Below are 54,629 nucleotides of genomic sequence, written 5' to 3'. Positions count from 1 at the left end.
CGGCATCAGAACCTCCCGTAGAGATCGTTGTCGTCATAGGCGCGTGCAGCCTTTTCGGCGTCCGCGATACGCTGCGCCTCGATGGCGTCGGCGATGTCAGCCTTGCGTGCGGTATCGAGCTTTGCGCCGGTCTCCTCGTCATACTGAGGATCGTCAGCCTCGCGCATTCCGGACGTGTCGAAGGCGGGATCGAGGTGCTTGACTGCGGAAGCGCCCATCTTGTTGAAGGTCATGGCGTCGACGACCTTCGGCAGCTCGGAGACATCGGCCGCGGTGCGATCGCGCGTTCCGCCCTTCTGGGCGTAACCCTTGCCGACCTTCTCGCGCTCCTTCTTATCCCAGGCCTTTTGCGCCTTAATCGGACTGTCGAAGGTTTCGACCTTGATTTCGCCGAACGCGCCGGTCTTGCCCCAGCGGTTGATTACAACGCAGTGACCGTTTGCGGCCTCGATCAGGACCAAATGATAAGACTTCGTGCCGCCCCGGTGATCGAGCGTGACCGCGCGGGACTTGATCGGATAGATCGACATAGCTTTCCTCGTTCGCGAGGCGCGTGTTTCGGCTTCAAGTCGTCGCCGGAACACGTCACGTAATCGCTGTTCTTCTTTCATTGTCAGTTATAGCGAGATCGTTCTTGGAGTGCGGTAGGAAGTAAGTAATGGAATACTTATCCCGTCAGGCAGCAGTCTTCGCTTTCGCCTCGGCCGCATAGGGGTTGCGAAGGCGCCACTTAATGTCCACGGCCGGCGTCCATACGGTCGCAGCGTAGAATGCCTTGCGCACGACATCGCCCGTGACTTCGTTCGGATCCTTTTCGAACGGCAGCAGTGCGACCCGGACGGTGAAGCCGAGACCGGTCAGCTTCTTGGCCGCATCGAGCGCGGCGAGCAGCGCTGCGACTTCGCCGTCCCACATGATCGTAACCGTCTTGACGCCCCTGCCCTTCAGCTGCAGGAAGCGGCCGAGCTGGTCGTCGCCATCAGGCGCACCATAGGACAGATGCTTGCCGAAGGAGCCGACGGCCACGATGTTGCGCAGCGCCGAGTCCTCGTCAAAGGCGAGCTTGATCGCGGCAACGTCGAAAGCGCCCTCGCCCATCACCACATGATCAGTCGCTACGGCATTGTGCCCGTTGAGCAGATAGCGTCCAGTCCCCGGAAGCTCCATCGGAAACAGATACTTCTTCGGCGAGGTGCCCGTGAGGTCGCGACCCTGGAACGTCTTGAGCGTGCCATCGAGATCGAAGACCGGGATCAGCACGCGATCGGCGAAGTTCTGCGTCTGGGCCTTGCCGTCGGCGTCCTTGAACTTCCACCAGCCGAACTGACACCAGCGCAGCTCAAAATACCTGCAGATATCAGCCCCGAAACCGCGCTGTTCGAGATAGGCAAGGTTCGAGCCGTCCGGCAGCGGCAGCGGATCACTGACCGGCAGCACGACATCACCATGAACAACCTGCACCATCGCCTGACGCTTCGGGCGATAACCCTGATCACGCAGGATCTCCTCGCAGGTGGCAAAGGTCGTGCGCCAGGTGTCGCCGTGGTCGAAGTGGAAGTTCACATACTGCAGCTTGTTGAAGGAGACGCCGCAGACAAAGCAGTTACCCTTGCCATTCTCGATACCGAAGTAGGTGCGCCAACGCTCGTCGCGGCAGGCCGGGTTCGGGCAGGTCTTGATGTTCAGCTGAATACCGGACGTGCCGCGCGTCTCGCGAAACGAAATGCTTTCCCGTTCCAGGAAGAACTCCATGTCGAGCTCCTCCTGGATCTGGTCGAACGATACGCGCGCCATGATCAGACCTTTCCAAGAACCTTGGTGATGAACTGCATCTTCGAGCGGTCCTGCTTGAGCGAGAGCGAGAAGCCGGACTCGCCGTTACGCGCGAGCAGCCAGGTCAAGCGAGCTTCGTTTGCGGCCTTTTCGGCGTCGGTCGCGTTAATACCGAGCATCAGGTCGACGGTTCGCGCCTTGTTCCAGTCGTCACCAACGTCAGTCGCCTTGGCCGTCGAAGCCTTGGCGCCGTCGCGGTTCGTCTGCGTGGCCGTCAGAAGCGCGCAGTTGGCTTCATATGCGATTGCGCGGAGATCGACGTAGATCGTGCGCAGGTTCTCCTGCAGACTGTCGGAGCGGTATTCAGCGGCCATAATGTCCGCGTAGTCCACGATCACCAGGTCAAAGATGATGCCATCGGCGCGATACTGTTCCAGCAGGCGATTTAGCTGCGACGGCTTCAAGGTGCCGGATGCGTGGTCGCGCATCTTGAACTTGCCGGACTTGGCAGCGATGGCCTTGATCGCGGCCTCGACCTTATCCGGATCCTTGTGCAGGTCGCGCATCATCGTATCGGAGAGTGCCGCGTCGACACGGGCCGCGATGATCTCCTTGGCAACTTCGAGGCTGTCGTAGAAGACGTTGTAGCCGGCCATCGAGGCGTTCTTGCCGAAGTCACCGAGCGACATCGACTTACCAGCCTTCGCAGCGCCCATGACGCAGCTCAGCTCCTTGCGGCCCCATCCCATGTGATAGAGGTATGCGTCGATCGCGGCGTAACCGGTCGTGATGCCTGACCTGATAACCTTGCCCGACTTGAGGTCGTGGCGTTCCTGGGTGCGGTTACGGATCTCATCGAAATAGTCGTAGTCGCCACCGTCGGTGACAGAGCCGATCGACACCGCGTCCTTCATGAGCTGGCCGATCTTGGCCCAATCCTTGCCCTTTTCGAGCAGCGGCAGGATCGACATGATCGCGCCTTCGACGGCCTGGTGCTTGGCGAAGTCCGTCACCTTGTCCTGAACGAAGGCGGGGTTGGACAGGTCAGTCGTGAGGATCGTTCTCACCATCTTCTTGATGGGATCCACCATGTCTGACCGGATACGCTTAGCCGCGATCTCATCCTTCAGGATCGTCGGCAGGATCTTCATGTCGGGAACGGCGCGATAGACCTTCACATGCTCATGCACGATCCGCACGAGCGCGCCGGCTGCGTCTTCGGTGAAATATTCGGGCTTGATCAGATCCTTCGTGTTCATGGCGAAGTTCGTGTCGCGCATCACCAGCGCGGCTACCTTCGTCTGAAACGACTGGTCGAACTCAAACTGTGCCGTTTCGGTCACGTTGAACTCCATTTTCCTAAGTAAGTGCTTACTTACATCAATAAGCGCAAAAGCTCATGTTTTCGTTATAGCGAGAAGCGCTATGGGATTACTGCAGGTAGCGCTCGATCATTTCCCATTCCGGAATGTCAGTGCGCGTCTGAACCTTCTCGACCGGGAGAGCGTGCTCCTCGATGAAGGTCGCAATCCACTCTGCCGGGTTCGACCGGAGCTTGGCCTGCTTGAACAGCCAATCGTGGTAGTCGTTCTGCTGCGGCAAGTCCTGATAGTTCTGGACGAGATAGGCGGCGTGTTCGGCGCGGTAGAGCCTGGACGCCTGCAGCTCCTCCCAGCGCTCGACAATCTTGATTACGTCATACTCGTGGTAGAGGTGGAACGGCTGCGGCATGGTGTTCTGCTTCCAGCGGCGCATCCGGTAGGTGAAGGCGAGATCGATGTAGACATCGTAGGGGCAGCCGAGCATGTCGGCGATCTGACGGCCGCGCCAGCAGCCGACGAGCTGCTTCTTGGCCTTCGTGACCTTCTTGGCGTCTGCCTGGCCTTCCGGACGCAGTGCCGCGAGGATCAGCTCGAAGTTCAAGGGCTTGATATGCTCTGCGCGCTCACGGTCGAATTCGCGGGCATAGATGCGACGGTAGATGTCGCCATAGACTTCCATGTAGCGGTGAGTTGCCTGCAGCAGCGTCATATGACGGTAGTCGAACCACTTGTTTGACCAGCCCATTCGATCGAACTCCTGGAACTCCTGCGAAATGAAGTTGGAGACGATGTAGTCGTTCTCAAGCGTCGTGGTTCTCACGGCGTCGAGGTCGGTTGAAAAGGCGGCGATCAGATGCGGCATGACATGGCTTTCGTTGCTATGTGAAGACTTATAGCGAGCGTCATACGGAAGCGCAGACAAAGAGAGCGCGGGATTATCCGCGCTCTCGACGGGCTTTTAGAAGCGGCCGAAGCCGTCTTCGTAGGCCTCGACCATATCCTGACAGAGGCCGGAACGAACGACCTCGGAGCGGGTGAACTGGACGACCGTGACCTGGCTGTGATTGCCGACGCGATGAACGGCATCACTCAGGCCGGACTTCGAACCGATCTTCTCGTCGGTCTGCGTCACGTCACCATTGATGACGAACTTGGCGTTCTCGCCGATACGGGTCAGGAATGCCTTGAACTCGGCCTTGGTCGCGTTCTGCATTTCGTCGGCGATGACCCAGGCGTCCTTCAGCGTGCGGCCACGGATGAAGGCCAACGGAACGGGCTCGATGACACCTGCCTTGAGGCAGTATTCGTAATAACCGGAGCCCAGAGCCTCAACAAAGGCCTCCTTTACAGGGATCAGATACGGCGCAAACTTCTCTTCCAGCTCGCCCGGCAGGAAGCCCATGCCCTCGCCTACCTCGATCGCCGGCCGGGTCACGTAGATCTTCTTGATGTCGCCAGCCTTCAGGGCCTCAGCGGCGCGCTGGATCGCAAACCAGGTCTTGCCCGTGCCGGCCGGACCGAGACCGAAGACGATATCAGAGGACTTGAAACCGGCGTCATAGCGCTTCTGGCCGTGCGTGAGCGCCTTGACCGGTTCCTTGCGGGCCGGAGTGGGTTGCGCAGGGATCGACCGATCGGCAGAGGCGATCAACTTGGAGTCATTGCGCATACGTGCGCGGTCGTCGCGGCGGGTCTGGCGTGCGACGGACTTGCGAGGCTTGGACATTTCTGGAGACTCCATTGGGAGGTATGAACTACCTCCGCAATGTAGCTGAAATCTCCTATGTAAGTAAGTGATTACTTACATCGTTTTGCAAAAAGCTAGAGCTTGCTCGCCCAGGTCCAAAGAACGTCCAGCTCATTCGGCGGGATATTAAAGAGGCCAGTCAGTTCGGCGAGGAACTGACTGGTGCGCTCAAACGTCTTTGCCTCATCCAGCTCGGTGCTCCAACGCGCTTCTTCCAGAGGCGCCAGGCCGAGGGTCTTGATCTTGTTCTGAACGATCGTCTTGGTGATGCCGATCTCAAGTGCTGCCAGCCAGAACTGGCGCGAGCTAAGCGTCGGCATCTGTGCGCGCAGCTCCTCCTCGGTCGGCGCAGAGGGAGGGACGTAGGGCTGGCTCGGAAAATCCGGATTGTCAGCGAGCCACTGTCGGATCGCCGGGTTCAAACCGTTCGTGTCGTTGGCATACGACATATAATCGCAGTCGTAGGTCTCGCCCTCAAAGTCAGTAATATTTGCCTTGACGAGATACGAACCAGCTACACGCCCCGCGGTGACGCTATATACCCTGTTAACCTGTGCCATTACGAAACCCTCTGCATCGCCACGATGCGGTTGCCAGTGCTGTATTGAAACCATCCCCTGTTGCGCCAGGTGCCAGCCAACTGCGTGCTTGCGGCAACGTCCAAGGTCCAACCGATGTTACCCGTCTGGTAATACACGGCGGCGGCCGCATTTCGCTCAGGCGCACCCTGCGTATAGGCCAGCACAACATGCCCAAGCGGATAGTTGGTTTCGTTGATGTTGGTGCCCTTGTAGAGCTGCGCGAGATCCGTCGCGTGATAGCCGTCGAGCGTATCGGCATTGCCGGCACTGTTGGCGTAGTTCACGCTGAAGTTCGACGGGTTGTAGACATACATGTTGGAGCCGTCAGAACCGCCCCAAAGCCACGGAGGCTGGCCGCCCTGACCGGACCAGTTCATGTTCAGATCGACGCCACCGATGCGCAGCGGATAGGCGCGGCCACCGACCGAGACCTTGTTGGCGAACTGATTGGCGAGGTAGTTCGACAGCCAGTCGTTACCCCAAAGCGAGCCGTAGAGATTGCCATCACCGGCCACGCGACCAGAGGCGCCCGCATAGAGCATGTTCGATGCAGAAACGTCACCCGTCACGGCCAAGCCGTGAGCCATCGATACCGCGCCGCTCGCCGCGTTCACCATGAACGGTCGAAGCGAGTTGTAACCTCCGGCCTGGTCGCCCGAGGCGGTGAACATTAGATACAGGGTGCTGCCGTCGAAGCGCCAGAACTGGCCGTAGTTGCCATACTTGATGCGGTAGTTGTTGGCCGAGACAGCCATAAACTCGCCACCGCCCGTGATCTGCGCGACACCGTTCGCTCCATTCTTGAAGACGAAACCGCGCCCGGCGCCATTACCCATCTTGAAATACATGTTGTAGTCGGACGCGCCGTCGAGACGGCCACCATAGGTCGCGTCGCCATACGAGGACATGTAGACCGAATAGTTCGAGTCGCCGCCCCAGAAGCGGACGCCATTGCCGTTGCTCGAAGCAAGCGAAAGCGCGACGTTTCCCGTCGAGGTGTCAGAGCGCAGGAACTGCGAGGCCGTCAAGCCACCCAGCTTCGCGGAGTCTACAGCCTGAGCCGTTGCGCCGAGCTTGGCATCGATGGCAGCCTGAAGACCGGAGATATCGCTGATCGCATGAGTGTGGCCGTCGAAGGCCAGGAGGCGCCACGCGCTCCACACGCTCGAATAGATCGCGCGGACATAAATACGAGCGGCTTCGGTCGCGTTCGCGTTATAGACGGTATAGCGCTGCATGACGCCGGCGCCACCTACGATGACCTCAAGCGTGCCCGCCTTTGCAGTCGGATAGTTGGTTCCGGTAGAGGCGTTCGCGTTTGCGTTCTGCTTCCAAATGCCGTTCGTGACGTAGTTGTTCAGATCCTCGGATCCGCCAAGATCGCCGCGATAACGAACGATGCTACTGTCGATAGACGCATCCATCTTTCCAGCAACACTATCGGCGACAGCGGTTCCGACGAACGCAGTCGTTGCGAGCTGGGTCGAGCTGTTGCCGGCAGTAGCGGTCGGAGCGGTCGGAGTGCCGGTAAATGCCGGCGAAGCCAGTGCCGCCTTCAGCGCCAGAGCGGACGTATCGGCCTTTGCATCGAGCGCCGACTGAAGGCCGGTGATATCAGAGATCGCGTGCGCGTGCGCCAGAGCAGCGAAGCGTGCATCAAGCTCTTCCTGAGAGCCGAGAACACGGAACCAAGGCTTCCAGGAGCCGCTGAGCTTGTGCCTACGATAGTGCTTGGTATCGGCGCTACTACCCTGGATATTAAACAAATTCTGAACCAGCTGCGTGTTACCCGCACGGTTCGTAACGAACCCGATCCAGTAGCCAGCTTCCGGCTCATTCAGAGCGCTGGCTGACGAGTAGTGACCGTTACTAGTCGCGGTATTCCAGTCCGTAATATCCGTAGCATTGGCACCCAGCCGCGTCGGGAGGGCGAGGTTGTTCAGCGCAGTCTGCAGACCGGTGATGTCGGCGATGGCGTGCGTGTGCGAAAGCTCAGCCTTGCCGGCGAGCTGCTGCGTCATCGTCGAGGCGAAGTTCGGATCATCACCGAGAGCCGTCGCGATCTCCTGAAGAGTATCCAGCGTGCCAGGCGCAGCGCCGATCATCTCATCGAGTGCCGTGCGAACATATTCGGTATTGGCGATCTTGGTCGTGCGATCGCCAGCCGGAGCGGTCGGAGCCGTCGGCGTGCCAGTGAAGACCGGCGAGGCAAGCGGCGCCTTCGTCGTCAGGGCGGTGTCAAGGGCCTCCTGAAGGCCGGTGATATCAGAGACGGCGTGCGTGTGGCTCTTGGTCGGCGCCAGAGCTTCGACGGCCTGTCGGACGCGCTGCGCGGTCCAGTTACGCTCGGTCGTTGCCGCGCCCGTCTCAGCTTCGGTCTGATCGACCGTCTGAAGTGCTACCTGGGCACCAATGTTGGCACGCACCGCAGCCGGATCGGTGAAATCCGCACCGTTGTCGGACTTGATGACGTAGTTGGTAGGATCGAACTGATTAGCCTCATCGGCAGATGCGGCAGCAGCGGCAGCCCAGCTCTGCGCCAGGTCACGCGCGGCTTCAGAGCCGGTCTTTGCCGTCTCAGCACCCGTCTTTGCCGCCTCAGCGCCGATCTCAGCCAGAACAGCCGCGTCACGCGCAGCTTCAGAGCCCGTCTGTGCCAATACCGCAGCAGCCTGCGCCGTTTCGGCACCTGCCTTTGCGGTCTCGGCGCCCGTCTTTGCAGTCACAGCCGCGGCCTGGGCGGTTTCAGCACCGGTCTTGGCCGTCTGGGCAGCGATCTTCTCGGCCTCAGCAGCCGTCTTGGCAGCGTCAGCAGCGTTTGCGTGCGTCAGGGCAGTGTCGCGATAGCCCTGAGCAGCCGTGGCCGATGCAGCAGCAGCGTTCTTCGAGGCGAGCGCATCAGCAGCACTGCCGGAAGCAGCCGTCGCAGAGCCAGCAGCGGCCGTCGCCGAAGTCGCAGCTTCGCCGGCCTTCGTGGTCGCAGTCGTTGCGTGCGTCGAGGCGGTGTTGCGGTATGCAAGCGCGTTCGCCTCGGAGGTAGCCGCATTGGTAGCAGCGGTTTCAGCATTCGTTTCCGCGGTCTCGGCATTGATCTCCGAGGTCAGCGCGGCAGCAGCAGAGGCAGCGGCAGCATTCTTGGACGTGTTCGCGTTGGTTTCAGAGGTCGCAGCGGCGACCTTCGAGGCGTTGGCATTGGTCGCAGACGTTGCAGCTTCGCCGGCCTTGGTCGTAGCAGTGCCGGCAGACGCGAGCGCAATACCCTTCGACACGAGCGCATCAGCAGCCGCAGCCTGGGCATCGAGCTTGGCCTGGTTCAGCTCCGGCGTTACCGTGCCGGTATCACCCTTCTCACCAGCCGGACCCTGCGGCCCCTGCTCCGTCAGCTGGACGGCGACTTCCTGACCGGAGCGCGCCTTGACGACGATATCATTGGAATAGTTGAGGACAGCTTCGCCGTCCGACCGAAGCTGCCGAACGGTAATGTCGTCTGCAAGGTTGATTACGACTTCCATTAGAGCCTCGTAACGGAGCGCTTGACCGGGATCTCCAGGTCAAAGCCGAGGTGAATCTTGTCGGTGAGATCCGTGCGAACAACGTCCATGACGACCTTGCCACTCGACCATTCGGCCGAGATGGAGCCAGGAAGAACGATCTCGATCGAGGTATCGTCCACGCGAATGATGTTGCCGGCCTGGGTCGTCAGCGTTGCCAGAACGGGGCTATCAGCATCGACGCGAACCTGGGCGGTGAACTTGGCCGTGCTCGGGAAAGCAGCAAGCGCGGTCGAAACGACCTTGATCTTCAGGCGCCACTCACAACCGGTCTGAATGGCCTTTCCCTTGAGATACTGTGAATAGGACATGCGGTGGCGATCCTCTTAATGGCATTTGAGGCAAGATAACATAAGTAAGTGATTACTTACAATCTTGATTAAATAGAGGCCCGCCACTTTCCGTTCTGAAGCGTAACCAAGGTGCGCTTGCCGTTCTTATATTGGAAGGTGTGAGTAACCGCCCAGCCGCTCGGACCCTTATTGTATCCCTGACGCAGGTTCATCACGCCGGAGACGTAAACACCGTCCATGATCTCGGGCGAATGCTTGTCGCCAATGTTCATCTTGCGACCGAGAGCGGCAAAGCCAGAGACCGTGCCACGCGCACCATTCGCGCCGCGGAAGCCGTGATTACCGCACTCCACGCCGTTCAACACGTAGCTGTAGCCATCATGCACCCATTCAAGCTGATCGGGGCTGAAATGCAGGCACTCGCGGCGCGCGATCAGATAGAAGGCATGTTCCAGGAGCGAGAAGCTCTCTACCGGATCGCCGGCCGCAACTGCATTCGCCACGCGCTCGCGCCAGGCCAGATAGGCGTCTTCAAGCTGCAGGCCGAGCCGAATGTTGATGCCGTCGTTACGATAGCGCCCCTCCCTCACATAGCGCTCAAGCGCGATATCGTGGTTTGCCTCGACGATAACCAGGTTGGTCGTCTTCAGGATCTGGATCACAACGTCGATGACGCCGCGGATCTCGTCTGCGACACTCTCGCGGCCGCGATAGGCGACCTCGTAGGAATGGGCGTTATCGTGGACGTTGTGATGATTGCGGCGGTAGTTGTCGAAAATGTCGTGAGCGAAGGCCTTGCGGAACTTCAGCGTCCGGGTGATCGAGTCCGGCGCCCGGAAGGTAGCGTCGAAGTTCTTGCGGTCTTCCTTGTCGGTGTGAAGGTCAGCCATAACCAGGCCGTCGAGCTCCTCGTCGATCGTCACCTCGCCATCCTTGACGAAGAACTCCAAATCCTGGAACGAGCCATCCTGGTCAGCGACCAGATGCCGGCAGAACAGATCGCCATCATGGTCGAACTCGACCAGCACCGCGGCAAGTTGATGCGTGGCGATCGACTTGATGCCGGCCTTACGCGGAATGATCTTCGGCTTGGTGACAAGGCCGGTCGTCATGACCTGGTGCGCCTGCTGCGCGGGATCGAGCGACGGCACGGACTTCAGCTGGATCTTGGAATGCGGGAAGACACCCCAGCGGCCCTGCGTATAGGTGGTGAGATCCGAGATCGGACGGTTTGCCGTCGGCAGCATGTTCATCTCGCCGCAGAACACGAAGTTCTCGCCGATCTTCATCTGGCCGAAGCAGAGGTATTGCTCGATCTCAGGCGCGTAGGCGCGGACGGCCGAGTTGTTCTCGCTCCACCACTGCGTTTCATAGGTTCCGGGCCCGACGATGATATCCGCATCCCGGAATGACGCATACGCCTGCAGGTTCTCCCAGAAGGGCAGATCAACCTCGGCGTCGTTCTGGGCTCCCGTGAAGATGAATACGCGTCCGCGAGGATCCTCGACGGGCTCAGCGGTCAACGTGTCGGTGAGCCAGGTGCGCGGCGTGCCCTCGACGTTCTGCTTCTTGCCGGTGAGCCGGTCATACTTCGTCGTGATGTAAGGATCGATCACCACGGCTTCAGGGTTGGTCACAGGATAGCGCGAGCTGGCCAGCAGGTGATCGATGTCAGCCCGAAGCAGATCAGCGCGTGCGTTCGCGTGAGCGACCGGAGCTTCTGGATCCTTCTCGGCTGCCTGGATCACACGATTGATCAGGACCGGAACATTTTCGCCTGCCCGGAGACGTGCTCGAAGAACGGATGAGCGATTGCGAACCGTCTGGTAGGAAAGACCGAGAGCAACTGCTACATCGGTGAGGTTCGGATATGCTTCCTTGTCGTTATAAGCTTCAACGAACCGGTCCTCAGCAACATTTACCGTCATGTATTCCCGTCCATTCACTGTCATATACTATATATGACTTAAGTTAGTAGATAATATAAATGACAGTAAACGGATCAATCTTCCGGGGGATTGAGATTGATCCGCAAACCTTCATAGAACTTGATGGTGGCCTGGTGATTGGTCCGGCAGTTCTTCAGGGTCTTCCGGTCCTTAAGCCAGAACGTCTCCGTCTGAAGCTGGCTCAGCTTTTCTCCGGGCCTGGGCTCCGGAATCGGCACGCCATAACCACATGCGACGATCTCGGCCGGCAGGGGCGGCAGGACGATCGGCGCCTTAGCGGACGGAGTTAAGACGCTGCACGCTGCCAAGGCCGATACCGCCGTCAGCAGCACCAGGATCCTGAGCGGCTTCGCGGTTGAGGCGAGCGACTTCATCTTCAAGCTTCTCCTTTTCGAGGATGATCAGGGCAACGTCTTCGCGCAGGCCCTTCTCGGCCGCGGTAATCACCGCGTTGTTTGCAGCTGCCTGGTCGGCGAGCGCCTTCTCGTGAACGACGCGCATGGCCTCGTAGCCACGCTCATAGACGGCGTTGTAGGCGTAGATGCTGAGCCCGACGGCCGTCACGACAGCCGCGGTGACGATCCAGCTCAGATAGGGTGCGAGCAAAGCCTTCAGCATCAGAGACCACTCACGCAGACTTCGGCCTCGCCGGCGCGCTGGGCATCACCCATCTCGCGGCGCTTGACCAGGCCATCGACAATGATGCCGCCTGCCTTGTTGAACGCGGTCTGCGCCTCGCAGCCCTTGCGGTATTCGCCCTGCATGTGGAAGCGCGTAGCCGTGGAGCCAGCCATTCCCTTGCCGGATGCGGTAGAGCCCACGCCGAAATTGTAGGCGCCGGAGAGCATGGCCGCCTGGACGCCAACCGGGAAGGTCGTGTAGCCAGGCACGCGCTTGGCGAGCGGAAGGTAATAGTCGCTGTAGATCTGCTCCCGGGTCATCTGCTCGCACTCGGCGCGGGTAAAGCGCATGTTCGGACCGACCGGCTTGCCGTTGATGCGGGTGAGGCCGGCGCAAATGTCGTAGATCTTGGCGAAGCGATCCCAATGTGAGGAGAGCACCATGCCCTCCCAGGGCAGGATCAGGGTGTTGGTCGCCAGGATGACGGCCGGAGGAAGAGCCTTCGGCGAGGTGTCCTCGATACCCTGCCAACCGCCCGCAGCTGCGGCGATCATGGCAGCGGCGATTGCGGACTTGCCGCGCTTCGTGGCGATGATCTTGTTAACCGGCATTACCGGACCTCAAGAGCGCGCGAGGGTCCGATATAGTCGGCCTTCTGGGTGACGCCCTTCTGCTCGATGACGGTCGTGAGCTTCACGACGGCCTCCTTGAGCTTCTGGGTCTCGGTCGTCTGCTCCTTCAGAGCCTCGGTGTTCTTGAGTCGATCCTCGTCGGTGCGGTCGAGACGCTGGTCCTGGCGCGTGTCCTTAATGAGAAGTTCCTGGACAATCGGCGAATTCTCGGCGCGTCCGGCAAGCAGCCAGTTGTAGACGCCAAAAACGGAGCCGGCGAGCGAGAAGCAACCGATCGCAAGGCCGACCGTCTCCTTGTTTAGCGTGATGGATGGAAGCTTCGCCATTGGGCTCTCCAGCGATGGAATGTAAGTAAGTGATTACTTACTACATGTGGAGAGCCCTGGCAAGAAAAACCGCTAATTACGGGGCCGGAAGGTCGCTCCAGTCGACATCAGCGGCTTGCTCGATTTGAGCCGGGCTCTGAGCAGCCATTACAGCCGTCTTTGCCACAAGTCGCCGCTCCTCGATGATCAGGGAGACGGTCAGCCACGACTGGCGCATGGTCAGATAGATCACCGCCTGATCGAACAAAGAGATACCGTTCATCGCCGACTCTGCCGTCAGATGCGGGATCTCGGACGGAGGGGTCGTCAGGTCAACATTGTAGTCGACCATGAACTTCTCGGCCTCGGCCCGCTTCTGGTCGTAAACCATCGCCTGGCCTGAGCCGAGCGTGATATAGCGCCCGCGAATCTTCTCGGCGTTCGCGTCGATATTGCTCAAAGCCTGCTGCTTCAGCGGCTCGAGATCCTTGGTGACAGACAGCTTCACGATGCAACAACCTCCGCGTCGAAGGGCATGTAGGGCCAATGGTCAATGTGAAGGGAATAGCTGGCCGGCATATGCGAGGAGATAGAGAGCGTGCCGCCCGCAACCTCAAACGGATGACCGTCGATTACGACCCAGGCAGGATCCGGCAGGCCAGTGATCACGGCTTCGTCGACATTATCAGCGGCGATCGCCGTCTTCGAGATGGTGAAAACCGGCCGGTCAACAATCGCGCCGTCCAGGACATACTGGGTCACATCGTTGCCGGTCTCGCCGAAGATCGCGGCTTCGCCAGGGCGCACCTGAAGCTCAAGGTCTCCGCGCCGGCAGTAACCGTAGCGGTTGATCGCTCCGGTTGCCGGGTCGTAGATGGTGAAGGTAGCCGGAGCTTCGAGGTCGATTACTTCTTCGGTCATGATTACCTCTTTCTCACAAGGGTTGCCAGGAAGCGCTGGCTGACATCGGAACGAGTTACGATACCATTGCCCGAACCGGCAGACCGCTGGGCGACGATTTCGTAGGTGATGGTTCCCGCGCCAGGGGCAGCGTCGTAGTAGTTGAAGGAGACGGCGCCACCATCGGTGTCACCGGTGTCATAGGCGCTGCAGGCAAACTGAGTAGACCTCAGCTGCGTAACGCCGTTCCTGCGCAGCCAAACGTCCAGGTTCACCGAATAGCTCTTATCCGCGCTGGCATTGATGCCCAGAAAACCGTAGCAGTCGGCAAAGACGATGATCGGCGCACCGAGCGGATTGGCGATCGAAACAGTCGCCACAACGACCGCGGCCGTGCCGACCCCTACCCCGCCGTTCGCGTAGGAGCCTGCCGAATCCGTCGCAGCGTTTGCAGCGATCAGATCCGTGATCGTCGTGCCGTCCTGGACGAGCACGCGCGCATCGATCCTGTCAGCGGTGATGTGAACGCCGTTGATCGACCTTGCCTGGACGTGATTGCTGTTGATCGCGTTCGCCTGGACGTGGTTACTGTTGATCGAGTTCGCCTTCAGATGGCCGCTCTCGATGGTGTCGGCCTTCATCTGGATACCGGTAACGGTATCAGCCTTGATGTTGCCACCGTCGATAACCGTGCGGCCATAGGTGGCGTTCATCGCGTCAGCACCGCGATAGGTGGCAAGCACGATGCAGTTGGACGCGAAGGCCGTTACGACGCTGGTCGTGACCGAGAGCGCGGTCGCATCCTTGACCCAGTAGATATACTGGGTGCCGGCCGTCCAGGTGCTCGTTGAACCAGCCGTGATAGACTTCGTGGTCGCAACGCCCACGTCATTGATGTAGCTGATGGAGCCAGCCGTCCAGCTTGCACGGTTTGCGGTCGGCGCATTGTGCTCGAACTGCAGACCATCGAGCGAGATGTTACGCATACCGATGACCGCGACATTCGCAGCAAGGGTGTTTGCCGCGATTGCGCCACCGTTGATTTCGGTCGAGTCACCGCCCATCGCCCAATTGGCGACCGTGCCATTGTTGGAGATCCGGACGCGACCGGGATCGATCAGCGTGGAAGCGGCGTTGATGCGAGCAGCCGGGTTCTCAGCGCGGGAGCGGATCGTGCCGAGCGTGTCGCCACCAACAATGACCGAGCTGGAGATCGTGGTGTCGGCCTGGATCTTTTCAGCGGCAAGCGACTGGATCTTTGCCGACGTGACGACGGCATCGCCGAGCTGGACAGAGCCGGTGATGATCGCATTGTTGGCGACGAGCTGCTGGGCGCCGATGGTGCCTGCCAGAATGTTGTTGCCATCCTGCATGACCTTGCCGTCGGCCAGCTGCACGTCGGTTCCACCGCGGTAAATGCCGACCGGGAAGCCAGCTGCGGTAAAGATCGCCGAGATCGAGGTCGTGGTGCGCAGCGTCGTCTCGCCCTCGACGTAGTAGAGGTAGAGCGAGCCGGAGGTCCAGGTCGCATTGCCGGCCACGACAGTCTTGGTCGTCGTGCCAGAGAGCTGGGAGCCAACAGAAACGTCGAAGCTCGTCCAGGCGACCTTGTTCGCGGACGGCGAGTTCGGCGTCAGCGTCAGACCGACAATGGTCATGCGCTTCGGGTCGGGCAGCGTTGCGGTCTCGGCAGACGCGACAGCGGTCAGCGCAGACTTGTTGCCCGAGGTGTCGACAGCGCGCAGCCAGTAGTAGCGCGTCGTGTTGTGCGCAAGGCCGGTGCGCGGGAAGCTCGTGCCGATCGAGCTTGCGATCACGACAGCGCTGCTCGAAACGTTCGTCGTGCCCTCAAGGATCTCGATGAAGGCCAGGTCAGCGTCGGTCGGGTTGACCCACGACAGCCACAGCGAGGTCAGGCCGGGAGTGACCGTGAAGCCGGTCGGCGCGGCAGGCGGCGTCGTGTCCTTCGCAGCGACGTGCGTGATCTCCGCGGAGTAGTTCGACGTATTGGTGTTGCGGTCGCGGGCGCGGATCTTGATCTTGTAGGTGACAGCCGGGATACCGTCGAACTCGAACGGGCCGTTTGCGACCGGGAAGCTGACGTAGTTGCCCGAGCCCTGCTTGATCTGCAGGTCGTATGCGGCCATGTCTTCTTCGGTGTTGTTCGTCCAGGTAACGGTTACGCGCGCGACACCGTTTGCAACGACCGAGGTCGCAGCAAGTCCGGTCGGGACCGCAGGCGGGGTCATGTCGAATGCAAGCTCGGTCGCGACCTGCAAGGCCGGAGAAATGTTCAGACCGGTCTTGCCGAAGGCGTCGTAGGCCGCAACGCGGATATAGTAGGTCGTAAGCTCCTCGCCGGCGAACACGAAGGAGCCGCCCTTGCCGTCATAGCGCGGCGTGGTCGTGTAGGGGTCGAAGGTGTTGTTCTTCTCGATCCAGACCAGAACGCCCGCGAAGTCGTCATCGACCTGCGCCGGCCAGGACAGGTGAATGTCCTTCACCGCGACAAAGGCGGTCGGATTGAAGGCAGCAGGAACGGGATTGGAGAACGTGATCGTCGTCGGATTGCTGACGCGCTGAAGCGTGTCCGTGACCGTTACGGTGACGCGAATGGTGCGCGTCGGCCCGGCATAGCCAAGCTTGGCGCAGTCGGCGCGGTTCGAGGCGATGTCATAGACATAGCCCTCCCCTACGACGCGCTCGGTGCGCAGCAGCTCGCCGGTCCCAGGGTGATAGATCGAGACGGTGTTGAAGGCGTAGTGCGGCGAGGTCGAGAACTCGACCGGGCCACCCTTGACCAGGGCGAAGTTGTTCTTCCAGCGCACGCGCAGGTCGGGGCCAGTAAACTGAGTGGTGTCCGGCCGGTCGATCAGCTGCAGGTCGGTTACGGTCGGGAGACCGAAGCCGGAAGCGCCTGCGGCCTCAAACTCGATCGTGGCCGGTTCCGAGACCGATCCGGTATAGCCTACGGTCTGGACATAGAACGTGTGGATGCCCGTGCTGATGTTGGGCATTTCGTAGTAGGACGCATCCGTCGAGCCGAGCGTGTAGAAGCCATCATTCGGCGTATCGACCGAGACGATGAAGCCGCGCACGAGCTGGTTCTGCGGAGCGGTCCAGGAGAGCGTCAGGGACAGGTATTCCTTGCCCTCGTCCGAGATATAGCCGGTCTCCTTGACCAGGAGGCCAGACGGCGGGGAGACGGTCTTGGTCGGGCGCTCGTAGGGCAGCGGTTCAAAGGCGATGCCATCCTCGACGCGCGCATACTTGTTCGGATCGTGGAACAGCGCCGTAACCCGGAAGACGTTGGGCTCGGACTCCTCGATGTTGAGGACGCGGTAAAGCCGCGGCGTGATGTCGGAACCCTTGATGGTCCACATGGCGTCGGGCAGGATCCCGGTAGAGAACGCCGACGAGATGCGAACCGTGCGCTCGTCGAGGAACGCCAGGATGGGCCGGGTCTCGACCTGACCCGAGGGCAGCGTGGCCATGAGCTGATAGGTCTCGCCCTCGTTCCATTCGAACGGAGCATCCAACTCAAGGGTCAGATCGCTCTGAGAGGCGATGCGACCGGCCGCGCGGATCTGTGCCTTGCGCGGGTCCGAAACGGCGATGATCTCACCCGGACGCAGCTCGGCATGATCCCACGACGCCGAATAGGTCAGCGTGTCGGTCTCGTGCTGCTCAGTGTCGATGATCCACTTGCCGTAGCGGTGCGCGAGACCGCGCGAGGTGCAGCCCTGCAGCTGAACCGACTTGTCGCGCCAGCCGTGCTTGTGCAGCAGATCGGAGTTGATGACGACTTCGGTATCGGGACGGTAGAAGTCGTCCGGATTGTTCCACTTGACCATGACGACCGAGTGCCGGGCCTTAAGCGCCGTGCCGGCATACTCGAAGTCACCACCGATGACGTTGGCCGGCGAAACCAGGCGCACCGGATCGCTCGGCATGTCGGCAGCCGCAAAGACCTGGCCCATCGCCCAATAGGCCATGCCGCGCCACGCCTTCGTGATCGACTGAAGCACGAAGAAGGCTTCGTCCTTGGTGTTGATGACGCCGTTGTAGGTGAAGCGCGGCTCGTAGATATCCTCGCCCGTTTCACCATTGCGGAAGCCGCTCTTGATCGACTGGTCGCAATACTGCGCGATGGTGTAGAGCGACCACTTGTCAACGATCTCGGGGCTGATGAACTCGCCCAGGCCATAGCGGTCGTTGACGATCAGGTCGTAGAAGATCCAGGCCGGGTTATTGGTCCAGGCGACCTTGAAGGTGCCATCCCAGATGCCCGTGTAGACGCGCGTCAGCGGGTTGTAGTTCGACGGCACGTTCACCAGCAGGCCGCGAACGTGGTAGCTGCGCGGAGGAATGTTGGAGCCCATCTCCTCGGCGTTGCCTTCCATCGCAACGGCCGCGGTGAAGGGATAGATGAACTTGCCTTCGACCAGGACGACGTAGCCTTCCCAGAACAGATCGTTCTGGAGCTTGTCGTCGGTGGAGTCGGGCGTCAGACGGCGAACGCGCACGTCCCAGGGCGAGCCGCCTTCCGGAAGATCGATGCGATGATCCATCTGGAAGGGCGACAGTGCCTTTTCGCTTGCGAGCGTGTTGACCAGGGCTTCGGTCCAGCTGCCGTTGTAGGAGCGAACATCGATCGCGTAGGAGAGGCTGGTGCGCTTCAGGCCACCCTTGCCGTCCTGACGGACGAGCGACGGGCAGCGCATGATCACGCGAACGGCGTCGGCGTTCTCGTCAACGATGGTGCGCTGAACCGGGCCAAGGGTCTGCTTGACCTGGACTTCCACCTGCTCAGGCGTTTCGACGGCCGAGTGACCGTTAAACCAGCCCTCGTCAGCCGTGCCCTTGTGATCGGACAGGGTAACGCCCTTGAAGTTGTAGCTACCGTCGGCGTTCTTGAGCGGGGTCTGGTCGAAATAGATCGACTGCTCGCCGTTCACCAGGCCGTAGATCGGCCCTTCCGAGATCGCCTCGATAAGGCGAAAACGGGCGTTCGAGCGCATGGTGTTGGCGTCGTTGCTGGCGCCCTTGCCACCCTTGCCACCACCGCCTGCGCCGCGAATGCGCCGGGGCTGGTTGCGGACGAGTTCATTCGTGGCGAGCGCGGTGTCGCCGTGGGACTGGAACTTAATCACTTCTTGCCACCTGAGCCTACAGATCCGCCGCCCGAGCCGGTGACAGCGATGCGTTCAATGTCGATGCCGCCCGAAATCAGGACGCCACCCGTGATGACCTCGCCGTAGACAAGCGGCACCGGAGCGCCCTGGTCGTAGGTGTTTCCAGGTCCAGTCATCGTGAAGGATTGAGAGCCGTCGCCCTGCTCGGCCTTCTCTTCGGGCGTCAGCAGCGAGGAGACGCCGGCCAGCGCCACAGCAGCGCCGAAGAGGGCGACCTGCGTGCCAGTGACGCCGCCCAGGAGCGTTCCGGATGCGCCAATCGTGGTCGCGAGCGCACCGCCCGTGAACGCAAAGGCAGCACCAATCAGGACGACGCCGAGAATGGCCTTGAGGAGCCCGCCGCGCTTGGAGCCGGCGACATAGGGGACGATGTGAAGATCCGCCCGGCCGAGCTTGAAGTCGGCGATGTCGCCTTCGCCGAGGCTCATGCCCGTGTCGACTTCCCGACCGCGCACCAGGTGCCAGACACCTTCGCGAATGTCCTTCATGAAGCCGGGGAAATTGGCCGAGAGCGCGCGAACCGCCTCGCCGGCAGTCTTGACGTCGAGATTAAATTCGCGGCCGTAGCGGGCGCCGAGCGCGCCGTGGAGAATGACCTTACGCATCGGCTGCAGCTCCCTTGTAACGAAGCCACTTCGTCGCCTGACGACCCCACAGACCCGCAGGTTCGCGCCGGGACAGACGCGAAGGCAGGTGATGAACGATGAGGCTGTCGCCGATCAGCAGGCCGGCGTGATTGCTCTTGGAGGAACGGATCTTCATCAGGAAGACATCGCCAGGCTGCGGCGCGTCCTTGGTCTCGACGAAACCGGCCTTGCCGAAGTTCTCCTCGTAAAGGTCGTCGTCGCCTTCCCACCAGGCGTCCTGGCGCGGGAACTCCGGAATGGTAATCGGATCATGCGGCCAGCCGACAATGCCCTGCTCGGCGAGCTTGTCCTTGCCCAGCGCGTAGCAGTCCTTGATGATCGCGTAGCAGTCGGTAACGCCGTGCATGAACTCGCGGCCAAGCACGGGCGAAATGTCGCCACCCCAGATGACCGGCTTGGAAGCGGCGCGCTCCTCGTCAAGCACCAGGATCGCCCACGGCTTTTCGGTCAGGAGCTGGCCTTCCATGTCGGCCTTGGAAGGAAAGAAAGGACCATTCGGGTGCGAGTGCACCACGACATCGATGTTGGCTTCGTGCTTGGCGTAGACCTTGCCGGAGATCTCGAAGGAGCAGAGCTGGCAGCCGCAATCGCGGTCGTCTTCCCGATGCGTGCTCGGGTCGCTGGCGATGTTCTCGCAGGCGATATACTTGCCCTTGACGATGAGGCCGCACGACTCCTTGGGGAATTCGCGACGTGCGTGAGCCTTGGCGTCCTCGAACGCCTCAATGAACGGATAACTCATGAGGATACCCTCTGGACGCCAGGGAAGCCGCCGAAGGGCAGCGGGTTTTTCTCGCCAAAGCGGGTGCGGCAGCACGACAGACGGCGCGAAGGCACGTCGAGAGCAGGGTCAGCGACCGGCTGATCGTTGATGTCGTAGCTCTGGGAGCCCGTGTAAGGGCACTGCGCCTTGGAGTAGTCGAAGTTGGCCGTCGAACGGTTGAAGTAGCGGTAGCGCCACAGGCAGGTGTTGCGGATGACCGTGCGGCCGGGAAGCTGCTTGCCTTCCTGGTCGATCGAGGCCGACAGTTCCCATTCGATGAAGACGCCGTTTTCCGAGGTCTTGCGCTCGAAGCGGAAGATGTCCGGGCCGTAGAAGGACTCCGGATCTGCCTCGGGCTGGCCGTCGAGGAAGCGCGTGTAGGTGCGCACGCGATAGAGCGTGCAGCCGAGCAGCTCGCCATAGGTCGACACGAGCGCCTGGGCGAGACCATCGACGTTGGAGATGCGGATCTTGGGCGTCGGCAATGCGCCGGCACCGGACGTTTCGAGACCCTCGAACTGAACGTCGATCGGCTGGTATTCGACCTGGTTGAAAACAACCGGCCCGTCATTGTCGGTGCCCATGACGAAGTGCATGATCGGGCCACCCACGGACGAGCTATCGATCGTGAACAGCGAGATCACGCCTGAAGGAGCAAGAGACTGTGCTTCGGACTGAAGGGACATTCGGACCTCGTGATTGAGGCCCAATTGTAAGTAAGTGCTTACTTACTAGCAACCGAAAAGATAAGGAACCGCTTACTTTTCGTTGCTGAAGCTTTGCACAAGGGTCGCATCGACCTGCCAGATGCCGCCTTCCGTGACGGACGACCACTCCTTGCAGGTCCACTTGACCGCGAACTGCTCACCGAACGGCCGGTAGTAGAACACCTTGTTGCCCTGCTGACGCTCGAAAAATCCCTTGATCTCCTGCATCTGATCGTAGGTCAGGGTCTTCCAGGAGAGCGTCGTGGACTTCCTGATGTGATTGATGCCCTTGGGCGTCGGCTGCGAGTAGCCATCGCCAAACTCCGCCTCCCAGAGGGAGACGGTAGGCTTGTGCGAGGTGCCCGGCGAGGGACCGACGGGCGGATTGAAAGTCGGAAGCGGCATACTCGTCCTCTCGTCGTAAGTAAGAAATTACTTATATCACGAGGAAAACGCTTTGTGCGAAGAAAGTCGCGGCTTTTACCGCGACCTCTGGTTCATGTAGTTGCCAACCTTGCTCTGCTTGCGGATCTCGTCAGCGACGGTGGAGCGGATCGAGACCTCGTATTCGCGCGCCATCTTCTTTGCGAGGTCGGTGTTCTGCTCAGGCGTGCCGGCCGAACCGTTGACGGTGATCGGAGACGAGATCTGGATCGTCTGCGAGCCCGCAAAGCTGCCCATGCTCTCCATCTGCTCAGGCGTGAAGACACCCTCGCCCTTCTTAGCGATGATCGGCACTTCCGAGGGAAGCAGACTGTCAACGATGCCGCCCGTATGGAACTTCTTGGCACTGTTGAAGACGTTCGAGTGAACGGCCTTCGGGATCAGCGCGGACGAACCAATGATGCCGCCCGTGTGAGCCGTCGGAACACCGAGGACCGCGCCGAGCGTCGTAGCTGCGCCCTTGCTCTTGGCCCCTCCCGGAGCTGCCGGGAAGGCCCCCTTATTCTTGCCGCCCGACTGCTGACCGCCCTTGGAGAACATGCCGGACATCATCGACTTGACGCCCATGTTCACGATGTCCTTCAGAATGCCCTGAAGAACAGAGCGGAAGTCGCCCGTGCCGGTGATGAGGTCAGCGATGCCGCCTGCAAGCGAGTCCATCCACCGAGCCGAAGCCTGGGCGAGATTGCCCTGCAGGTCGCCCCACTCCGCAAACTGCTTCTGCATCGGGTTCGTTTCCTGGGCATACTTTGCCCGGATCAGAGCCTTCTGCTCCTCAGCCATGCGGGTGATTTCCACCTCGTCGGCGCCGTTCTTGCGCTGCTGTTCGACCCAGGTGTCAACGGCAGCCAGAGCCTCATTGAGGTTCTTGGAGCGCAGCTGGCCCTGCGTGAGCAGCGAATTCTTGAGGCTCTCGGTCTCCTTGTTAAAAGCGACCTGGGCATCAAGGCTTTCGAGCTGGCGCTGGCCGTTCAGAAGGTTGCGACGGGTCTCAAGCGCCTGCTTGTAGGTGGCGTTGTTCACGTCGCCGCCCGCGCGGTTCAGAACGTCGGCAACATAGCCGTCGAGGTCCGTCTGGAGCTTCTGCAGCTCCTGACTATCGGGAACCCACTTGGGATCCTTGACCTTGTTCTGCATCTCGGCGATGCGACGGTTCAGCTCCGCGCGGCGCTCATCGAACTTGATGGCTTCCTGCGAGTTCTTCTTGTCCAGCTTGTCGTTTTCGGAAGCCTTCTTCTTGGCTTCGTCATACTTCTTGGCAGCAGCAAGTGCTGCCTCGAAGCGCTTGGCTTCGGGCTTGCGATCTTCCGGATTGCCAGACTTGTCGAAGTCGCCATTGCGGATGGCCTTCTTGAGCTGCTGGTAGCGCTTGCCGGCTTCTTCGGCGCCCTCGCCCAGATCCTTCGTTTCAGCTTCGGTCTTCGTGATCCAGTCCGACAGGTCGAGGTCGGAGTTGGCCTTGCCGATTTCGAGGTATTCCTTGTGCGCGTCCTTGTAGGCGTCACGCAGCTCCTCGGTCTTGCGGATCTGATTGTCGAATACGGTTGCCTGGAACTGCGGCACGTCGGCTTCGGGCTGGCGCAGGGGCTGCGTGCTTGCGCCCGTCTGACCACCCTTCCATTCGAAGTGCATCGCGTCCTTGACGGACTTCCAGTCGCCGCCCCAGGTCAGGCCATACTTCGCAGCAAGCTCGCGAATGTTCGACGGCATGTCAGTGACGAGCGTCTTGCCGTTCGGGTTCTGATCCGGATTGATGTCGATAGCATTGCCGAAGGCGTGCTCGGAGAGCTTGCCGGGAGCATTGACGTTGTTGCGAACGTTGTAGCCACCGAGCGACTTGACCTTGTAGCCCTGCCCCATCAGCTCATCGAGAAAGCCCTTGAACGCATCGGCAGCGGCCTTGTGGACCTGCACCGTCATGCCGTTCGAGGCCATGATCGAGGTGATGTTGTTATCCTTCCAGCCGGCCGAACGCGGATCTCCGAAGATGCCCATGTTCTTCGACATCAGGTTCGCACCCGAGGTCGGCATACCGGTGAAGCCGGCCATGCCCTGCAGGTTGCCCTGCATACCGTTCAGCTCAGGAATGCCCGTGCCGAGCTGACCGAAGTTCAGTGCGTTCAGACCCGTGCCGACGCCGAGGATCGCTTCACGCAGCTCCCTGACGCGATTGGTGACGTTCATGACATGCTGCTCGGTCTGCTGACCGAAAGCGTTCTGACGCATGACGACGCCGACCTGATTGGCCGTCTCGCCCTGAGCGTTCATCGCACCGACGACATCGCCGATCGCCTTGCGGATATTTTCGTAGGGACCGAGGCCGTAGTAGCCACCGTTGTCCAGCTTCAGAAGGTTCTTCTGGGCGTCATCGAGCTTGGTGCCGCCCTTCTGGCGCTCGATGAGAGCCAGACGCTGCTCGCGGATATCCTGGCGCACGCGCTCAAGATCCTGATCAGCCTTCTGGTTGCCCTTCATCACCTTGTCGAGGGCTTCCTTGGCCTCTGCGGCCGCAAGAAGCTCGTCGTGCAGATCCTGGACGGCTTGACCACCTTCCTTGACGGAGCCGAAGTCCTGGGCGGCGATACGCTCAGCCATTTCAGCGGCAGCACCAGACGCGCCGTTCATGTTGGCCTGGATCTTGGCGATGTCCTGATGCAGAGATTCGAGGGCCGTCTTGCCCTTCTCGATCGCCTTGGTCTCATTGCCGGAGGCCTTGGCGTATTCCATGTCGAACTGCTCAGGCGTGAGCGAATTCAGCTTGGCGACTTCCTCGACGCGAGCCTTCGTCAGGTAGTCCATGCGCGCCTGGTAGCGAGCCTTGTCGTTTTCGTCAGCCCTATTGTAGAGCTTCTCGATTTCAGCGATCTGGGTATCGTAATAGTCGGTGGTCTTGGTGATCAGCGTCTTCTGCTGCTGAAGCTGGTCGGCGACATACTTGTCACGGATCTGCTTCTTGGACTGCTCGCGAACGCCTTCCTTGTTGACCTCTTCCGCATAGGCCTTGTCCCGATCGATCGCGGCCTTGTTGTAGTCGCGCTGGAAGCCTTCCAGAACGTCGCCGACCTGACTCCTGTAGCGCTCGATGTCGCGGAAGATTTCCTTCTTGCCGGCATCCTCGACCAGCTGCGGCAGCAGCGCCTGGATCTTCTTGCGCTCTTCGATCAGGAGATAGAGCGGGCCAAGGGTCTCGTCCGGAACAAGCTCGCCAGCGGCGTTCTGGGTCAGGCCCTCGCCCTTGTCCATCATGCGCTTCTTTTGCGCCGCGATCTGCTCATCGATCTGAGCGAGACGAGCGTTGCCGATATCTTCGGCCTGACGGCGCGACTCCGCGCCGAACTTCACGAGTTCGTCGTAGGCGTCCTTGATCTTGTTGGAGAAGACACCGAAGTATTCGCCGGCCGCGTAGGCAGCGATACCCACACCGACGATCATCGGGGCAAAGGTAGCAAAGCCGGTAAAGAGCCCGCCAAGAACCGCAGCCGTGCCGGAGATGACACCGCGGATGCCAGTTGCAGCAGTCGAGAGGCGACCGAGATTGGACACGCCGCCCGCGACACCAGACATAGCGTTGTTCATGTTCGTGGAGAACACAGTCCAGTTCAGGCTGGCCGTCTGAAGCGCCGAGGTCAGCGAGCCGAGGCCGCGCGTGACCGCAAGCAGTCCGAGACCGCCCGCAGCAACCGTCGCTACCCGGGTCAGCTCATCGCGGAACTGCCAGATGGTCGAGATGCCTTCGCGCAGAGACTGGACGACAGTGCTGAGCCCCTGGCCGAACGAAACGGCCATGCGCTGCGCCATGTCGGACGACAGGAACTGATTGATGTCGCGCAGCTGGTTCTTGATCTGGTCGAAGAAGCCCCTGCCACCTTCAGAGGTCGCGAGGTTCTGGACGTTGGTGTAGAGCTGCGTCATCTGACCCGAGAAGGTCTGCATCATGCGCTGCGACGTGCCACCATAGGCGCGGTTCAGCTCAGCCGTCAGCTTCTGCAGGGCCGGAACAGATGCGACCGTGCCGGTCGAGATTTCCTTGGCAAGCTCACCGACCGTAAGGCCCATCGAGCGCGCCAGCAGGTTCATGGCAATCGGCATCGACTCGCCGATTTGCTGCCTGAGCTCCTCCATTTGCAGAACGCCCTTGCCCGCCGCCTGGGTCATACCGAGGATGGTGCGGTTGAAAGCGTCGTCAGAGCCACCGAATGCCGCGATACCATCCGAGATGGCCCTCAGCGATCCATTCGTCGGGTCGATACCGACGGCCTTCAGCTTGGTGAAGCCGGACGTGAGCGTCTTGAGCGAGAACGGCATCTGCGTGGCCTGCTCGCGCAGCCACTTGACGTTATCAGCAGCGTCCTTGATCGGGTCGGCCGCAGTCGACATCGCCCGCATCTGGTAATTGAGCTTCTCCATCTCCGCATTGATGCGGACGATATCGCCGAGCCAGCCGTTTGCAGCCGACGACATCTTGGACATGCCGAGCGAAACGAGACCGGTGACAATGGAGATGTCGCGAAGGGTGCCGAGCGCACCCTTCGCAGAGGTATCGATCCGCTGCATGTTGCGGATCACAGAGCCCGATGCGTCAGCAAGACCATCGAGGCGAGGGTTGGTGCGGATCAGTTCGGAGTTGAACTGAGCAAGCGACTGCCCTGCCCGGAGCATACCCGAGGTAAAGCTACCGTCTGCCAGCTGAAGTTCAACGCGAATAGAAGTCATCTAACCCTCTTGCTAAGTAAGCACTTACTTAGATCAGCGGCCAGAGGAAATTCTCATCTTCAGCGCCCGCAGACCTTCCCTGTCGAATTCGGGATCCAAACCGGTCTTCGGATCGACCTTGAACTCCACAGGAGCCTCGGGCGCGTCCAGGACGTAGATTTGACCCATCTGCTCCTGAAGGAATTCCCGGGCCGACTTGTAGGCTTCCGGGCTTCCTACCGAAGCCATTAACTGAATTTGCCGGAGATCCTTCTCGGCCCGGAGCCGCTCGATCATGTTGGCGATAAACCAGAACCGTCTGATCGAGAGGTTCATCAGGTCGTCGAAGGAGAGGGAGTATTCGGCGAGCACCTTGCAAAAGAGCACGCCGAAATCGATCTCCTTTACGCCCCCGGCTGCGACTTTCCCGTCTTCTTAGCCTCCTCGATCACTGCCTCATCCTGCGAGACCACTTCGCCGTTGGCCGAGATGACCGTGACGTAGAGATTGCGGACGATATCGAGCGGCCAGGAGTTGAGCGTTTCGATGTCGATCGTCGGGAACGAGCGGGCGATGACCTTGACGATCAGCTCGGCTTCCTGGACCGGCGATGCATTCAGACCGAGCGCTTCGACTTCCTTGAGGTTTTCGAGGAAGACCGCGACAGAGGCGGGAACCATCTCGTGCTTCTTCCCGTCTTCCGTCTCGATGACGACAGCAGCAGGCTTACGAAGGGAAGCAATGTTGATGACCTTGGTCATTTCAATCTCTCTTGTTGCTTGGAGGTAAAAGACCGGCGTCCCTGGTAAGAGGCGCCGGCCGAGTATTCTAAGTAAGGACTTACTTACTTATTAGGCCGTAGCAGTCACATCGCCGAGCGAGAACAGCTGACCGCTGTCGAGGGCGTAGCCCTTGAAAGCAGCCGAGAAGACGCGCTCGTTGTCGAACTGGTAGGCGAAGTTCAGAGCACCAGGGCACATGGCCTTATGGATGGTGAAGTCGTCTTCGCCGCTCGTGCCCTTCGGACGCAGGACCAGGGTCTTTGCGAGCTTGAGCAGGTTGATGTTGACGCCGTTCGAAACCTTGACCTGGGCCTTAGTCGCGTTGACGCCGCCCGTCAGGTTCGTAGTCGTGATGTTGGCAGCCGTTACGGCCGTCTTCGAGACAGTGACGTTGCCGTCGACGCCGCGGTTCTTGGCCTTGATGGTTACGACCGCGTTGACAACAGTTGCCGTGAAGTTGATGGCGTTGGCATTGATCTTCGCAGCGAGCGCGGTGGCTGCGGCGCCGATGGTTGCCGGAATAGCCATGTCGTTCTGGCCGACCGGGGTGGTCTTAAAGGTAAAGTCGACGCCAGCGAGCGTGATCTTGTCGCCATCGACCGGAGCGGCCGTGGAGAAGGTCACAGTGCCCGTTGCGTATGCGCCGTCCGAAATCAGTTCGGAGCCAGGCATGATGGCGACCAGGTTGTCGAGCGTGGTTTCGGCGAGCGGAACGTTCGCAGAGACCGTGCGGCCCATGATGACTTCGCCGATCGGGGTTTCACCCATCTGGTCGACGGTAATTTCCTTGGTGGACGTAGCAACTTCCACTTCGACGCCGCCCTTGGTGAAACCAAGGTCAACTCCGTCGAAGAGAACGTTGCACACGCCGAGCTTTACGTTCTCGGTGGACGAGGCCATTGCGCATTCTCCTTGTAGCGACAGCTTCGCCCACAGCGGACGAAGTAAGTAAGCACTTACTTACAATACCGCAGACGGTTATGACTTGACAACCTAAAAGTAAGCTAGGGCTTATTTTTAGCTATTGATCTATTTAGCTGCGCCAGTCGGGCTTGAAACCAAAGGCCGCGGTAAAGTGCTGCGAGAACTCCAGGCCGTTTCCTTCAAGGCGCGGATACTGGATCGGCAGCGCTGAGGGATAGAAGACGTTGATATGCGCCGGCCCGCGCTCGTCGGAGGCCTCATGCTTTTCGGGAGCCTCGACAATGAGGAGCCTGGAGACATGAGCAGCCATTCGAGCGCCTTCGACCGGATCCACATGCCGGGTGATGACCTGCATACTGGTCTTGTGCCAGCCTTCGATGAACGGATTGATCTCGATACCCGTCAGCGGCGTGCGGATCATGACGCCGATCTTGCATTCGGGCGGCATGTAGTTGCGAAACAGGGACTGGCCGGCCACGACAAGACCGGAGTCGGTGAGCTTCTTTTCCAGAATGTCGTAAATCATCCGCCTACCTCATTGATGACCTGGGTGATGGCGTTGACCATCTTGTCATCCAGCTTCTTCTCTTCTTCCTCGGCCGCGGTGCGAAGGAAGAACGAGCCAACCTTTTCACCATGCCTTGCCATCTTCGCGATCGTCGCCCTTGAAGGGCCGTTCACGTAGGCGACTTCACTCTCGTAGTTCTCATGGACCAGCGTCGCATAGCGGTCGAAGCTGGCTGCCGTCAGCGGCGTGCCCGACTTCGAGAAGGCATCAGCCGGCATCTCGATCCCGATATCGATCTGCAGTCGGCCGTTCGCCCCGTAGTCCTTGATGATCTTTATGCCGCGGACCAGGTTGCCTTCGTCTTCGGGCGCATACTCGCGCGCCATATCCCGGATGATCTCAGCTGACCGGTGCATGGTCTTGCGCGCAGCATCAGGCACGCGATCGCCATACGAGCGAAGCTCGGTGCGAACGGCTGCCAGACCCGTCACCTTCAGCTTGGACTTCATGCCGGCCAGATCTCCATGTCGCACTCGATGTGGTCGATAGAGCCCATGACCGAGATGCGGTAGTGAGTGGACGCGATCTTGAACTTCAGGCCCTGGAATTCGAACTTGTCGCCGATCTTCACCTCGACGTAAGGCACGATCAGGATCTTGGCATACTTGGTCGAAACCTCATCCGCGGATCCGCGGGAGGCAGACGAGTCCGCACGCACCACGGTCTTTTCGGCGCCAACGTTCAGGTTGACGATACCGAAGGGGCACTCCATCGGCTCCGAGAAGGTGGCGCGACCATGCACATCGCGGCTGACGATGCGCGACAGCACGCCCTTAAGGTTAGGCTGAAACATCGTCGATCTCCACATCGAGATAGGAATTGGCGTTCGGGTGAAACAGGTGATCTCGCACCGCGGCGTAATCGTTGATGTTGATCCGGTCGGTAATCTTCTCCACACCGTCCTCGAGCTTTTTCACAGCCGCATGTTCGAGGCCGTGGTCGGCGATAACGTGGAGCGTCGTCTCGTTGTGGATCGACAAGAGCGCCTGCCGGTAGATCGAGCGGATGAAAGTCCTGGTCGGCGTGCGGCGCCCGCGGCGATCGACGAAATGGAGCTCCAGCTCGTGCGGGTTTGCCACGACATAGGCCATCTGAGCGGCACGGCTATTTACATTGCGCGTGCGGGCGATCATTCCGACATCGAGAACGACCCTTTGCAGCTGAAAGCGCATGTGCGCAATGTCGCGATGCACCTGAGCTGCGATCTCGTTTGACAGATACGTCTGGGTCTCACTCACATGCGCAAGGGCTGCGTCCGAGAGACTTTCTGCATCGACAGAGCGCAGATTTACAATCGCGCGCTGGTGAGCGGCCTCAGCGATTTCGACAGCAACATCGGCCATCGCCTCCTTGTCACGCTCGAAATACATTTCCGCAGCGTCGTAGGCCTCAGCAAACAGCTTCTGCGACTGGCCGGCATATCCGAACTCAGCCGACATCAGCGCCGTCTTGTAGAGGGCGCTGAAGGTCTGGGCCAGATGATCGTAGCGACGGGCGGCCTGGTCGGCCGCCTCCGAGAGACGATGAGGGATCACGCGCGGCGGATCCTATTGTTGAAGTAGACGTAGCCGACGAGCGCCTTCATGGTCTCGGACGCGATACCGAAATCGATCGCGCCAGTCCTAAGCGTCACGGAGCTTTCACCAATGGTCTCGGTGACGATGCCCTGGCGATGCTTCTTGGAAACGGCGTCTCCCTGCAGCAGCTCGTTGGCCTCGGTGAACTGAGCCCGGCGAAGCGCCTTCTTGAAGGCGGTCGGGAAGTCGGCAAACTGCTCGACGGTGATTTCGTCCCACACGTCGCGCTCGATGACCACTTCTTCGAGCAGCTCGCGCGGAGCAATCGAGTTCCAGTCCGAACGCCAGCCAGAGGTGGAGCCACCGGTAAGCGGCCGGTGAACCTGGTAGCGCATCGGGATCATGGTCAGCCGGCGATAGCTCTCGGTCAGCGCCGCAAGCTTCTGCGCCTCGGATGCCACATTCCAGCCGGTCACGTTCGGCGTATCCAATGCCTGGAACTCGGCCGCCTCAAGCGTCAGGAAGGTGTTCTCCATAAGCACGAGACGCTGCTCGGACTCGATGGCGTAGGAGAACGAACGCGGGATGGTGCCCGCGTCCGTTACGATGCCAACCCGCAAGATCCGGGCTGCACGAATTTCGTCACCCATCAGGCGGTTGAATTCCTTCGGGATGGCGACAGTGTGCGTATCTGCGACCGGATCAAAGGGAAGAGACCCGAGGTCGACAATCACGGCGTCGTCACCGTCATACAGAACAGCAGTGATGGCCGTCGGAACGACCTTCGCGCCGTTGAGATCGGTAAGGGGAACGACCACCTCTACGATGTAGTCCTCGGGGTAGAACTTCATGGCTTACTCCGCAGTTTCTGCGGTGATTGCAGCCGCAAGGTCGCCCGACGCCGCGGCAGCCTTCAGAGCCTCAGCGGCCGCGAATTCTTCCGCTTCGGCCTTGGCTTCGGCTTCAAGGCGCAGGGCTTCAGCAGCAACAGCCGGATCGATCGTCGAGTCTTCGGCCTGTTCGACCTTTTCTTCGACGACTACCGGCGCGTCTGCGACCGGAGCGTCCTTCTTGGCGCGCTTGGCAACAGCCTTTTCCTGGGCGTCGAGGATCATCTCGATCAGCGTCGGGATTGACCGATGCTTGACCGACCACTTGTTGCCGATCTCGCGCAGACCCTTGATGCCGGACTTCTCGGCGATCGCTTCGAGCGAGGCGCGGGTTTCGATGGTCGGAACCTTGGCGTGAACGACCTGGTTGGCAGCGATCTCGGCAGCCTTTTCCGCCTCGGTCTGACGCTTCAGATCCGAAACCTGCGGCGCGCGTTCCTTGTATTCGCGAATGAGGCGGTTCTGGGCGCCGGCCGGTTCTTCGTTGCCGTCCTGGTCGATCTCGAGGAATTCCATCGAGGCGGCCATACGGTCGCGAATGTGACGCGGCAGGTATTCATCCGACACGCCGTCGGTGAAGCGGACGGGGCCGAGAACACCAGTGTAGCCGGCCATGCGCGTCGTCACGACCTTGAGCTTCTTCATTTCCATTCAGGGTTCTCCAAAACAAAATGGGTGGGAGTAGTCCCACCCATTATAAGTAAGTGATTACTTACTTGCAATCCTACGAATTAAACAGGCGGATGCCAGTTCAAAGCCTTCTTCGGATTTTCGACCTGGCGCAGCTCGACGGCGCCGACCTTGACCACAGGAGAGCCTGCTACGCTCGCTGCCAGCACGATCTCGACCCGCCACTTGAGCGCCGTTGAACCAGCCTTGAGCTGGAAGGGCGGCGTCAAGAGGAGACCGGAGCGAGCCTGAGCCGCCCAGCGTTCATTCGCCGACCCGCTGTTGTAGGGCTCCATTGCATAGGAGTAGTGCCCACCGGTCGCCAGATCGAGGCAGAGCAACGACACGCCGACGAAGCCGGCATAGTTGTTGGTCTCGATCTCGCACGAGGCCTGGACCCAATCGCCAGCTGCGAGCTGGTGCGGCGTGTCCGTGGTGCTCGGGCGGAAGTAGAACTTATCCTCTGCCGCGCCGGACAGCGTGAACGTCATCACCTGGTAGTTGCCGCGGCCCGGGCGAGCTTCCAGAGAGTTGACGACCGTCGAGGCGCCGCTGATGCGCTCGACACGCATTCCGGTGGCAACCGAACCGGTCGCACCCGTGCCATTGGCGCCGGCAGTGCCGGTCAGGAAGGCATTGGTCAGAATGTTGCCGCGCGGGTTCTCGCCAGCCATGAAGAGATCGTCCGGCGCCGTGACGCGCTTCGGACCAGCCGGAAGGATCGTCTTCAGGAAGTCAGCGAATGCCTTGCCGACCGCCTCGCCGCCCTTGGGCAGGAAGTGGGTGCCGTCAGCCGAGAAGCCAGTGTTCGGCGTGCCGTTGGCAGAGGCTGCATCAACCCAGGCTTCATTCCAGTCGAAGAAATAGCAGCTGCGGCGCGAACGAACGAAATCGCGGGTCTTCTGGTTCATCCAGTGCATACGAGCACGGGTCGCACCACCGGCCGGCAGGACGTTCGTGTTGCGGGCAAGGATCGGCAACAGAATGACGATCTTGCCAAAGGAGAGGTAATAGTCGGCCAGGCGCTCGCGCAGCTCCTGGGTGCGTTCCTTGGTGAAGGTCGCCGCGTCGAGGTAATCGTTGGTGCCGGCGTCGATAACCACGATGTCGCAGTCGACATTCTTGGTCAGATATTCGCGGCGCTTCCAGATCTGATCGCCCGTGTCGCCAGAGACACCTGCATTCAAGCCCTGGAAATAGCGGGTCGTATTCGGGGTGCCGAAGGGCTCCCAGCCTCGATAGACCGTCGCGTCATACCAGACAGGGCTCACGAACAGGCCCTGGGCGTAGAAGCGCGCCCAGCTCATCCAGCCGCGGCTCGAATGGGAGATCTTGCTGAACGAGGTCGTGCCAAAGTCGTTGTGGTTAACCAGCGACGTTCCAATGACGCCGATCCGGTAGCCTCGCGCGGTCTTGATGTCGTCGGACGGAAGCGAGGTTGCGCGCGGAACGGTCTTCGTCGGGATAGTCGAGGTCTTGCGATAATGCGAGCCGGCCGGTCCAAGGACAGCGCCCTGCCCGTCTACCAGGTCTCCACCGATCTGTGCGGCGATCTTGTCGACCACCTCAAGCGGAATGTCGCCGGAGATACCATCGGTGAAATTCACACCGCGGAAGTTCTTGCCAGGCAGCTGCCCGGTGAGGTTTGCGAAGCTGGGCTTCGTGAGCTTGATGCGAGGCATGTTGTCTCCAAAAGAAAATGGGCGGGAAAGATCCCGCCCATAATAAGTAAGTAATTACTTACTTACAAGATTAAATCTGGACACCCTTGAGGCGGGCGACAGCGTGAGTGGCACGGAGGGCAGCGCCCGTATACCACTTGACGCGCCAGCGCTTGGAGTCCTTGTTGAAGTTCGTGCCGATCTCTTCGAGACGGACACCGGCAGCATCGCCAGCCCAGAGGCCGTGGAAGCCGTCGACTTCGTTTGCGCGAACCGCGTAGATCGAGGTCGTGTTCAGGTTCGTGCCCTGATCTTCGGTCTTCTCGATGTAGTCGTTGATGATGACCGGGGTGCCATCATAGAAACGCATCGGGGCGCCGAAGTTTTCGACCATCATCATCTCAGCGGTGTTACCACCGTGCAGACGATTGAGTTCGCGGATCACACGCCAGGTTTCCGAGCGCATCATCAGGAAGTCAGCGCCGAGCGGCACGGCATCCTTCAGCTCGTCGAGCATGGAGTAGGACAGAGCAGCGCCGTTGACGCCGGCTGCCAGAGTGCGTTCAGCAGCTACCAGCTTGCGCAGACCGTCGAAGGTCTTCGGATTGGCAGTCGCGTCACCGTTGATCAGGACGTTCTTGAAGTCGCGGCCGACGGCCTTGATCTTGAACTTCGCCTGGACGGCGATCTGGTCATACATGTCCGACTTAACTTCGGAGATGAAGTTAGCGATGTCGAACTGACCAGCCATGATCTTGATCTTGGTGGAGATGTTCTCGACCTTACCAGTCGACTCTTCGATGTCATCGTAAGGGTCGATCCAGCCAGCGCCAGGCAGTTCCAGCTCGCGGGTGTAGCTGAAGGTGTCGTCCTTGGCCTTAACGAAAGGCACGAGGGCGAAGAATTCGTCCTTGTCGAGGAGTTCCTCGATAATGCCGCGCTGGCGGTCGTCTTCGGCCAGCTTAGCGGCTTCGTCCATCAGAAGCGGCATACGTGTAGTCTCCTTGTCTACAAATGCACGTAGCCCGTCGTGGACCACGTAAGTAAGCACTTACCTACAATAGTCCAACAACGAGCGTGAGTGCAAGGGAAAAAGTAAGCAGTTACTTACTTTTTCCGCTATAACAAAGGAATTGGTCTTAGCCGCCGAAAGAAGCCCGGATGCGATCGAGGCCGGAACGGGCCGGGATCACCTTCTTTTCCTGGGTCTTCACCTGGGTCGAGTTCGAATTCGAGCCCGGCGTTACCTTGGCCTTCAGCAGCGTCTCCTTGTCCGGATCAGCCTCGATGATGCGCTTGAAGGCTTCATCGAACACCAGCGGATTGCCGGAAGCGTCGACCAGCGGGTTACGGTTGGCTGCAGACTTCGGCTTGTCGTAAGCCACCGTCTTGCCGTCCTTCACCTCGAAGTGTTCGCCGTAGAGCTGGCGCGCCTTCGACGGCGTGAGCGTCAGCGTATCCTTGATGTAGGCCGACTGACCGAAGTCATTGCCGATCGTCAGGGTGTCGATCGTCTTGTCCTTCTCGGAGAGCTTGCCTTCCAGGTCGGCGATGCGCTCTTCGAGCGTCTTGGTGGCCTTGGTGTGCTCCTCGGCCATCATCGTCTTCACGCGATCGAAATCGCCCTTGGCTTCAGCAGCTGCCAGCTCGGCGTCAGCTTCCTTCTTGAGGAGCTCCTTAACCTTGGCCGGATCGACGCCACCATAGGCTTCGAGCGCCGCGGCAGCATCAGCCGCCTTCTTCTCGGCGTCCTTAAGCTTGTTCTTCTTGTCCATCACCTCGCGAAGCAGCTTGGCCTTCTCGGTCGCAAGAGCGGCCGCGTCCTTGCCAGCGTCAGCTGCGGCAGCAGCGGCGTCTTCAGCGTCGGCGAGTTCCTTGGCAGCGGCTGCTTCGGCAGCAGCAGCTTCAGCAGCGGCAGTTTCCTGCGCGTGCTTTTCGACGGCAGCGGCAGCAGCGGCTGCGGCGATAGCGTCGGCGTCACCTGCACCAGTGCCGGTTTCGGGAGCAAACATGATCTGGGGCATACCGGGGATCTTCATCGAAGATGCGTAGTGACCGGCAGGCGCAATGGTCGTGGTCTTCATAGTCTCAGTCTCCTTGCCCATTTTCTCGGGCGTTGCGGGTAGGCGTAGTCGAGTTGGTCCAGTGTCTCGGACCAGAAGCAGGGTCAGGCTCGCCGGTTACTTGGCGGATGCCTTGGTGGTTGCAGGCTTAGCGGGCGTCTTCTTGGTGACTTCGCCCTGACGGTTGGGAGCTGCGGCCGGCTTGGCGCCGAACGAGCCGGAGGTCGGCAGGAGGAGCTGATCAGTGCCCTCAAGCCACTTGTCTACGTCGGCCATGATCTTCGTGCGCAGTTCCTTCTTGAGCTGCGGGAAAATCTTGTCGACGGTGTTCTTCATCTGCTCGCGACGAACCTCGATCGGGCCGTTGAGCTTCGCCAGTGCCTCGGCGGTAACAAGCTCGTCGTTCAGACCCATGATGTCGAAGGTGGTCGGATAGGATACCAGCGGATCCTTCACCGGCTTCTCGCCGGCCCAGGCCAGGACGGTCTTGACCATCCAGTTCTCGGCGTTCTGGCAGGAACCTGCCTTGGCAAGGAGCAGCGAGTTGACCCGCTCGAAGTCGTAAGCCTTGGCGACGCCCGAGGAGTTGTCGATGCCGACGGCATTGTCTTCCTTGGTGCGCTCGCCAGCCAGGCCGACGGTGTTGTAGATCTCGTTGATGATCTTGTTGATCACCGACAGGATGACGCCCGCCTGCTTCGGGTCGGGCGAGAGATACTCGGGACGCGCCGACGAGCCGGCACCTGCGTCGTAGACGAAGATCCGCTTGGTGCCCATTTCGAGCACCTTGTTGAACATGTCGTCGCCCTGGGCGATTGCCTGGCTCGGGATCGCGAGCTGCGAGAACGTCTGGTCCTGGATGATGGCATCGAGGTTCGACAGGTAGTTCGCAACGGCGCGGTCGAGGTAGGCGATGTCGTCAATGAGACCCGTGACCCGGTAAGGATCTTCGTTGATCGTGTGATCGGCGAAATAGACGGGCACGAAGCCGAGGTCATGATAGCCGAAGTCGATCAGGTCTACGCGCTTCACCGGCTGACGAATGCCGTTGAAGATAGTGGTCTCGCCGGTTTCAACCTCCTGGAAAAGCTCCCAGCCTTCGCGAGTCCAAAGACGCACGCGCTCGATGAGGTCGCCGGTCGAGTAGAAAGGATCCTTGTCATCGCGAACGATCTCGCGAAGCTTGACCCAAAGGAGTTCGCCATCACCGTCTTCGTCAAAGGCGAAGTCGAGAATGTCCCTCACGGGAACGGTGTAGGCGTAAATGCGGAAGTTCTGCTCCTTGGCTTCGGCCATCGAGACCGGGCGCGAGCCTGCTTCAGTCTCCACGACGCCCTGGAAGTTGTTGTCCACGACGATAGCCAGGCGCCCGCCCGTCGAGTTACCGACGGAGACCAGGCGCATCAGCTGGTCGATGCTTGCGCCACCGCGGGTCGCCTTATCCCAGAACTGGGTGACGACATCGGGCGCATCGGACGTGTTGCGGGTGATCTCGCCCTTGAAGAGATACTTCTGGACGAGTTCGACAACTTCCTTGGTGTGGTTGAAGCGATAGGCGCGCTGCAGGCGCTTCTCAAATTCGGTCTCACCTTCCTTGTAGTAGCGGAAGATGTTGTCGCGGAACCAGTCACGGCCGCCTCGATAAGCCGCGTCCAGAAAACGCCAATGCGAAATGGATTCCTCGAAGCCGGGGTGCCGGCGATCGAAGAATTCCCTCATTGCATCGTTCTGTGCAGTCGTAGAAGGCATGGCAATTCCTGCGTCAATGAAGGCGCATTGTAAGTAAGGACTTACTTACTTGCAAGCCTAAATCGAAACGCCCAGGATCTTGCTCTTGCGCATCGGGTGACGGAAGTCCGCATAATAGCCGAAAGCGTCGGTCGCGTGCTCGGCGCCCTGCTTCTTGTCGACCTCGCTGGTGCCTTCCTTGTAGATGGTCTGTTCAAGCGAATCGATGAACTTGCGGCACTTGCCATCGACGCGCAGCCGGCTTTCGCCCTCCGCGGTGTAGAGCAGACGGTTGACCGAGTTCACGCGGTCCTGGACGGCCGGATGCTTCCGCTTGAAATAGATCTTCTTGAAGCCTGCCTCGCGCAGAATATCGAGAGAGCTTTCACCGCGGTCGTGGTTACGGTTGTTGCCGGCCGGGTCAGGGTAGATGTGGATCTGGTTGAAATAGCGGAAATACCGCTTCGCCAGCTCGTCGGCCGTTTCCTGGACGTTGGAGCCATACATGACAGCCTCGTCCACGACCCAGATCTCGCCGTTCGGCTGCTCCTGGATGATGATCGAGGACATCGGGTCGATGTTGAAGTCCATGCCGATGTAGATCGGCAGCTTCGGATTGAACGGGTAGTCGCCGATGTGGATCGTGCGATCGAACGGATAGTAGACGCGGCCGGACATGGTTTCGAAGCTCGCTTCGAATTCCTGACGGAACGAGCGAGGATCCATGTCGCGACGGCGCGCTTCGATTTCCTTGCGCGGAATGAACGGCGAGGTGATGGTCGGAAACTGCCAGCTCATCCATTCGTTCTGGACCAGGCGGCCGCGGTGATCCTTGACCATCGGGCCGCGCTGACCGAGCATGAACCGGTGATAGAGCCAGTTGTAGGACTTCGGCGTGCCGATAAAGAGCGCCCGACCGTTGGTCGTGGCGAGCGTCGGCATCAGAACCTCTTCCCAGGTCTCTTCCTTGATGTCCTGGGCCTCGTCGATAACCACGAAATGCAGACCGACACCGCGCAGCGAGTCCGGCTTGTCGGCGCCCTTCAGGGAGATTTCCGATCCATTGATCAGGATCATCTCCATGCGGCTTTCGTTGATCTTCTTGATCCAGCCCTTCGGCATGGCAGCCTTGAGCGGCTTCCACATCAGGTCGCGCGCCATCGCGTAGGTCGGCGCGACATACCAGATCAGGAGCTTCTGCTTCAGCGCCGCATACTTGATGAGCGAGATCTTGGAGACCTGCGTCTTGCCCCAACGACGGCCGGCCACGACCACCCGGAAGCGGTGCTGGTCGTTCATGACCACCTTCTGCAGGCGATGGAGCTTGAGGGTCGCGATATCGGCCATCAGTCACCCAGCTCCGGAGCTTCTTCAGCCAGCATATCCTCGACGGTCGTATCCTCGGGCAGCGCGCCCGTGCCGATGTGGTGCTTCAGAATGTCTTCGTTGGTCAGGTCTTCGATGCTGAGCGTCGGCAGATCGTTCTCATCGACGTGCTTGTCGGCCTCAAGCAGGTTGAGGGCGGACTCAAGGTTGTCGACCAGGATCTTGTTGAAGCGCTGGACGGCCTTCAGGTCATCATCGACGGTCGAGATGGCGTGACCACCCGCAAGCGCGTCCTGGATGATCTTCTGGGCGAGCTGGCGCGCGAGCTTGAGCGAGCGAACGCCGGTAATCCGCGTCTCTTCGATCCACTCGCCGCGCTTGTCCGCGAACCTCTCTGCGGTTGCAGCAGCAGACGCCCCAGCAGCGCCGGTGACAGCCTTCTTAGCCGCAGATGCAACCTCGTGCGCCCGCGAGCTCTTGACCGCTCCTGCGCTCTTAAATCGGGAGGACAGTGCCTGGCGCGAAACACCGAACTGATCGGCCAACTCTCCGAGCCCGGCCTTGCCAAGCTCATACAGTTCCCTTGCTTCAGCGAAGTCAGCATCGGACATGCGCTTGCCGCCCGCAGTGGCAGCAGCCTCTTCCTTTACCTCGACTTCGACTTCCTCAGACATCTTCTCTTCCAGATAAGCTTTTACTTACAATTGCGGACGCGCCTTTACGCCCGGACGATCATCTTTCCCGTCCATTCACTGTCATACTATATGTAATTACTTACTTACTATCTAGTATGTAATATATGACAGTGAATGGACGGGAATTTAAACTACCGGGCGGAACCAGTCGTATCCTCTCAAAGTAGGAACCAGACGCACGAAATTACCTTCCGGGCGTTTCTCGACCATGCCTTGCGAAACCAGGAACTTGATAGAGACCCGGACGGCTCCGTATGTCGCCGGATAGGAGATCTTGGCGTGCAGCTCGGAAGGCGTCAGAAACGCGCCGTCATTGGCTGCCTTCAGGATCAGACCCATCAGCTCCTTCTGCTTTTCAGTGCGCCGCGGCTTTGCCATCAGAGGATGAACCTTTCACCAGGCTTCTGCCGATCGAACGCAGTCAGGGGCAGACGTTCCGGCATGTCGGTGCGACCGGCGTCCGGGTTCTGGTAGATGCCATACATCGGCGAGGCCAGGCTCATCTGCTGGATGCCCTTGATCACGTCCCGCGGTGACATAGCTGCCACGCGAGCATCAGCGCCATCCCGGGCCGAGCCCGTGTTCTCCTGGGCCGAGTTCTTCTGGTAGAATTCCTTGCACGCGGCCAGGAGCTGCTCGAACCGCGGCGAAGCTTCCAGCTCGTTGACGATGGCCTCGAAATCCTGCGGCGTGCTTTCAAAGTTACCGCGGAAGAACTTCATGCCGGCGTCGAACTTGTTGGCGTTCATCGGCTTGACGAACTTGAAGCCTGCCTTTTGACCGAAGGCGTTGAACTTCGACATGGACGACTGGATCTCGATGTTCTTGTGACCGTCCAGGCGCGCGACCAGGTTCATCATCCGGTATCCGGCGCCGATCCCGCGGAACATCGTATCCACGACGAAGCGCGAGACGACCCGGAAGTTGGCGTTCAGATACTTGTAGCGGTTGGTGTTGGTCAGCTTGGTGTCACCGGAGCCGGGCGCCAGGTTGCGAAACACCAGATGGCGCTCCTTCAGCATTCCCTTCGGCATACCCATGACCAGAACGCCGATCGTCTGTCCGTGCAGCGTCAGCTTCCAGAACTGCGGCCCGATCGGAAGACCTTCGGCCTTGTAGTGGAGATCGTGCAGCAGCTCCCAATCGGCCTTGGTTCCGCGCTCCACGAACATTTCATCCGTGAGCGCGAAAGAAGCTCGAGGGCTCGCGTTTCGCTCGATCAGTGTCTCGATATCAGGAAGCATCATCCTCGTCGCCCTTGCGCGTCTGTGCGTCGTTTTCGTGCTGTTGAATGCGCAGCTTCACTTCAAGGTGCGCGAAGAACAGAGCAGCGACGAAAACGAACACCCAATCCACTAGCCGACCCTCTTTCCCGTGTTGTATTCGACCCGAACGGCGCGATCGTCCCAAAGCTCGATCAGGCCGAAGTCCTTGATGTTGGTGATCTCGAGGATCTGACCGAACTCAGCCAGGCAGAAGCCTTCGATCGCAGGCTTGCAATCTTCCGGTCCGGCACAGCGCGCGGTGAAGATCCGAACCTCCTTGCCCTCATCGAGCCAGGCCCGGACGCGATCGCACATCGGCTTGATCGGATTGCCGACGTGATCGATACCGCGCCAATAGTCATAGGTTGCGAGCGTGCCGTCGAAGTCCACGCCATACCAGCCGCGACTAGCCATCGGACTTCACCAGGCCGAGCTGGACGGCTTCCTTGAGGTCGAAGCGCAGCTGACCGGTCGTGTCCTTGTCGAACCCGATGATGATCTCGCCGTGCGGGGTGAAATATTCGCTCTTGTGTGGACCCGGGCCGACTTCAGTGCCGGCCGGGATCACGATGTCGCGGGTGGTGACGAGCTTAGCCATTGTCTACGATCTCCCAATCCTCGGCGAGCTGGTCGAGCTGCGAGGGATTAAAGCCAGTCAGCGTCTCGCCGGCCGGCGTCTTCATGTTGATGTTCGGCAGGCGCGTGACCGTGCCCTTGTCGCCAGTCTGGAACAGCTCGGCGTTGAGAACGGCTGCCAGGCGCTTGTGGCCCTTCAGACCGTCGCGCGAGCCCTGTTCGAGGTAGATGATCTGCTTCGGCTTCCAGTCGGAACGCCGAGCGACCCCTCCCCGCTTGATGAATTCCAGTGCTTCGCCGTAGTTCATGCGCCTGCCTCGATCTTGACCTTCTCGCGGAACATCTTCGTGATGGTCAGATCCGGAGCGAGTTCCGTGACCATATCTTCGTGGGTGGTTGCGACCATGAAGGTCTTGCCGGCCCGGCGAGAGACCTTCTGCATCGAGAAGGCGACCACGCGGGCGGTTACGCGGTCCAGAACGGCGCCGAACTCGTCAGCGATCCAGACATCGGCGTCGGATGCCATCAGCATTGCGAGCTTCAGGCGGTAGCGCTGGCCGTCGGACAACTCCGAAGGCTTGCGAATATAGATCCAGGCGTCAGAGATGCCGGCCTTTGCCAGGAGATCGAGCGCCTCGTTGGTGTCCTTGCCGACCAGCTCCACGACCGGGTGCTCGTCCAGCTCGATCTTGTTCAGATCAGCCACCTTCAGGCCGCCTGCGATCATCTGCGCGGACAGATCCTTCAGGAGCAGCGACTTGCCCGAGCCGGACTGACCCTTGATGTAGACGACATCGGCCGGGCGGATATCGATCTTCAGGCCGTCATAGACCACGAACTCCTTGTCGGAGAGGCCCAGACCAAAGGACTCGGCGATCTCAAGCACGCGCGGCGTGCGCTCGACCGAGGTGTTGAACTTGCGGGTGATGGTGTATTCAGTCATCGATGTCGCCTTCCAGGTAGACGACTTCGGATTCATCGACATAGGGATCGAGCGTCGTGCCGTCCGACATCAGGGCCGGCGCCATCGTTGCGCACTGCTGAAGCTCGGTCGCGAGCGTCTGGAGCACGCCCGAATAGGCGTAGTAGTCGTTGAGCGGCACGGTCGTCACGTCGAGGACGAAATCGTTGTAGAAATTCTTGGTCTTGGGGTCGCGGCCGACGATGAGCAGGCCCTCGAACTTGTCAGCCTCGACCAGCGCCCGGATCTCATCCAGCATCTGAAGCTGGTTGTGCTTGTGATCCTTCTTGGCCTCACTCAATTCCTTGCGCTTCTTCTGGCTTGCTGAGCGGCGCGCCTTACGCTTTTCGGCCTGCTCCTCATGCCAGGGCTTGCGGGTCGTAATCGAGATCACCTGGGCGGTGGGTTCGGTCATGCTAAGTAATTCCTTACTTATGTTTTCAGGCGGCAGAAAGCACGTAGATCAGGGCTTCGACGCCCTTCTTTCCGGTCTTCTGCTCGATGTTTGCCATGAGGCCCTTGAGCTTGCGGCTCTCCTCGATCGTCACACGCTTGAAGCCGAGCGCATCGCCGACGGGAGCGGCCGTGTCGTCGGTCGCGGCGACCTTGATCTTGTTCTCTTCCTTCTGGGCCTCGACCGCGCCGGAGATGTCGTCGATGAACAGGTCAGTGACGATTTCGTCCAGGTTAGCCAGCGAGAAGTCCAGCTCCTTGTCGGTAAAGCCGAGATCGCTCATCTCGAAGGAGCCGTCGAGTTCTTCAGCCAGGCGCTGCAGCTCAATCTGGATCGCGGCCTGGTCGTATTCGACACCGTGGTTGCGGTTGTCGGAGAGACGCAGCGCATCAGCCTGGGCCTTGGTGAGGTCGCGCCGGACAATGACCGGAACCTTCTTCAGCCCGAGCTTGATCGCAGCCTTGCGCCGGCCGTGACCAGCGATGATCGTGCCGTCCTTCCAGACGACGATCGGCGCGGTCCAGCCGAACTTCTGGATCGACTTCGACAGGCCCTCGATCTCGTGATCGGGGTGCTTCTTGGCGTTCGCCTCGTATTCCTTCAGCCAGGATACTTCGACAATTTCGATTGCGTGGTTCAGTTCAGACATTAGAGCGCTTCCGGGTTTGCCAGTGCTTCATCAAGCTCGGCGTCGAGTTCGTCGTCCTTATAGCCAGAGGCTCCGGCCAGGTGCTTGAGGTGATCGCCGAGCAGGTGAACGAGCGCATCGCCGGCATTCGTCAGGTCGTCCTCGGTCGTGTAGCCGTGGTCCTTCTGGGTCTTGGCGATGAGTGCGGTCAGGCGCTCGGCATCGGCGATCGTGACCTTGACGCGGATCTGGGAGTGGGTCTTGGCGACCTTCGGCAGAGGCGTTTCGTCCTCGACCGGCTCCGGCGTCTTTTCGAAGTTTTCGTCAATTCCCAGGTCGTCCAACGCTATAACTGACGCTGAGAAAATCGCGTCAATATCAGCCTGCCCATAAGGAAGAAAGCTTTGCAATTCAGGAACATCACCGATCTCCTTCAGAAGATCAGACAAACCCAGCGTGTCGTCGGAACCATACCGAGCGTTGTCGATGAGACCGATTTCCTTGGCCTGCTTGTCAGGGATGACGCCGAGGTTCGCAACCGGCACCTCAGACTCGCCAAGTTCGATCGCCTGTTCCCAGCGGTGCTCGCCGCCCAGGATCTCATAGCCAGGCACGCCTGCGACTTCGCGAACGACAATCGGCTTGAACATGCCGTTCCGATTGAGGCTTTCGCGGATCTTGAGTTCGTTCTCGGGGCTGACCTTGTTCGTGTTCCAAGGGTTCTTGCGCAGCTCGGAGACGGCGACGTTCAGGTATTCAATCTTGCGCATGAAGCGGTTCCCGGATAAGTAATTGCTTACTTACTATAACCTCCGCAGAACGCAATAGGCAAGTTTGAAGGAATTTAAAATGGCCGTCGTTACGATCGCCCGCAACGCAGTCGTTGCCCAGCTCCGGGAGCCGACCAAGGAAGTGAAGGCTTTCGTCACCTCCCTGCTCTCCTACCAGGTGAAAGATGGCCTGGTCGCCGGAACCGCCTCTTTCTTCTCGATCACCAAGAACACCTTCCCTGCTGGCTTCGCCTATCTGGTGAAGTCGGAGCTGGAGCGCATCGGTCATACGGTCTACGAGGTCTGCCGGCCGCACGCCACGCCGCTCGGTCCCGAGAACCCTATCGTTGACGAATTCGGTAACGACAATCCGAACTACGACTATCAGATGAAGGCGTTGCGCCAGGTCGAGAAGCACGGCGCCGGCATCATTCGTGTTGCGACGGGCGGTGGCAAGTCGAAGATCGCCAAGCTGATCGCTGCCCGCTTCCGTCGCATGACCCTCTTTGTCACGACGCGCGGTATTCTGCTCTACCAGATGGACGACCAGCTCAAGGAGATCGGCCTCAACACCGGGCAGATCGGCGATGGTGAGCTGCGCTTCGTGCGCGGCGTCAATCTCGGCATGGTTCAGACGCTGACCCAGGCGCTTGAAGTGCCCGACTTGGCTGCTGAGCGTCGGGCAGTCGTCAAGTCTGCTCACCTGCGCAAGAACGCGAACACCGAGATCAGTGAGGCTGAGATCGTCCGGCTGGCAACGGCTCGCTTCGAGAAGAAGACCAAGCGCCGCGAGGCGATCATGAAGTTCCTGGAGCTGGTCGAGGTCGTGATCGGCGAAGAGGCGCACGAGGCGGGCGGCACGGCCTATTACGAGATCCTGCGTCACTGCAAGAACGCCACGATCCGGGTTGCGCTGACGGCGACGCCCTTCATGAAGGATTCGGCGGAAGACAACATGCGCCTGATGGCAGCCTTCGGCCCGATCCTGATCGATATTCCGGAGTCGCTGCTCATCGAGCGCGGTATTCTTGCCAAGCCCTACTTCCTGTTCCGCGACTGCGAGGCGCCGAAGGGTCTTCACAAGTCCTCGCCCTTCGAGCGCGCCTACACGCTCGGCTACGTTCGCGCCTCCCCTCTTCACAAGGCGATGTGCGAAGACGCGATCATGGCGAAGATGTATGGACTGCCGGTCCTGACGCTCGTTGCACGCACCGAGGCTGGCGACAATCTTCTCGACCTCTACAAGCAGTTCGGACTGAACGGCGTCTTCCTGCGTGGTGACGACGATCAGAAGGTGCGCAAGGCCAAGCTTGCGGACCTGGCTGCCGGCGAGATCGACTTCATCATCGGCACCAAGATCCTCGATGTCGGCGTTGACTGCCCGGCGATCGGCCTGGTGCAGCTCGGCGGTGGAATGAAGGCCGAGGTCGAACTTCGTCAGCGGATCGGTCGTGGTCTTCGCTATAAGAAGGTTGGGCCGAACGTCACGTTCATCGTGGACTATTCGATCAACCTCAACGGAACCCTGCGCGATCATGCCCGTCGGCGTGAAAGCATCGTCAGGGGAACGCCGGGATTTGTCGAAGGCATTCTGCCTGCCAACCAGAACCTTCCCTGGGAAATCTTCGAGCGCAAGGCAGCAGCATGAACGTGAACCCTATCCACTTCTTCAACGAACGCGGGCATTCGATCATGTCCGCGGATCATCTCCACGCCGAGCTGAAGCGGCTTGAGGACGAGGTTGACCGTCTTGAGCGCGCCAACCGGTCTCTGGCGATGCGTCTGTCCCAGCTTGCCGATCGCGACGATGACGACGGCTTCCTTTCTGCCTAAATAGCTAGATAGCTCGCCAGCCAGCGAGCTATTTATGCACCGAGCTACTCCTGCCCGCTATAACGAGTAAGTAAGCACTTACTTATTGCAGGAGATAGCAATGACGATCCCCAAGCTCATCGCCCTTTGCGGCCATCCGACCAGCGGCAAGAGCACCGCGGCCGACATCATCAACGAGGTATACGGTCACGAGCTGGCCGACGACGGCTTGCCGCTGCGCAAGATGGCGATGGATTACCTCGGCCTGACGCCGAACCAGGTCTTCACCCAGGAAGGCAAGCTCGAAACCGTCACCATCAACGGCCGCGACTGGCAGGTTCGTGAGATCCTCGGCGAAATCGGCAACGCCTTCGAAGAGAAGTTCGGTGGCGACATTATCCCGATCATGAGCCACAACGCCCGTCCGAAGGGCTCCTACTCCGTGTTCGGCTCTGTCCGGCGCGAACAGGGCCTCTACTGGCGTAATCAGGGCGCTCTCGTCCTTGAGATCGTCAATCCTCTCGCCGGCCCGTCGAAGTATGAGTTCGACACCTTCAACAACGCCTATTGCCACGCCCAGATCCTGAACGATGGTCTGTCGCGCGGACTTGAGCCGGCCGCAGCTCGCCAGGACCTCCTGGAGAAGCTCGTCGCCGTTATCGGGCGCGTCCACTGATGCAGGTGTGGGTCGGCAATCGCCGGGTTGGGGAGGCTAAGGTCTCCCCTCGCCCGGGCAAAGACGAGATCGTCGTTCATGTCGCAGCCAGTCTGCCTGTTTCTCGTCGCGAATACGACGCGCCATCGATCGAGATCCGAAAGCTGGTGCTGAAGATCACTAAGCGTCGGTTTGAGATCGATGAGTTCGCTGAGCGGAACGGCGGGCCGGAGTATATCGCCCAGGTCTTCAAGCACCACGGCGTTCTACCGTCGGATTGCGACCGCACGCGCCTGTTTGAGCGGAACTCGACGATCTTCTCCTACTCGGTTCTCCAGGTCACGAAGGATGAGTTCGAAGAGATCTTCGACCTCGACTGGTTTGAGCCGTTTGCGACCCGCGAGCCCGATCCGGAATACTTCGAGCTCCGTTACGAGGCGATGAGGAGCTCTCACTTCGGCGTATAGACTCTGTTAACCCGAATCGGCCATATAGCTATTGCCTCATATAGCTAGATAGGGACATAGATAGATGGCTGATTTGATCATCGCCTGCCTGTCGCAGAAGGGCGGGGTGGGCAAAAGCACCCTCGCCCGCCTCATCGCCAGAACATACGCGGTTTCGGGCTGGACAGTGAAGATTGCCGACTTCAACGGCACACAGCTTACCTCGACCCATTGGGCCGAAATACGTAAGGAAGCCGGCATTCAGCCCACGATCGACGCTGCAGCCTATAATCAGCCGACCGCCCTCGCCCGAGAAGACTACAACCTGGTTGTCGCTGACGGCCGTCCAGACTCCGATCAGTCGAGCCTCGATATTGCGCTCAGATCCCACCTCGTCGTGATTCCGACCGGTCTTTCGCTCGATGATCTGCAGCCGCAGCTCGCCTTCGCCAAAGAGCTTGTCGCCAAGGGCGTGTCGGCCGAGCGTATCCTGTTTGTTCTGTCCAAGATCACAGATTCTAAATTAGCAATGAATGATGCTCGAAAGTATCTCTCGGAGTTCCGGGTGGCTGAGCAGCACCTGACCCTCAAGCACTCCTACCAGAAGTCCCAGAACCACGGCTACGCGCTGTCTGAGGTCCAGGGCCTCAACACGGCTCGCCTGGAAGAGGTCGCCGACCTGGTAGCGGCCGAGATCGTCGCAATGGTTACAGACCTGCAGGAGGCAGCATGACCGAGAAGACTACCCGTGCGGTTGTCGCACCCCCGCCGAAGAAGGCAACGGGCTTCCTGCCCTCCTCCGTGACCGAGAAGCCGGTCGCGGCTGCCAACAACATGAAGGGCAACAAGCCCGTCGGCATGACCTTCAACATGCCGCATGACTGGCACCTGGAATTCAAGATGACGGCCGCATCTCTGCGGATGCCAATGTCGAAGTTCCTGGTCGAGTGCTACGACGCCTGGAAACGCGAGCAGAAACGCAAATAGCTCGGTAGCTATCAGGCTACCGAGCTATCGCAACAGATCCGGTTTTGCGGATCTGGCTTTCTAGCTATGGGACCGGAACTTCTTGATCCAACGGCTCACGATGAAAACGCCATCGACCAGGTGAGCAAAGAGCCAGAGGACGAGGAGAAAGCTGGCGAAGCACGCCAGCGAGATCGGAATGACGATCGAGGCGTATGCGAGGACCAGGGCGATCACCAAGAGCGCCAGGATCAGATTCAAAGCACTGATAACACGGTGAAGCATCTATGTAGCTTTCGGGCTGGGTAGCTATTCAGCTGCCTGATTGGACATCTGCAGACCCGTGGAGAAGCGGGACGGATCAAAGGGCGTCAGCGCCTCGATGTCCGGAGCGGGGTCGGTAGCGTGCTCACCGTCCATCATGTCGCCATCGGCCACGACTGCGGGCTTGTGCAGCGGGAGCTGCGCAACCGGTCCTCCGCACATGGTGTCACACTCGATGGCGACCTCGACGGCCCTCATGGCGCTCGCACCAGCCCGGATCGCACCGAGTGCATAGCGCTTGCCCGAGCCGACGGTGAAGAAGTCACCCACGAGCGGACCACAGCGGTAGTAGCTGTCGGAGAAGAGGAAGACTTCGCCGAAGGGCGTCACGAGGATCGCATCGACATCGATGTCGGACGGACCAAAGTCGTCCATGCGGGCGCCGCGTTCGAGCCAGGCCTTGAATTCCTCCGGAACACCCGGCGTCGACGAGGTGACACCAAGCAGGCTGCCATCGAACAGACGGTGGATCTTCATCTTGTTGCCGAAGGGATGGCTATCGCCACAGTAGGCGCGCGTATCGGCCGTCATGGTCTGATTGGCGCTGTCGTAGACAATCACGCTCATGCGAGGTCTCCCTGGATGCGCTGCGGACGCATAATGGCGCGGTTGAGGCGATAGAAGGCGTCTTCGAAGTGGGTGCGGGCCATAGCCACACAGCGCTTATCCACGCTCGGCTGGTGCTCAGGCGGGTTTTCCCCGAAGGAAGGTGCGTCGAACATGGCAAACAACTCATCGACGCGGCGCAGAACCTTCTCCTCAAGGATCTTGTTCTGATTGACCATATCGACCTTCCACTGATCGACGTTCTTGGCGTAGCCGGCGACAGGCAGACCCTGGACGTGACCATCGATCGTGGAAGGAGCTGCCTGGCTAGAAAGCTCGGTAGCTACATGGACATCGGACTTATCGGCTTCGCGGGCCTGCTTCATGCGGAGACTCTCTTCGTCGCAACGCTCACAGTGACCACAGCCATTTCCAAGGAAGACTGAGCCACGGCAGACGGCGTTCTTGTAGGGGAGGGGCATTTAGATCCTCAGCGGTTGAATTGGCTGGGAGAGCGGGACTCGAACCTGCAACCACCTGATTAACAGTCAGGTGCTCTACCATTGAGCTATCTCCCATCGTTGGTGGCAACGGGTGGATTTGAACCACCGACATGAGGCTTATGAGGCCACCGCTCTACCGGGCTGAGCTACGTCGCAACAACGATGGATGATCCCTACCATCCTCCGCATCTTAAGTAAACACTTACTTACACCTAGCTAGGCAGATATCCAGCCATCCAGCTTGATAGGCAGAGGAGGATAGGATCACCGGGTGTCTCGCGCCGGGGTAGGGGAGGGAACACCGAACTCCGAACACCTGGCTAGGAAGCTCGATAGCCGGATAGCTGGCTGAGGAGGATAGGACGCCCGGAACGTCGCCAGTGCGGAAGGCATCCCCATCAGCGCGCTTGAATCGGTCTAAGACTTCGATAAATTCATCTCATCGAAGCGCAAGCAACTAAACGACGCTTCGAAAGACAAGCAACGTCAACACGAAAGAAAGAGCTAATACAATGTCTAACGTTTACGCAATCAACATGAGCGCTCGTCTTGCTACTGCTATTGAGAATGACTGCAGTGCAAGCAACGAAAAGAAGATGAAGAAACTCGTTCAGATGCTTTCTAACGAGCGTCTAGCAGAAATGCTTACGTCTGCTAACGTCGACGCAGAACGCTTCACAAGAGCGATCTACGCTTGCGAGAAAGTTGTTAAATTCGCAAGTCAAGCTGTTGCGCTTAATGCGAAAGACTTGAACGAAAACACATATGCGATCTTTCGCACTGCGATCAACGCTTATCGTCATGACATTGTGCTTACGCAAGCAATGATCGAAGCGTCTATTAGCAGAGACTTAACTGTTGATGATAGCGTCAAGCACTGCGTATATGCACGCAATCTAATTCAGACAACTGAAACGATCGCTGCACAGTCGCAAACGTCGCGTGACGCGCTCTTGACGCTGAATATCATCAAGCAACGTCATGATCTGAAAAACGCGTATACAGTCGATCTGACAGAGCTTGCTATCGCTTTGTGCGATGCTTTCAAGCTCGACTATGCGAAAGTAGAAATCGAGACTGAAGAGACTGAAGTAAAGAGCGAAGAAGAAAACGCTTAAGCTTTAACATAAGTAAGCGCTTACTTAGTGAGCGCTTACTCTCTCTCACTCGAATTAGAGATAACGAATATGTCGACTGTGTATGACACGACTGCAATTCAGAATATTATTGAACGCGAAAATATGCGCTCTGTAATCATCATTCACGACGATTTCAATCGTCATGAGACTTACTGTGTAGCAACAGACGACAAGCGTGTAATATCGCTTGTGAGCGTGCAAAACGATGTTGATGTTTCTATCATCGAACATGAGAACGCTATTCAAGCTATCGCTTATATTATGTCAGTCGCAATAGCGACGTTCGCAAGCGTGAGCGAAGACGAAACACAAGCAACGACTGAATTACAAGTTGCTCATGCACTGCGAACGATGACGATGAATCATCTGCAATACAATATTGTAGATCACAAGAATTGCAGCTTTGTCACGAAATCGATGTTTGAAGCGATGAAGCTCTAATGTATCAGTTCGTTGTAATGTTCAAAGCGCTTATATTGCGCGACGCTAATGCACAGAAGCATATGCGACGCGCATTAGCATTGCGTAATACGCGAAAGCTCTTAGATAGCTATCGCTAAAATCAGATGACACTGAAAAGCGCTCGAAAGAGCGCTTTTTGCGTTTGTGCTTTCAAAGCGAAAGCTACTATTCGAATAGAGCGTCACTGAGCGCTTCTAGACGCGAAAACGAGTGTAGAGTCATCTTAGTCGTCAAAGCGCGTCAGTGACGCGCTGTGAGCGAAATAGACGCTATTCGATCGACTATCAGCGCTCACGACGCGCATGTGACGCGCGCATAGCGCATATGTGAGCGCGTGCGCATATGCGCACATAGGGGCGAGGGGGCGCGTATAGGGCTGCCCGCACCCGTTCCCGTTCCCCTGGTTTCCCTGCTACCCATTCCCCGCACCCTTGGGAGAACCGCGGAACGCCGCGGCGAGGCTAGGCTGGGCGGAAGGGCAGGGCACCGATAGCCGAACCCTCCGGATCAGGGGACGGCGGACCCCGCTGGCGCCGGCTGCGGCATACCCCGTCGGCATCCCGTCGGTCCCTTGACCCTAAGCCGTTCCTAAAATCCGCATCAGCCCTTGGGCTGCCCTTTATCGTAGCCACACAGAACCGCAGCCCTCTTGTGAAGAGCTGCGGTCGTGTCTGGTTACGCTGCGACGAGGTTCATGTCGGCGAGGATCTGGTTGCGCTCGGCTTCGTGCTGCTCACGCTTCTCGCGGCGAATCTTGGCGAGCTGGGCAGCTTCGGCGCGCATCACGCGAACACGCTCAAAGGCGCGACGAAAGAACTCGTCAGGCGACATGACGGACTGCTGGGTCGCAAGGCGCTGAAAGCGCTCTGCGTGTTCGCGCATGACGCGGGCGAGCAGCGCGTGCTTCTTCGCATCGGGCTCAAGCTTGTGCTGCTGGGCAGCTTGCATGACTTCGAGCGAGGTTGCGGCTTCGGCGATCTGACGGTTCATGAAGACTTCGGTGACGTAGGACATTTCGATTTTCTTTCGTTGCTGTAGCGCTTGATTGCGCATTTTTAGCTTAGTAGCTCGTTAGCTAGATAGCTAAAGGCTTACACAGGTAAACGCTCGGGCGTGAAGTGCAGGCCAATGGCCGTGATGGCGCAGATGAGGGCCACGACGACGGCCAGGCCGGCGATGTCCTGGGCCTGGGCGAGGATCCATTCCTTGAAGGTTTGCTGTTCTTCGAACATGTGCTGCTCCTTTGCTTCGATGATTAATCATCGCAAATGCGAGAGCAGGCTGTATCGCGGTGTGTTCTGGTAAGTTCCGGGAGCGGGGCGCGAGCGGGAGCCGCCCTTGGCCGGCCCAAGGGTAAGGCCTGATGGCCGATAAGGGCCTGGCCGAGACCAGACCCCAATCCGTTACCAGATCTCGTGGTGAGGCTCCTTGAGGGCATCAGCTGAGCAATCGCCGATCAGGCCGGCGTCGGTGAGAGCGATGATGTCGGCGTGGTAGGCTGCCCGGTCGAGGTCGGTCACGTCGGAGGTGTCCTCGTCGTCGCCCAGGTAGTAGGCGTAGACCTGGCTGTGTTCCCGGCCGGTCATCAGGTTGGCCTCGCGGTCGATCGTGTCCTCCTCCTGCAGGACCGTGCCGCACAGCTCAAGGGCTGCGTGGTGACGCTGGATGGCGTCCTTCCAGTCCTGCTCGGTCGCCCAGGGGTAGGCCTTCTGGCAGTCGGGGAGTTTGGTGATCACGCCCTTGTTGGCGAGAAAGCCGGCGATCATTGCGTTAAGAGAGGTGCGGGTCATTTCGTGTCTTCCTTTTGTGTTGCTGACAAGAAGACACTAGCAAGCGCGCTCGAAGGCGCGCTTGAGGTGTCGGCAGGTGATTAGTCTTCGAACTCGATCTGGTTTTCGCTGATGTGAAAGTTGACGAGGTGCGCAAGCAGCAGGGTGCAGAACTTCGTCAGGTGCTCGCGCTCGCAATTGGTTTTCGCGGTCGTGACGAGCGAATACGTGAACATCCCGATGTCGCTCAGATAGTCGTGGTTCTCAGGGTCAAGCTGCACGAAGCAGGCGTGCAGGGCGTCTGAGTAGGGCGCGTAGTCGGGGTCGACTTCGGTGAAGGCTTCAAGGGGAAGCAGCGCTTCACGCAGGGCTTCGAAAGGGATCTTAAAGGTGCGATCAACTTCGTGGGCTTCAGTTGCAGTTGTCTCGGTCATGTCGGTCTCTCTTGTGTTGCTGACTTGTCGACTATAGCGAGCGCTCGACAGGGCCGCGGCAGGTGATGAACGGCAATACCTGGGCACGGGGCGAGGCCACACCCAGGCTCCCGTCCCCTATGGTTTCGGCCACGCCTCTCCCACGGATTGCCGCGGGTGGCCTTGGGAAGGTTCTACCCCTATGCCGGATGCTACCCGTTCCATCCCCAGGATCCCTTGATCCTAAGCCGTTCCTGAAACCCATGCCCGTCCGAGTGCCCAAAAGAAAAGGCGCCGAAGCGCCTCTTCCTCCCTCTCTGTGGTTATCAGGCTGCGATCTTGCCCCGAACGACCTGTTCGAGCCGGCGCGTGGCAGGCGTGTCGGTCAAGGTCCAGACCTCGGCACCGCGTGCGCCGGAGTTGGTGACGATCCCGAGGGTCTTCAGCGCGGTCATCGTCGAGGACTTCTGGGTCGAAGCCGTGTTCGCCGACACCGTGTGACGCACCAGGTGCTTCGTCATCGCTCGGTCAGCCTTCACCTTGTCCGATGCAGCTGCGAGTGCTGCAGCGCCCGTGAAGGGAATGCCTGCGTCCTTGAAGTTGAACAGGGACGTGACGATCGCACGGTTGATGGCGTTCTGCATGAACCCGCCGTCAAGGGCGACGATCAGGTCATTGACCTTCTGGAAGGCGTAGACGTTGAACCTGGAGCCCGTCGAGACCTCGCGGTTGATGAAGGACGGATCGATGTCCATCGCCAGGAACAGACCGGCTGCACCAATCGTCGCCATCTTCTTCTCTTCGGCTTCGAGATTGGGGATCATCTTCGAGGAGCACCCGGGCTGTTCGGCCTCGAACTTCTTGCGCGCGGTGAACTCGGCGACGACCTCAGCCTTCTTCACCTCCTTCTCTTCGAGGGTGAAGTCGCCCTTCATCACCTTGAGGTCGCCAGGCACATGATCGGGCATGTCGATGTCGGCCGCGTCACCTTCAGCCTCCTGGCCGTCTTCGGCCTGGCCGGCAGGTGCCTCATCGGTCTTGTAGGTGGCCGGGTCGAACTTCACCCATACCGGACCATCGTCGGTCTGCTCGAAGTGGCCGATCTCGCCTTCATTGGTTTCGAGTTTGCGCCCGGCGACCTTCTCGGCTGCGTCGATCGCGGCGATCTCTTCGAGGGCGGCGAGTTCAGCGGCCTCAGCGCCCATCTCGTTGATGGCCTCGGCTGCCTGGTTGAAGAAAGAGGCCATGTCTGGCAGGGCCGAAGTAGCTTCGAGTGCGGTTTCAGTCTGTGCGGTCTTGTTCTTAGCCATTGTAGTAACCTTTCAACGTTGCTTTTGTTTCTCGAAAGCTTTGTGCGTTTCGATGATTTCTTTATACGCTGATTATTCTTGGACGTATCGAGGTGAGGGAAGGTTTGGAGCAGGTTAAGCTACGGCTGGGAGCCAGCGCCGGGCAGTCTTATTGCGCGCCCCTTGGGCAGACCTTGGGTAAGACAGCCACGGGAGACCTAGGACACCCGCGGTGATGGCTTTCAACACCCGGAACCTCCGTTCCCTTTTCCATTCCCGTCCATCTACTGTCATATATGTAATTACTTACCTATGTAGATACGTAATAAGGTAAAGCGGAACCTCCTCTCCCTTCCCTTGGGCAAGCCTTGGTGATGGTTCCGGTTCTTATCCGTGGAGTTCCAAGGAAGGTTCTACCGGTGAGGCTGAAGCTACCCGTTCCCCTATTTGGCAGGCAAAAAGAAACCGAGCCGGTCGGTGTGACCAAGCTCGGTTCTGAAGGTGGCTGTCCTACACCCGATGACAGCATCAGCAACTACGAAAGAGGGAGCAGCTCTCGCGCTCCTCTTGATGAGCGATCCGGGTGACATCGCTCAAACTCGTGATCTGCTGTGTCGCACAGGGTCAGTTGGAACGCAATCAGGGCTCGGACGGGTTCGGTTGCCGTGGTGTCGGGGTGGGAGGTCTAGGATTGCCGTGTGCTTCC

62 protein-coding genes and 2 tRNA genes (1 of these 64 only partly in view) are annotated in these 54,629 nt (G+C 59.6%); 8 read left to right on the top strand and 56 right to left on the bottom strand.

Annotated elements, in window-relative coordinates; translation table 11 throughout:
* The 46 genes from IB265_RS33405 to IB265_RS33185 all read right to left on the bottom strand — a co-directional run.
* Positions 1-6, bottom strand: partial view of a hypothetical protein gene (locus IB265_RS33405; protein ID WP_192495957.1) — the beginning only. It extends 567 nt beyond the left edge of the window; only the first 6 of its 573 coding nucleotides appear in the window; it begins with the start codon at positions 4-6; the stop codon falls past the left edge of the window.
* Complete coding sequence (locus tag IB265_RS33400) at positions 6-530, bottom strand: WGR domain-containing protein (RefSeq protein WP_192495956.1); 525 nt, start codon at positions 528-530, stop codon at positions 6-8. Before IB265_RS33400 ends, IB265_RS33405 begins: the two co-directional genes overlap by 1 nt.
* A gap of 145 nt (positions 531-675) precedes the next feature.
* The gene (locus IB265_RS33395) at positions 676-1,794 is read right to left on the bottom strand and encodes a DNA primase (protein WP_192495955.1); all 1,119 of its coding nucleotides are present in this window, start codon (positions 1,792-1,794) and stop codon (positions 676-678) included.
* Between the two features lie 2 nt (positions 1,795-1,796).
* Positions 1,797-3,116, bottom strand: coding sequence for a DnaB-like helicase C-terminal domain-containing protein (locus tag IB265_RS37110; protein ID WP_192495954.1), 1,320 nt, complete (start codon positions 3,114-3,116; stop codon positions 1,797-1,799).
* 88 nt (positions 3,117-3,204) lie between these two features.
* Entirely contained in the window at positions 3,205-3,957 is a 753-nt protein-coding gene (locus tag IB265_RS33385) for a hypothetical protein (protein WP_192495953.1), read from the bottom strand.
* Between the two features lie 96 nt (positions 3,958-4,053).
* A complete protein-coding gene (locus IB265_RS33380; RefSeq protein WP_192495952.1) occupies positions 4,054-4,821 on the bottom strand; it encodes a PhoH family protein in 768 nt (255 codons plus the stop codon).
* A 95-nt stretch (positions 4,822-4,916) separates the two neighbouring features.
* Complete coding sequence (locus IB265_RS33375) at positions 4,917-5,402, bottom strand: hypothetical protein (protein ID WP_192495951.1); 486 nt, start codon at positions 5,400-5,402, stop codon at positions 4,917-4,919.
* Entirely contained in the window at positions 5,402-8,935 is a 3,534-nt protein-coding gene (locus IB265_RS33370) for a pyocin knob domain-containing protein (protein WP_192495950.1), read from the bottom strand. Before IB265_RS33370 ends, IB265_RS33375 begins: the two co-directional genes overlap by 1 nt.
* On the bottom strand, positions 8,935-9,285 hold the full coding sequence (locus IB265_RS33365; RefSeq protein WP_192495949.1) for a hypothetical protein: 351 nt from the start codon (positions 9,283-9,285) through the stop codon (positions 8,935-8,937). The genes IB265_RS33370 and IB265_RS33365 overlap by 1 nt, the downstream gene beginning before the upstream one ends.
* Positions 9,286-9,353: 68 nt before the next feature.
* Positions 9,354-11,195, bottom strand: coding sequence for a hypothetical protein (locus tag IB265_RS33360; RefSeq protein ID WP_192495948.1), 1,842 nt, complete (start codon positions 11,193-11,195; stop codon positions 9,354-9,356).
* 294 nt (positions 11,196-11,489) lie between these two features.
* Positions 11,490-11,834 carry a hypothetical protein gene (locus tag IB265_RS33355; protein ID WP_192495947.1) on the bottom strand — a complete coding sequence of 115 codons (345 nt, stop codon included), beginning with the start codon at positions 11,832-11,834 and terminating at the stop codon, positions 11,490-11,492.
* Positions 11,834-12,448 carry a lysozyme gene (locus IB265_RS33350; protein ID WP_192495946.1) on the bottom strand — a complete coding sequence of 205 codons (615 nt, stop codon included), beginning with the start codon at positions 12,446-12,448 and terminating at the stop codon, positions 11,834-11,836. Before IB265_RS33350 ends, IB265_RS33355 begins: the two co-directional genes overlap by 1 nt.
* Positions 12,448-12,795 carry a hypothetical protein gene (locus tag IB265_RS33345; RefSeq protein WP_192495945.1) on the bottom strand — a complete coding sequence of 116 codons (348 nt, stop codon included), beginning with the start codon at positions 12,793-12,795 and terminating at the stop codon, positions 12,448-12,450. Before IB265_RS33345 ends, IB265_RS33350 begins: the two co-directional genes overlap by 1 nt.
* A 76-nt stretch (positions 12,796-12,871) precedes the next feature.
* Positions 12,872-13,282 (bottom strand): hypothetical protein, encoded by a 411-nt coding sequence (locus tag IB265_RS33340; protein WP_192495944.1) that lies wholly within the window; start codon positions 13,280-13,282, stop codon positions 12,872-12,874.
* On the bottom strand, positions 13,279-13,695 hold the full coding sequence (locus tag IB265_RS33335) for a hypothetical protein (RefSeq protein ID WP_192495943.1): 417 nt from the start codon (positions 13,693-13,695) through the stop codon (positions 13,279-13,281). Before IB265_RS33335 ends, IB265_RS33340 begins: the two co-directional genes overlap by 4 nt.
* 2 nt (positions 13,696-13,697) lie before the next feature.
* On the bottom strand, positions 13,698-18,827 hold the full coding sequence (locus tag IB265_RS33330; protein ID WP_192495942.1) for a phage tail protein: 5,130 nt from the start codon (positions 18,825-18,827) through the stop codon (positions 13,698-13,700).
* On the bottom strand, positions 18,824-19,474 hold the full coding sequence (locus IB265_RS33325; RefSeq protein ID WP_192495941.1) for a tail assembly protein: 651 nt from the start codon (positions 19,472-19,474) through the stop codon (positions 18,824-18,826). The genes IB265_RS33330 and IB265_RS33325 overlap by 4 nt, the downstream gene beginning before the upstream one ends.
* Positions 19,467-20,258 (bottom strand): Mov34/MPN/PAD-1 family protein, encoded by a 792-nt coding sequence (locus tag IB265_RS33320; protein WP_192495940.1) that lies wholly within the window; start codon positions 20,256-20,258, stop codon positions 19,467-19,469. The genes IB265_RS33325 and IB265_RS33320 overlap by 8 nt, the downstream gene beginning before the upstream one ends.
* Positions 20,255-20,965: a phage minor tail protein L gene (locus tag IB265_RS33315; protein ID WP_192495939.1), complete on the bottom strand. Its 711-nt coding sequence runs from the start codon at positions 20,963-20,965 to the stop codon at positions 20,255-20,257. The genes IB265_RS33320 and IB265_RS33315 overlap by 4 nt, the downstream gene beginning before the upstream one ends.
* A 72-nt stretch (positions 20,966-21,037) precedes the next feature.
* Complete coding sequence (locus tag IB265_RS33310; protein ID WP_192495938.1) at positions 21,038-21,391, bottom strand: phage tail protein; 354 nt, start codon at positions 21,389-21,391, stop codon at positions 21,038-21,040.
* Between the two features lie 75 nt (positions 21,392-21,466).
* Positions 21,467-26,143 carry a tape measure protein gene (locus IB265_RS33305; RefSeq protein ID WP_192495937.1) on the bottom strand — a complete coding sequence of 1,559 codons (4,677 nt, stop codon included), beginning with the start codon at positions 26,141-26,143 and terminating at the stop codon, positions 21,467-21,469.
* Positions 26,144-26,176: 33 nt separating this feature from the next.
* Positions 26,177-26,509, bottom strand: a complete 333-nt coding sequence (locus tag IB265_RS33300; protein ID WP_192495936.1) for a hypothetical protein — start codon at positions 26,507-26,509, stop codon at positions 26,177-26,179.
* A 17-nt stretch (positions 26,510-26,526) separates the two neighbouring features.
* Complete coding sequence (locus IB265_RS33295; protein WP_192495935.1) at positions 26,527-26,883, bottom strand: hypothetical protein; 357 nt, start codon at positions 26,881-26,883, stop codon at positions 26,527-26,529.
* Between the two features lie 90 nt (positions 26,884-26,973).
* Positions 26,974-27,804 carry a hypothetical protein gene (locus IB265_RS33290; RefSeq protein WP_192495934.1) on the bottom strand — a complete coding sequence of 277 codons (831 nt, stop codon included), beginning with the start codon at positions 27,802-27,804 and terminating at the stop codon, positions 26,974-26,976.
* A gap of 133 nt (positions 27,805-27,937) precedes the next feature.
* On the bottom strand, positions 27,938-28,354 hold the full coding sequence (locus IB265_RS33285; RefSeq protein WP_192495933.1) for a minor capsid protein: 417 nt from the start codon (positions 28,352-28,354) through the stop codon (positions 27,938-27,940).
* Complete coding sequence (locus IB265_RS33280) at positions 28,351-28,845, bottom strand: HK97 gp10 family phage protein (protein ID WP_192495932.1); 495 nt, start codon at positions 28,843-28,845, stop codon at positions 28,351-28,353. The genes IB265_RS33285 and IB265_RS33280 overlap by 4 nt, the downstream gene beginning before the upstream one ends.
* Positions 28,842-29,189 carry a hypothetical protein gene (locus IB265_RS33275; RefSeq protein ID WP_192495931.1) on the bottom strand — a complete coding sequence of 116 codons (348 nt, stop codon included), beginning with the start codon at positions 29,187-29,189 and terminating at the stop codon, positions 28,842-28,844. Before IB265_RS33275 ends, IB265_RS33280 begins: the two co-directional genes overlap by 4 nt.
* Complete coding sequence (locus IB265_RS33270) at positions 29,176-29,931, bottom strand: hypothetical protein (RefSeq protein ID WP_192495930.1); 756 nt, start codon at positions 29,929-29,931, stop codon at positions 29,176-29,178. Before IB265_RS33270 ends, IB265_RS33275 begins: the two co-directional genes overlap by 14 nt.
* On the bottom strand, positions 29,928-30,764 hold the full coding sequence (locus IB265_RS33265; protein ID WP_192495929.1) for a hypothetical protein: 837 nt from the start codon (positions 30,762-30,764) through the stop codon (positions 29,928-29,930). Before IB265_RS33265 ends, IB265_RS33270 begins: the two co-directional genes overlap by 4 nt.
* A 3-nt stretch (positions 30,765-30,767) precedes the next feature.
* The gene (locus tag IB265_RS33260) at positions 30,768-31,454 is read right to left on the bottom strand and encodes a hypothetical protein (RefSeq protein ID WP_192495928.1); all 687 of its coding nucleotides are present in this window, start codon (positions 31,452-31,454) and stop codon (positions 30,768-30,770) included.
* 80 nt (positions 31,455-31,534) lie between these two features.
* Positions 31,535-33,154 (bottom strand): SGNH/GDSL hydrolase family protein, encoded by a 1,620-nt coding sequence (locus IB265_RS33255; protein WP_192495927.1) that lies wholly within the window; start codon positions 33,152-33,154, stop codon positions 31,535-31,537.
* A 70-nt stretch (positions 33,155-33,224) separates the two neighbouring features.
* Positions 33,225-34,124 (bottom strand): major capsid protein, encoded by a 900-nt coding sequence (locus IB265_RS33250; protein WP_192495926.1) that lies wholly within the window; start codon positions 34,122-34,124, stop codon positions 33,225-33,227.
* A 148-nt stretch (positions 34,125-34,272) separates the two neighbouring features.
* Positions 34,273-35,217, bottom strand: a complete 945-nt coding sequence (locus IB265_RS33245) for a DUF6651 domain-containing protein (RefSeq protein WP_192495925.1) — start codon at positions 35,215-35,217, stop codon at positions 34,273-34,275.
* Between the two features lie 96 nt (positions 35,218-35,313).
* Positions 35,314-36,945 (bottom strand): hypothetical protein, encoded by a 1,632-nt coding sequence (locus IB265_RS36540; RefSeq protein WP_210334664.1) that lies wholly within the window; start codon positions 36,943-36,945, stop codon positions 35,314-35,316.
* Positions 36,946-37,002: 57 nt separating this feature from the next.
* On the bottom strand, positions 37,003-38,271 hold the full coding sequence (locus IB265_RS33235) for a phage terminase large subunit (RefSeq protein ID WP_192495924.1): 1,269 nt from the start codon (positions 38,269-38,271) through the stop codon (positions 37,003-37,005).
* On the bottom strand, positions 38,271-38,924 hold the full coding sequence (locus IB265_RS33230) for a hypothetical protein (protein ID WP_192495923.1): 654 nt from the start codon (positions 38,922-38,924) through the stop codon (positions 38,271-38,273). Before IB265_RS33230 ends, IB265_RS33235 begins: the two co-directional genes overlap by 1 nt.
* Before the next feature lie 147 nt (positions 38,925-39,071).
* Positions 39,072-39,323 (bottom strand): hypothetical protein, encoded by a 252-nt coding sequence (locus tag IB265_RS33225; protein ID WP_192495922.1) that lies wholly within the window; start codon positions 39,321-39,323, stop codon positions 39,072-39,074.
* Positions 39,323-40,192: a hypothetical protein gene (locus IB265_RS33220; protein WP_192495921.1), complete on the bottom strand. Its 870-nt coding sequence runs from the start codon at positions 40,190-40,192 to the stop codon at positions 39,323-39,325. The genes IB265_RS33225 and IB265_RS33220 overlap by 1 nt, the downstream gene beginning before the upstream one ends.
* Positions 40,179-40,301 carry a hypothetical protein gene (locus tag IB265_RS37425; RefSeq protein ID WP_256436685.1) on the bottom strand — a complete coding sequence of 41 codons (123 nt, stop codon included), beginning with the start codon at positions 40,299-40,301 and terminating at the stop codon, positions 40,179-40,181. Before IB265_RS37425 ends, IB265_RS33220 begins: the two co-directional genes overlap by 14 nt.
* Positions 40,301-40,624, bottom strand: coding sequence for a hypothetical protein (locus tag IB265_RS33215; RefSeq protein ID WP_192495920.1), 324 nt, complete (start codon positions 40,622-40,624; stop codon positions 40,301-40,303). The genes IB265_RS37425 and IB265_RS33215 overlap by 1 nt, the downstream gene beginning before the upstream one ends.
* Entirely contained in the window at positions 40,617-40,808 is a 192-nt protein-coding gene (locus IB265_RS33210; RefSeq protein ID WP_192495919.1) for a hypothetical protein, read from the bottom strand. Before IB265_RS33210 ends, IB265_RS33215 begins: the two co-directional genes overlap by 8 nt.
* The gene (locus tag IB265_RS33205; protein WP_192495918.1) at positions 40,801-41,094 is read right to left on the bottom strand and encodes an MW1434 family type I TA system toxin; all 294 of its coding nucleotides are present in this window, start codon (positions 41,092-41,094) and stop codon (positions 40,801-40,803) included. The genes IB265_RS33210 and IB265_RS33205 overlap by 8 nt, the downstream gene beginning before the upstream one ends.
* Complete coding sequence (locus IB265_RS33200; protein WP_192495917.1) at positions 41,091-41,729, bottom strand: ATP-binding cassette domain-containing protein; 639 nt, start codon at positions 41,727-41,729, stop codon at positions 41,091-41,093. The genes IB265_RS33205 and IB265_RS33200 overlap by 4 nt, the downstream gene beginning before the upstream one ends.
* Positions 41,722-42,162, bottom strand: coding sequence for a hypothetical protein (locus tag IB265_RS33195; RefSeq protein WP_192495916.1), 441 nt, complete (start codon positions 42,160-42,162; stop codon positions 41,722-41,724). Before IB265_RS33195 ends, IB265_RS33200 begins: the two co-directional genes overlap by 8 nt.
* A 25-nt stretch (positions 42,163-42,187) precedes the next feature.
* Positions 42,188-42,850: a ParB/Srx family N-terminal domain-containing protein gene (locus tag IB265_RS33190; protein WP_192495915.1), complete on the bottom strand. Its 663-nt coding sequence runs from the start codon at positions 42,848-42,850 to the stop codon at positions 42,188-42,190.
* Complete coding sequence (locus IB265_RS33185; RefSeq protein WP_192495914.1) at positions 42,850-43,599, bottom strand: ParB/RepB/Spo0J family partition protein; 750 nt, start codon at positions 43,597-43,599, stop codon at positions 42,850-42,852. The genes IB265_RS33190 and IB265_RS33185 overlap by 1 nt, the downstream gene beginning before the upstream one ends.
* A gap of 79 nt (positions 43,600-43,678) precedes the next feature.
* On the opposite strand from IB265_RS33185, the gene IB265_RS33180 reads away from it, so the two are divergent.
* The 6 genes from IB265_RS33180 to IB265_RS33155 all read left to right on the top strand — a co-directional run bounded on the left by IB265_RS33180 (position 43,679) and on the right by IB265_RS33155 (position 47,499).
* Entirely contained in the window at positions 43,679-45,247 is a 1,569-nt protein-coding gene (locus IB265_RS33180) for a DEAD/DEAH box helicase (protein WP_192495913.1), read from the top strand.
* On the top strand, positions 45,244-45,432 hold the full coding sequence (locus IB265_RS33175; RefSeq protein ID WP_192495912.1) for a hypothetical protein: 189 nt from the start codon (positions 45,244-45,246) through the stop codon (positions 45,430-45,432). Before IB265_RS33180 ends, IB265_RS33175 begins: the two co-directional genes overlap by 4 nt.
* Positions 45,433-45,532: 100 nt before the next feature.
* Positions 45,533-46,087 carry a hypothetical protein gene (locus IB265_RS33170; protein WP_192495911.1) on the top strand — a complete coding sequence of 185 codons (555 nt, stop codon included), beginning with the start codon at positions 45,533-45,535 and terminating at the stop codon, positions 46,085-46,087.
* A complete protein-coding gene (locus tag IB265_RS33165) occupies positions 46,087-46,533 on the top strand; it encodes a hypothetical protein (RefSeq protein ID WP_192495910.1) in 447 nt (148 codons plus the stop codon). Before IB265_RS33170 ends, IB265_RS33165 begins: the two co-directional genes overlap by 1 nt.
* A gap of 64 nt (positions 46,534-46,597) precedes the next feature.
* A complete protein-coding gene (locus IB265_RS33160) occupies positions 46,598-47,245 on the top strand; it encodes a ParA family protein (RefSeq protein ID WP_192495909.1) in 648 nt (215 codons plus the stop codon).
* Positions 47,242-47,499, top strand: coding sequence for a hypothetical protein (locus IB265_RS33155; protein ID WP_192495908.1), 258 nt, complete (start codon positions 47,242-47,244; stop codon positions 47,497-47,499). The genes IB265_RS33160 and IB265_RS33155 overlap by 4 nt, the downstream gene beginning before the upstream one ends.
* A gap of 60 nt (positions 47,500-47,559) precedes the next feature.
* On the opposite strand, the gene IB265_RS33150 is transcribed toward IB265_RS33155, so the two are convergent.
* The 5 genes from IB265_RS33150 to IB265_RS33130 form a co-directional block, all read right to left on the bottom strand.
* Positions 47,560-47,763, bottom strand: coding sequence for a hypothetical protein (locus tag IB265_RS33150; RefSeq protein ID WP_192495907.1), 204 nt, complete (start codon positions 47,761-47,763; stop codon positions 47,560-47,562).
* Positions 47,764-47,787: 24 nt separating this feature from the next.
* Positions 47,788-48,369 carry a peptidase S14 gene (locus IB265_RS33145; protein WP_192495906.1) on the bottom strand — a complete coding sequence of 194 codons (582 nt, stop codon included), beginning with the start codon at positions 48,367-48,369 and terminating at the stop codon, positions 47,788-47,790.
* Positions 48,366-48,734: a hypothetical protein gene (locus IB265_RS33140; RefSeq protein WP_192495905.1), complete on the bottom strand. Its 369-nt coding sequence runs from the start codon at positions 48,732-48,734 to the stop codon at positions 48,366-48,368. Before IB265_RS33140 ends, IB265_RS33145 begins: the two co-directional genes overlap by 4 nt.
* Positions 48,735-48,851: 117 nt before the next feature.
* Positions 48,852-48,926, bottom strand: a tRNA-Asn gene (locus IB265_RS33135).
* 4 nt (positions 48,927-48,930) lie between these two features.
* Positions 48,931-49,007 (bottom strand) — tRNA-Met (locus IB265_RS33130).
* Positions 49,008-49,363: 356 nt separating this feature from the next.
* Between IB265_RS33130 and IB265_RS33125 the strand changes: the two genes are divergently transcribed.
* Together IB265_RS33125 and IB265_RS33120 are read left to right on the top strand one after the other, a co-directional pair.
* A complete protein-coding gene (locus IB265_RS33125; RefSeq protein WP_192495904.1) occupies positions 49,364-49,969 on the top strand; it encodes a hypothetical protein in 606 nt (201 codons plus the stop codon).
* A 69-nt stretch (positions 49,970-50,038) separates the two neighbouring features.
* The gene (locus IB265_RS33120; protein WP_192495903.1) at positions 50,039-50,431 is read left to right on the top strand and encodes a hypothetical protein; all 393 of its coding nucleotides are present in this window, start codon (positions 50,039-50,041) and stop codon (positions 50,429-50,431) included.
* 696 nt (positions 50,432-51,127) lie between these two features.
* On the opposite strand, the gene IB265_RS33115 is transcribed toward IB265_RS33120, so the two are convergent.
* From IB265_RS33115 to IB265_RS33095, 5 genes are all read right to left on the bottom strand, one after another.
* Entirely contained in the window at positions 51,128-51,466 is a 339-nt protein-coding gene (locus IB265_RS33115; RefSeq protein ID WP_192495902.1) for a hypothetical protein, read from the bottom strand.
* A gap of 77 nt (positions 51,467-51,543) precedes the next feature.
* Positions 51,544-51,684, bottom strand: coding sequence for a hypothetical protein (locus IB265_RS33110; protein ID WP_192495901.1), 141 nt, complete (start codon positions 51,682-51,684; stop codon positions 51,544-51,546).
* Positions 51,685-51,855: 171 nt separating this feature from the next.
* Positions 51,856-52,242 carry a hypothetical protein gene (locus IB265_RS33105; protein WP_192495900.1) on the bottom strand — a complete coding sequence of 129 codons (387 nt, stop codon included), beginning with the start codon at positions 52,240-52,242 and terminating at the stop codon, positions 51,856-51,858.
* Between the two features lie 80 nt (positions 52,243-52,322).
* Positions 52,323-52,655 carry a hypothetical protein gene (locus IB265_RS33100; protein WP_192495899.1) on the bottom strand — a complete coding sequence of 111 codons (333 nt, stop codon included), beginning with the start codon at positions 52,653-52,655 and terminating at the stop codon, positions 52,323-52,325.
* Between the two features lie 305 nt (positions 52,656-52,960).
* A complete protein-coding gene (locus IB265_RS33095) occupies positions 52,961-53,944 on the bottom strand; it encodes a hypothetical protein (protein ID WP_192495898.1) in 984 nt (327 codons plus the stop codon).
* Positions 53,945-54,629: the final 685 nt, after the last annotated feature.

The sequence above is a fragment of the Ensifer sp. ENS10 genome (genome assembly GCF_014852025.1).
Taxonomy (GTDB): domain Bacteria; phylum Pseudomonadota; class Alphaproteobacteria; order Rhizobiales; family Rhizobiaceae; genus Ensifer.
This window is presented reverse-complemented; position numbering and strand designations above follow the sequence as displayed.

Excerpts from the sequence above, each read along its gene's own strand:
- IB265_RS33400 (WP_192495956.1), bottom strand. The coding sequence starts at position 530 with ATGTCGATCTATCCGATCAAGTCCCGCGCGGTCACGCTCGATCACCGG.
- IB265_RS33395 (WP_192495955.1), bottom strand. The coding sequence starts at position 1,794 with ATGGCGCGCGTATCGTTCGACCAGATCCAGGAGGAGCTCGACATGGAG.
- IB265_RS33385 (WP_192495953.1), bottom strand. The coding sequence starts at position 3,957 with ATGCCGCATCTGATCGCCGCCTTTTCAACCGACCTCGACGCCGTGAGA.
- IB265_RS33380 (WP_192495952.1), bottom strand. The coding sequence starts at position 4,821 with ATGTCCAAGCCTCGCAAGTCCGTCGCACGCCAGACCCGCCGCGACGAC.
- IB265_RS33375 (WP_192495951.1), bottom strand. The coding sequence starts at position 5,402 with ATGGCACAGGTTAACAGGGTATATAGCGTCACCGCGGGGCGTGTAGCT.
- IB265_RS33370 (WP_192495950.1), bottom strand. The coding sequence starts at position 8,935 with ATGGAAGTCGTAATCAACCTTGCAGACGACATTACCGTTCGGCAGCTT.
- IB265_RS33365 (WP_192495949.1), bottom strand. The coding sequence starts at position 9,285 with ATGTCCTATTCACAGTATCTCAAGGGAAAGGCCATTCAGACCGGTTGT.
- IB265_RS33360 (WP_192495948.1), bottom strand. The coding sequence starts at position 11,195 with ATGACGGTAAATGTTGCTGAGGACCGGTTCGTTGAAGCTTATAACGAC.
- IB265_RS33355 (WP_192495947.1), bottom strand. The coding sequence starts at position 11,834 with ATGCTGAAGGCTTTGCTCGCACCCTATCTGAGCTGGATCGTCACCGCG.
- IB265_RS33350 (WP_192495946.1), bottom strand. The coding sequence starts at position 12,448 with ATGCCGGTTAACAAGATCATCGCCACGAAGCGCGGCAAGTCCGCAATC.
- IB265_RS33345 (WP_192495945.1), bottom strand. The coding sequence starts at position 12,795 with ATGGCGAAGCTTCCATCCATCACGCTAAACAAGGAGACGGTCGGCCTT.
- IB265_RS33335 (WP_192495943.1), bottom strand. The coding sequence starts at position 13,695 with ATGACCGAAGAAGTAATCGACCTCGAAGCTCCGGCTACCTTCACCATC.
- IB265_RS33325 (WP_192495941.1), bottom strand. The coding sequence starts at position 19,474 with ATGCGTAAGGTCATTCTCCACGGCGCGCTCGGCGCCCGCTACGGCCGC.
- IB265_RS33320 (WP_192495940.1), bottom strand. The coding sequence starts at position 20,258 with ATGAGTTATCCGTTCATTGAGGCGTTCGAGGACGCCAAGGCTCACGCA.
- IB265_RS33315 (WP_192495939.1), bottom strand. The coding sequence starts at position 20,965 with ATGTCCCTTCAGTCCGAAGCACAGTCTCTTGCTCCTTCAGGCGTGATC.
- IB265_RS33310 (WP_192495938.1), bottom strand. The coding sequence starts at position 21,391 with ATGCCGCTTCCGACTTTCAATCCGCCCGTCGGTCCCTCGCCGGGCACC.
- IB265_RS33305 (WP_192495937.1), bottom strand. The coding sequence starts at position 26,143 with ATGACTTCTATTCGCGTTGAACTTCAGCTGGCAGACGGTAGCTTTACC.
- IB265_RS33295 (WP_192495935.1), bottom strand. The coding sequence starts at position 26,883 with ATGACCAAGGTCATCAACATTGCTTCCCTTCGTAAGCCTGCTGCTGTC.
- IB265_RS33290 (WP_192495934.1), bottom strand. The coding sequence starts at position 27,804 with ATGGCCTCGTCCACCGAGAACGTAAAGCTCGGCGTGTGCAACGTTCTC.
- IB265_RS33285 (WP_192495933.1), bottom strand. The coding sequence starts at position 28,354 with ATGATTTACGACATTCTGGAAAAGAAGCTCACCGACTCCGGTCTTGTC.
- IB265_RS33280 (WP_192495932.1), bottom strand. The coding sequence starts at position 28,845 with ATGAAGTCCAAGCTGAAGGTGACGGGTCTGGCAGCCGTTCGCACCGAG.
- IB265_RS33275 (WP_192495931.1), bottom strand. The coding sequence starts at position 29,189 with ATGTTTCAGCCTAACCTTAAGGGCGTGCTGTCGCGCATCGTCAGCCGC.
- IB265_RS33265 (WP_192495929.1), bottom strand. The coding sequence starts at position 30,764 with ATGAAGTTCTACCCCGAGGACTACATCGTAGAGGTGGTCGTTCCCCTT.
- IB265_RS33260 (WP_192495928.1), bottom strand. The coding sequence starts at position 31,454 with ATGGAAATGAAGAAGCTCAAGGTCGTGACGACGCGCATGGCCGGCTAC.
- IB265_RS33255 (WP_192495927.1), bottom strand. The coding sequence starts at position 33,154 with ATGCCTCGCATCAAGCTCACGAAGCCCAGCTTCGCAAACCTCACCGGG.
- IB265_RS33250 (WP_192495926.1), bottom strand. The coding sequence starts at position 34,124 with ATGCCGCTTCTGATGGACGAAGCCGCTAAGCTGGCCGAAGACGACCGC.
- IB265_RS33245 (WP_192495925.1), bottom strand. The coding sequence starts at position 35,217 with ATGAAGACCACGACCATTGCGCCTGCCGGTCACTACGCATCTTCGATG.
- IB265_RS36540 (WP_210334664.1), bottom strand. The coding sequence starts at position 36,945 with ATGCCTTCTACGACTGCACAGAACGATGCAATGAGGGAATTCTTCGAT.
- IB265_RS33235 (WP_192495924.1), bottom strand. The coding sequence starts at position 38,271 with ATGGCCGATATCGCGACCCTCAAGCTCCATCGCCTGCAGAAGGTGGTC.
- IB265_RS33230 (WP_192495923.1), bottom strand. The coding sequence starts at position 38,924 with ATGTCTGAGGAAGTCGAAGTCGAGGTAAAGGAAGAGGCTGCTGCCACT.
- IB265_RS33225 (WP_192495922.1), bottom strand. The coding sequence starts at position 39,323 with ATGGCAAAGCCGCGGCGCACTGAAAAGCAGAAGGAGCTGATGGGTCTG.
- IB265_RS33220 (WP_192495921.1), bottom strand. The coding sequence starts at position 40,192 with ATGATGCTTCCTGATATCGAGACACTGATCGAGCGAAACGCGAGCCCT.
- IB265_RS33215 (WP_192495920.1), bottom strand. The coding sequence starts at position 40,624 with ATGGCTAGTCGCGGCTGGTATGGCGTGGACTTCGACGGCACGCTCGCA.
- IB265_RS33210 (WP_192495919.1), bottom strand. The coding sequence starts at position 40,808 with ATGGCTAAGCTCGTCACCACCCGCGACATCGTGATCCCGGCCGGCACT.
- IB265_RS33205 (WP_192495918.1), bottom strand. The coding sequence starts at position 41,094 with ATGAACTACGGCGAAGCACTGGAATTCATCAAGCGGGGAGGGGTCGCT.
- IB265_RS33200 (WP_192495917.1), bottom strand. The coding sequence starts at position 41,729 with ATGACTGAATACACCATCACCCGCAAGTTCAACACCTCGGTCGAGCGC.
- IB265_RS33195 (WP_192495916.1), bottom strand. The coding sequence starts at position 42,162 with ATGACCGAACCCACCGCCCAGGTGATCTCGATTACGACCCGCAAGCCC.
- IB265_RS33190 (WP_192495915.1), bottom strand. The coding sequence starts at position 42,850 with ATGTCTGAACTGAACCACGCAATCGAAATTGTCGAAGTATCCTGGCTG.
- IB265_RS33185 (WP_192495914.1), bottom strand. The coding sequence starts at position 43,599 with ATGCGCAAGATTGAATACCTGAACGTCGCCGTCTCCGAGCTGCGCAAG.
- IB265_RS33180 (WP_192495913.1), top strand. The coding sequence starts at position 43,679 with ATGGCCGTCGTTACGATCGCCCGCAACGCAGTCGTTGCCCAGCTCCGG.
- IB265_RS33175 (WP_192495912.1), top strand. The coding sequence starts at position 45,244 with ATGAACGTGAACCCTATCCACTTCTTCAACGAACGCGGGCATTCGATC.
- IB265_RS33170 (WP_192495911.1), top strand. The coding sequence starts at position 45,533 with ATGACGATCCCCAAGCTCATCGCCCTTTGCGGCCATCCGACCAGCGGC.
- IB265_RS33165 (WP_192495910.1), top strand. The coding sequence starts at position 46,087 with ATGCAGGTGTGGGTCGGCAATCGCCGGGTTGGGGAGGCTAAGGTCTCC.
- IB265_RS33160 (WP_192495909.1), top strand. The coding sequence starts at position 46,598 with ATGGCTGATTTGATCATCGCCTGCCTGTCGCAGAAGGGCGGGGTGGGC.
- IB265_RS33155 (WP_192495908.1), top strand. The coding sequence starts at position 47,242 with ATGACCGAGAAGACTACCCGTGCGGTTGTCGCACCCCCGCCGAAGAAG.
- IB265_RS33150 (WP_192495907.1), bottom strand. The coding sequence starts at position 47,763 with ATGCTTCACCGTGTTATCAGTGCTTTGAATCTGATCCTGGCGCTCTTG.
- IB265_RS33145 (WP_192495906.1), bottom strand. The coding sequence starts at position 48,369 with ATGAGCGTGATTGTCTACGACAGCGCCAATCAGACCATGACGGCCGAT.
- IB265_RS33140 (WP_192495905.1), bottom strand. The coding sequence starts at position 48,734 with ATGAAGCAGGCCCGCGAAGCCGATAAGTCCGATGTCCATGTAGCTACC.
- IB265_RS33125 (WP_192495904.1), top strand. The coding sequence starts at position 49,364 with ATGTCTAACGTTTACGCAATCAACATGAGCGCTCGTCTTGCTACTGCT.
- IB265_RS33120 (WP_192495903.1), top strand. The coding sequence starts at position 50,039 with ATGTCGACTGTGTATGACACGACTGCAATTCAGAATATTATTGAACGC.
- IB265_RS33115 (WP_192495902.1), bottom strand. The coding sequence starts at position 51,466 with ATGTCCTACGTCACCGAAGTCTTCATGAACCGTCAGATCGCCGAAGCC.
- IB265_RS33110 (WP_192495901.1), bottom strand. The coding sequence starts at position 51,684 with ATGTTCGAAGAACAGCAAACCTTCAAGGAATGGATCCTCGCCCAGGCC.
- IB265_RS33105 (WP_192495900.1), bottom strand. The coding sequence starts at position 52,242 with ATGACCCGCACCTCTCTTAACGCAATGATCGCCGGCTTTCTCGCCAAC.
- IB265_RS33100 (WP_192495899.1), bottom strand. The coding sequence starts at position 52,655 with ATGACCGAGACAACTGCAACTGAAGCCCACGAAGTTGATCGCACCTTT.
- IB265_RS33095 (WP_192495898.1), bottom strand. The coding sequence starts at position 53,944 with ATGGCTAAGAACAAGACCGCACAGACTGAAACCGCACTCGAAGCTACT.